Source organism: Bradyrhizobium ingae (assembly GCF_055791185.1).
Genome location: NZ_JBVUBB010000051.1, coordinates 1 through 45,153, shown reverse-complemented (window position 1 = coordinate 45,153; position 45,153 = coordinate 1). Strand labels below are relative to the sequence as shown.

The 45,153-nt window shown below is 58.4% G+C and carries 33 protein-coding genes and 5 pseudogenes; 19 read left to right on the top strand and 19 right to left on the bottom strand.

The annotated features are described in order from the left end of the window. Window positions 1-90 precede the first annotated feature (90 nt). The 4 genes and pseudogenes from ACV1FX_RS38385 to ACV1FX_RS38370 all read right to left on the bottom strand — a co-directional run. Window positions 91-633 (bottom strand): annotated as a pseudogene (locus ACV1FX_RS38385) (transposase domain-containing protein); the annotation flags it as partial. A 64-nt stretch (window positions 634-697) separates the two neighbouring features. After that, window positions 698-1,045, bottom strand: coding sequence for an IS66 family insertion sequence element accessory protein TnpB (gene tnpB / locus ACV1FX_RS38380; RefSeq protein WP_473122703.1), 348 nt, complete (start codon window positions 1,043-1,045; stop codon window positions 698-700). Further along, entirely contained in the window at window positions 1,042-1,446 is a 405-nt protein-coding gene (gene tnpA / locus ACV1FX_RS38375; RefSeq protein WP_473122702.1) for an IS66-like element accessory protein TnpA, read from the bottom strand. Before tnpA (ACV1FX_RS38375) ends, tnpB (ACV1FX_RS38380) begins: the two co-directional genes overlap by 4 nt. 256 nt (window positions 1,447-1,702) lie before the next feature. Further along, window positions 1,703-3,148 (bottom strand): porin, encoded by a 1,446-nt coding sequence (locus tag ACV1FX_RS38370; protein WP_473122701.1) that lies wholly within the window; start codon window positions 3,146-3,148, stop codon window positions 1,703-1,705. Between the two features lie 641 nt (window positions 3,149-3,789). Here ACV1FX_RS38370 and ACV1FX_RS38365 point away from each other — a divergent pair. Further along, a complete protein-coding gene (locus ACV1FX_RS38365) occupies window positions 3,790-3,927 on the top strand; it encodes a hypothetical protein (RefSeq protein ID WP_473122700.1) in 138 nt (45 codons plus the stop codon). A gap of 153 nt (window positions 3,928-4,080) precedes the next feature. Here the strand turns inward: ACV1FX_RS38365 and ACV1FX_RS38360 are convergent, their stop codons facing one another. Then, a complete protein-coding gene (locus ACV1FX_RS38360) occupies window positions 4,081-4,392 on the bottom strand; it encodes a pantoate--beta-alanine ligase (RefSeq protein WP_473122699.1) in 312 nt (103 codons plus the stop codon). Next, window positions 4,349-4,588, bottom strand: coding sequence for a hypothetical protein (locus ACV1FX_RS38355; RefSeq protein ID WP_473122707.1), 240 nt, complete (start codon window positions 4,586-4,588; stop codon window positions 4,349-4,351). The genes ACV1FX_RS38360 and ACV1FX_RS38355 overlap by 44 nt, the downstream gene beginning before the upstream one ends. Before the next feature lie 294 nt (window positions 4,589-4,882). On the opposite strand from ACV1FX_RS38355, the gene tnpA (ACV1FX_RS38350) reads away from it, so the two are divergent. The 3 genes and pseudogenes from tnpA (ACV1FX_RS38350) (at window position 4,883) to tnpC (ending at window position 7,252) form a co-directional block, all read left to right on the top strand. After that, window positions 4,883-5,278 (top strand): IS66-like element accessory protein TnpA, encoded by a 396-nt coding sequence (tnpA, locus tag ACV1FX_RS38350; RefSeq protein WP_095730859.1) that lies wholly within the window; start codon window positions 4,883-4,885, stop codon window positions 5,276-5,278. Then, entirely contained in the window at window positions 5,275-5,622 is a 348-nt protein-coding gene (tnpB, locus tag ACV1FX_RS38345; RefSeq protein ID WP_050382259.1) for an IS66 family insertion sequence element accessory protein TnpB, read from the top strand. The genes tnpA (ACV1FX_RS38350) and tnpB (ACV1FX_RS38345) overlap by 4 nt, the downstream gene beginning before the upstream one ends. A 94-nt stretch (window positions 5,623-5,716) precedes the next feature. After that, window positions 5,717-7,252, top strand: a pseudogene (tnpC, locus tag ACV1FX_RS38340) (IS66 family transposase). Window positions 7,253-7,623: 371 nt separating this feature from the next. Here the strand turns inward: tnpC and ACV1FX_RS38335 are convergent. The 3 genes from ACV1FX_RS38335 to bioB all read right to left on the bottom strand — a co-directional run bounded on the left by ACV1FX_RS38335 (window position 7,624) and on the right by bioB (window position 11,530). After that, the gene (locus tag ACV1FX_RS38335) at window positions 7,624-8,502 is read right to left on the bottom strand and encodes an SDR family NAD(P)-dependent oxidoreductase (RefSeq protein ID WP_473122698.1); all 879 of its coding nucleotides are present in this window, start codon (window positions 8,500-8,502) and stop codon (window positions 7,624-7,626) included. A gap of 487 nt (window positions 8,503-8,989) precedes the next feature. Continuing rightward, a complete protein-coding gene (locus ACV1FX_RS38330; RefSeq protein ID WP_473122697.1) occupies window positions 8,990-10,252 on the bottom strand; it encodes an adenosylmethionine--8-amino-7-oxononanoate transaminase in 1,263 nt (420 codons plus the stop codon). Window positions 10,253-10,534: 282 nt separating this feature from the next. Beyond that, a complete protein-coding gene (gene bioB / locus ACV1FX_RS38325) occupies window positions 10,535-11,530 on the bottom strand; it encodes a biotin synthase BioB (RefSeq protein ID WP_473122696.1) in 996 nt (331 codons plus the stop codon). Between the two features lie 1,157 nt (window positions 11,531-12,687). Here bioB and ACV1FX_RS38320 point away from each other — a divergent pair. Together ACV1FX_RS38320 and ACV1FX_RS38315 are read left to right on the top strand one after the other, a co-directional pair. Continuing rightward, on the top strand, window positions 12,688-13,470 hold the full coding sequence (locus ACV1FX_RS38320) for an SDR family oxidoreductase (protein WP_473122695.1): 783 nt from the start codon (window positions 12,688-12,690) through the stop codon (window positions 13,468-13,470). 1,774 nt (window positions 13,471-15,244) lie between these two features. Beyond that, window positions 15,245-16,927 (top strand): MFS transporter, encoded by a 1,683-nt coding sequence (locus ACV1FX_RS38315; protein WP_473122694.1) that lies wholly within the window; start codon window positions 15,245-15,247, stop codon window positions 16,925-16,927. A 676-nt stretch (window positions 16,928-17,603) separates the two neighbouring features. Here the strand turns inward: ACV1FX_RS38315 and ACV1FX_RS38310 are convergent. From ACV1FX_RS38310 to ACV1FX_RS38295, 4 genes are all read right to left on the bottom strand, one after another. Then, window positions 17,604-18,386: a carnitinyl-CoA dehydratase gene (locus ACV1FX_RS38310; protein ID WP_473122693.1), complete on the bottom strand. Its 783-nt coding sequence runs from the start codon at window positions 18,384-18,386 to the stop codon at window positions 17,604-17,606. A gap of 483 nt (window positions 18,387-18,869) precedes the next feature. Continuing rightward, window positions 18,870-20,321, bottom strand: a complete 1,452-nt coding sequence (locus ACV1FX_RS38305; protein WP_473122706.1) for a 3-hydroxyacyl-CoA dehydrogenase NAD-binding domain-containing protein — start codon at window positions 20,319-20,321, stop codon at window positions 18,870-18,872. A gap of 25 nt (window positions 20,322-20,346) precedes the next feature. Then, complete coding sequence (locus ACV1FX_RS38300) at window positions 20,347-21,237, bottom strand: beta-keto acid cleavage family enzyme (protein ID WP_473122692.1); 891 nt, start codon at window positions 21,235-21,237, stop codon at window positions 20,347-20,349. Window positions 21,238-21,907: 670 nt separating this feature from the next. Further along, window positions 21,908-22,063, bottom strand: coding sequence for a hypothetical protein (locus tag ACV1FX_RS38295; protein WP_473122705.1), 156 nt, complete (start codon window positions 22,061-22,063; stop codon window positions 21,908-21,910). A gap of 1 nt (window position 22,064) precedes the next feature. On the opposite strand from ACV1FX_RS38295, the pseudogene ACV1FX_RS38290 reads away from it, so the two are divergent. From ACV1FX_RS38290 to ACV1FX_RS38265, 6 genes and pseudogenes are all read left to right on the top strand, one after another. Beyond that, a pseudogene (locus ACV1FX_RS38290) lies at window positions 22,065-22,202 on the top strand (ATP-binding protein); the annotation flags it as partial. A gap of 957 nt (window positions 22,203-23,159) precedes the next feature. Then, window positions 23,160-24,212, top strand: a complete 1,053-nt coding sequence (locus tag ACV1FX_RS38285; protein WP_473122691.1) for an extracellular solute-binding protein — start codon at window positions 23,160-23,162, stop codon at window positions 24,210-24,212. Window positions 24,213-24,378: 166 nt separating this feature from the next. Beyond that, a complete protein-coding gene (locus ACV1FX_RS38280) occupies window positions 24,379-25,173 on the top strand; it encodes an ABC transporter permease (RefSeq protein WP_473122690.1) in 795 nt (264 codons plus the stop codon). Continuing rightward, entirely contained in the window at window positions 25,163-25,963 is an 801-nt protein-coding gene (locus ACV1FX_RS38275) for an ABC transporter permease (RefSeq protein WP_473122689.1), read from the top strand. The genes ACV1FX_RS38280 and ACV1FX_RS38275 overlap by 11 nt, the downstream gene beginning before the upstream one ends. A gap of 13 nt (window positions 25,964-25,976) precedes the next feature. Continuing rightward, window positions 25,977-27,077 carry an ABC transporter ATP-binding protein gene (locus ACV1FX_RS38270; protein ID WP_473122688.1) on the top strand — a complete coding sequence of 367 codons (1,101 nt, stop codon included), beginning with the start codon at window positions 25,977-25,979 and terminating at the stop codon, window positions 27,075-27,077. 346 nt (window positions 27,078-27,423) lie between these two features. Next, window positions 27,424-28,848 carry an amidohydrolase gene (locus tag ACV1FX_RS38265; protein WP_473122687.1) on the top strand — a complete coding sequence of 475 codons (1,425 nt, stop codon included), beginning with the start codon at window positions 27,424-27,426 and terminating at the stop codon, window positions 28,846-28,848. Between the two features lie 193 nt (window positions 28,849-29,041). Here ACV1FX_RS38265 and ACV1FX_RS38260 read toward each other — a convergent pair whose 3' ends face one another. Next, complete coding sequence (locus tag ACV1FX_RS38260; protein ID WP_473122686.1) at window positions 29,042-30,391, bottom strand: IS701 family transposase; 1,350 nt, start codon at window positions 30,389-30,391, stop codon at window positions 29,042-29,044. A gap of 74 nt (window positions 30,392-30,465) precedes the next feature. Beyond that, window positions 30,466-31,226, bottom strand: a protein-coding gene (locus tag ACV1FX_RS38255; protein ID WP_473122685.1) for an IS5 family transposase whose coding sequence is annotated in 2 segments (ribosomal slippage) — window positions 30,466-30,908 and window positions 30,908-31,226 — 762 coding nt in all. Because the reading frame shifts where the segments join, the coding sequence is not laid out codon by codon here. Between the two features lie 255 nt (window positions 31,227-31,481). Here ACV1FX_RS38255 and ACV1FX_RS38250 point away from each other — a divergent pair. The 5 genes and pseudogenes from ACV1FX_RS38250 to ACV1FX_RS38230 all read left to right on the top strand — a co-directional run. Next, window positions 31,482-32,660 carry a M24 family metallopeptidase gene (locus ACV1FX_RS38250; RefSeq protein ID WP_473122684.1) on the top strand — a complete coding sequence of 393 codons (1,179 nt, stop codon included), beginning with the start codon at window positions 31,482-31,484 and terminating at the stop codon, window positions 32,658-32,660. Between the two features lie 129 nt (window positions 32,661-32,789). Beyond that, a pseudogene (locus ACV1FX_RS38245) lies at window positions 32,790-33,604 on the top strand (acetyl-CoA C-acyltransferase); the annotation flags it as partial. A 135-nt stretch (window positions 33,605-33,739) separates the two neighbouring features. Continuing rightward, window positions 33,740-34,930: a pimeloyl-CoA dehydrogenase large subunit gene (gene pimC / locus ACV1FX_RS38240; RefSeq protein ID WP_473122683.1), complete on the top strand. Its 1,191-nt coding sequence runs from the start codon at window positions 33,740-33,742 to the stop codon at window positions 34,928-34,930. 83 nt (window positions 34,931-35,013) lie between these two features. Further along, window positions 35,014-36,156 carry a pimeloyl-CoA dehydrogenase small subunit gene (pimD, locus tag ACV1FX_RS38235; RefSeq protein WP_473122682.1) on the top strand — a complete coding sequence of 381 codons (1,143 nt, stop codon included), beginning with the start codon at window positions 35,014-35,016 and terminating at the stop codon, window positions 36,154-36,156. A 126-nt stretch (window positions 36,157-36,282) separates the two neighbouring features. Further along, a pseudogene (locus ACV1FX_RS38230) lies at window positions 36,283-36,375 on the top strand (short-chain dehydrogenase); the annotation flags it as partial. Window positions 36,376-36,703: 328 nt separating this feature from the next. Here the strand turns inward: ACV1FX_RS38230 and ACV1FX_RS38225 are convergent. The 3 genes from ACV1FX_RS38225 to ACV1FX_RS38215 all read right to left on the bottom strand — a co-directional run bounded on the left by ACV1FX_RS38225 (window position 36,704) and on the right by ACV1FX_RS38215 (window position 40,668). Further along, window positions 36,704-37,099, bottom strand: a complete 396-nt coding sequence (locus tag ACV1FX_RS38225; RefSeq protein WP_473122704.1) for an aspartate/glutamate racemase family protein — start codon at window positions 37,097-37,099, stop codon at window positions 36,704-36,706. Between the two features lie 986 nt (window positions 37,100-38,085). Then, on the bottom strand, window positions 38,086-39,273 hold the full coding sequence (locus ACV1FX_RS38220) for an acetyl-CoA C-acyltransferase (RefSeq protein WP_473122681.1): 1,188 nt from the start codon (window positions 39,271-39,273) through the stop codon (window positions 38,086-38,088). Window positions 39,274-39,984: 711 nt separating this feature from the next. Then, the gene (locus ACV1FX_RS38215; RefSeq protein WP_473122680.1) at window positions 39,985-40,668 is read right to left on the bottom strand and encodes an aspartate/glutamate racemase family protein; all 684 of its coding nucleotides are present in this window, start codon (window positions 40,666-40,668) and stop codon (window positions 39,985-39,987) included. A 1,506-nt stretch (window positions 40,669-42,174) separates the two neighbouring features. Here ACV1FX_RS38215 and ACV1FX_RS38210 point away from each other — a divergent pair. Next, entirely contained in the window at window positions 42,175-42,651 is a 477-nt protein-coding gene (locus tag ACV1FX_RS38210; protein ID WP_473122679.1) for an Lrp/AsnC family transcriptional regulator, read from the top strand. 501 nt (window positions 42,652-43,152) lie between these two features. Here the strand turns inward: ACV1FX_RS38210 and ald are convergent. Further along, the gene (ald, locus tag ACV1FX_RS38205) at window positions 43,153-44,265 is read right to left on the bottom strand and encodes an alanine dehydrogenase (protein WP_473122678.1); all 1,113 of its coding nucleotides are present in this window, start codon (window positions 44,263-44,265) and stop codon (window positions 43,153-43,155) included. Window positions 44,266-44,595: 330 nt separating this feature from the next. Here ald and ACV1FX_RS38200 point away from each other — a divergent pair, with 330 nt between their 5' ends. After that, window positions 44,596-44,976: an autoinducer binding domain-containing protein gene (locus ACV1FX_RS38200; RefSeq protein WP_473122677.1), complete on the top strand. Its 381-nt coding sequence runs from the start codon at window positions 44,596-44,598 to the stop codon at window positions 44,974-44,976. Window positions 44,977-45,153: the final 177 nt, after the last annotated feature.

The window sequence follows — 45,153 nt, the reverse complement described above, 5'->3', positions numbered from 1 at the left end:
CCTAAAAGGGGGCGAAAATAAACGTCCTGCTACGCGCTTTGCGGCAGATCAGCCGCCCAGCGAGGCGGAATCAGGTGGGGGAGTTTGAGGTGACCACACCCGGGGGAATTTGACCGACCGTCGGGGCTCGCAATCACGGCAGCTGAACTTCTCCCGGACGTGCTGGATCACCTTCCAGGATTTCGGGATCACCTCCAGCGTCTCGGTAATGTCCTCCCCGAGCTTGGACAACCGTGCTCCGCCGCAACAAGCGCACGCCACAGGTCCCGGCACGAGCATCCGCTCGCGAGGCAGATGCTCCGGGAACGGCTGGCGCGATGGCCGCTTGCGCGTGGACGAGGCCACCTTCGTGATCCTGGCCGCGGCCATTTCGGCTGCAAGTTCGTCCTCAGTCGCTGAACTCTCCAGCTCCTCCAGCGTCAGTTCAAGCTGGTTCAACAGCCGCGCGGTGCGCTCCGAGCGAGGCCCATAACGATCACGGTTCAGCTTTTCGATCTGCAGCTTCAGGTGAGCAATCAGCGCATGGTCGTCGGACTGCTGGGCACGAACGCTGGCAAGTTCGGCGCGTGCTGCCAGCAACGCCGCCTGCAGCGCCTCAATGTCTTCCGGTAGCTTCTCGGGACCGTCACCCATGCCCGATGGAATCACAAAAGCCGCGATTTGGCGCGGGCTTTTTGCAATCTCACGGGATTATTGCCTATCCGGCGCTCTGCGGCCGCCAGCTGTGTTGAGGGTTACGCCAGTCGATCGCCTCCAGCAAATAGCCCATCTGAGCTGAGGTCAGCGACACCAAGCCATCCACCGTCGCCGGCCAGATAAATCGGCCACGGTCCAGCCGCTTGGCATAGAGCGATAGCCCGACCCCGTCGTGCCAAAGCGCCTTAATCAGTGTGCCGGCACGACCCCGGAACACAAAGACGTCCCCGGCAAAAGGATCTCGCCCCAAGCCCTCCTGCACCAGCAATGCCAGACCCTGCATTCCCTTGCGCATATCCGTGTGACCGGTAGCGATCCAGATTCTCGCCCCTGCTGCGATCGGGATCATCGCCGCTCCAGCAGATCCAGCACGCGAGACAACGCGGTCATATCAACGCCGGCGTCCACGATCACGCGACAGGCCTTGCCGACGACAATTTCCATGCGTCCGCTCGTTGGCCCCGCTGAAGCTACTGGGGGCGCCACCGGCTGGTTCGGCGTCACCATCGCAGGCACAAAGGCTGGCTGAGGTTGTTCAATATCGCTCGCCCGCGTCCCAAATGATCGTCGCCAAGTCAACAGGAGCGAGCGCGAGATGCCGTATCGTCGTGCTGTCGATGAGACCGCGCGCGGTGTCTGCAAACTCTCCAGAACGATCTTGAGTTTCTCATCATCGGTCCAGCGACGACGACGGCCAGTCTCGACAACCTCGAACCGTTCAATCTGAGCACTGAACTTATTGCTGTCCATAAGGGCTGTTACACAGCACTATTCTTAACCCGGCAAGGCGGCCCTCACCGGACCTCACCGGAGGGAGACGACAAATGAGATTATGGCGACGAATAAAAGTCGCACTCGCGTACGGCCCGCGACCATGCGTCGGTTACTTGATTTCGGCTGGTGTCGGCGGGCGAAAAAAACAGGGAGCGCCGGAGCGCTCCCTAATAAAGCTGAGTGCAGAGGAAACAGGCTGCTGCACGTACGGCTTGCCAAACAGCAAGCTAGCCTACCAAGTAAAGCGCATGCCTGTCAGGAAAGACGTGGTCTGCGGGGTGGTGGGGTAACCAGCGGTTGCCGTAGTAAAGCCGACGGCGAGACCGCCTCTAAGCTCTGACCATACCACACCGGCGTAGACATCGAAGTACTTGTTGAACGCATAGTCTACTGTTGTCGACGCCGTCTGCCAGTGGCCCGCGCAATGCGAGGAGCTAGTGTCGGAGCAAGGCATTAAGGTAGGCGAAGAACCTTTATAGAAACCTTGTTGGCCATAGTACCAAGCCGCCGTCATAGTCCAAGGGCCCGTCTCATATTTCGCTCCGATCCATCCAATGTCCCGGATCTTATCCCCATAAGTATAGGCCGTGTTGCTGATTAGTCCAATCACGTAACCGCCGTTGACCGTGTCACCAACCGAAACCGGATTGGACGGATTCGAGAAATCCTCATGCTGATACCCCGTGTAAAATGTCAGCTTGCCGCCAGGACCGGCCCCCTTGAAAGCGTCTGCGAGGTTGAAAGTATACTTGCCCATGAGCGAAAATGCTTCAGTGTTCTGCGCAGTGCCCCCCAGAGTATTGCAACTCGGAGTTCCAGGTACGCCGCATCCACCAACGCCATACGCGAAGGTCGACACCGCATCTCGAAGCACCGTATAAACTGCGTCTACGTAAAAGCCATTCCAGTTCGCGCCAATATTAGCTGCATAGGAATTTCCATGAAGGCCTGAGTCCTGTTCGCCTTGGGCGTACATGACTGCGCCATGGACCGGTCCATATCCATTGGCGTATTTCACCGAGTTATTCCATTTGTTGGCGTCGGCTACACCCGCAGCGCCACCCCATCCGGTAGACCAACCGATTTGCGAGAAAGTGGAAAGTCCCGTCGGATCGTAGCCGGCGAGGGTGGTAAGATCGAGTGGCGATTGGCGACCGAGTGTGAGTGTACCATAAGTTGCGTTGCGCACACCGGCAAATAGTTGCCCGTTGATAGCCTGCCCGCAACGGGCGGAGTTCGCCCATATACTTTGTTGAGTGCCTGGCCGGCCATTGTTCTGGATGATCGACGCGCAAGCATCGTCGAGCCTGCCGGTCAGAGGATTGAAGCCAGTGTCAAGCTGGCCGATCACCTTCCAGTCACCGAAAATGGGCTCTTCGAGCTTCAATCCAATAAAATTGAAACCTAAGCCGCCGACGTTTAGAGACGAAATTGGCCTAGTTCCAGCCGGAGCAGCAAGGACGTTGGTGTTTAAGCCAAACCAAGAGTTACCGAGCGGAGTGCCGATAGAATTGTAGCCGTAACCGATATCCATCTGCCCGAAGAGAGTGATACCCTTCCACGTCAGTGTGTCCGGTGGCGGTGGCGGCGGAGCCTTTAGGTTATCTGGCAGATCAGCCGCCTGCGTTCCGACCGTGAGGCCAACCAGTGCTACCAAAGATAGAATAGATGCTTTCATTAAGTCCCCCAAGTTTCGATTATGAGTGCCAGCGACTGTGTGTCCCGGCGAGAACAGAGCGTCGTTCGCTGCTCTCGGCCTTCGGATGAATGGCGGAGCGGACAACTCAGGATCGACAAGGAGAACCTTGGCGCGCGTCATCCCCTCTCTTTTTATTTTTTGGTTATCGCGGCTTTAAGCTATCCGAGCATCGCGCGGCATTTCGCTAATTTCAGCCCGGTTTTCGCGAAGTGCGGCGCATATCGTTTTTTAAAGCTCTTTTTCTGCGCGCACCCGTCGGCTGGGAAGGCTTGCTCGATTTCAGCGGCAAGGCTCTAGGATCGTATCGGGCGCGCTGTGAATGCGGGTCGCCACGATCACATGCGTCAAGCGCCCGTGCGAGCTACAGCATTGACGCTGGGCTGCAATCGGCACGTTCGCGTCCTTTTTGATCGCGGCGATCACCTCCGCGTCTTTCGTGCGCGCCAGAGTCTGGATCGCACCCGCCATGCCGAGTGCAAATGGAGCGCAAGCGCGACGACCGCGTCGACGTGCCAATCGTTGGGTGTACGGGCCCCCATTGATCGCAGCACTCTGGGCGCCGAAACCGGCGATGCGAGCGCTACTGCGCCCGCTGTGACGGGCGGCGGAGATGCCAACCTGTGTCGATGACCATGTCAGAACTCGAGCACTATCTGCGAGAGCAGCGTCAGGCGGAGAGCACGAATCAATCTTTCCGCGAAACTGCCTCCCTGATTCTGCAGGACAAGCTGGACCGCCGCCAGTCGCGCCTCAACTAACACCGCTATCAATAGTTCAGGTTTGAAGAGAAGGCGGCGCGCAGCCGAGTTTTAGTGGTCCTTCATTCCAATATTGCCACGGCAACGGCAGGCCTGCTTGCAGCTGCATACGCCGAAGTTCGTTGACGTCGGAATGTGCTGCTCGTCAGCAAGCTAGGCGCCGGAGGTCGCACGTTGCCAAGGATCGCCTAGGATGCGGTCGCGTCCGCCAAGATCATCCTCTCCGGGTTGGCCATGTAGAGCCTGCAAACTCTCGCAATACATCGAGCGGCTGGCGGATAGGCTCGGATGTTGCCGGCTCTCAAAATTCATGCGGAAATACCTCCCGCGAATCATATGCAAAAAGATATCGACCCTGGCATTGCGGCACAGCTTTTCGTCGCTCAGAAAATTCTGCGGATATGCGCTGAGATCTTCGTCGTCAAACTGATTGGGATTGAGAAAGATGTTTGTGGCCGTGCGCAATAGTACGCTGTGCTTGCCTGGAACTGGTGCGCCATTGCGATGGGTCGGACTTGATCAAGAACGAGATGATCGTCGGCATCATAGCCAATGAAGAATTCGTCACTGATGTCCTGCGAAGGATGCCGCAGCGTGCCTTGACGAGCCATTCGAGTTCGGCAACGCCGCTGACGAGCGCAGCGCCGTCGTAGGTAAACACTTTCGTGATCGCCAGCAGCCATATCGCGTTTAGAACCACAATGACGGGCTACAGCGGCGACTGAGAATAACTGACGTCGGCTATCCCGCCTTCGAACTCGGCAAGAGCTCGCCAACCTCTGAGACAATGAACTGTTGTGCTCCGTGAAGCGGCAATATGGAGGGCTGGAGGGCGCTGGTGCTGAAGGACAGGAAGTGGCGGCAACGCTGTCCGACGGTACGGGCGCCGTCTTGTCTGACACGCTGTAGTTCGCCAAGCGTGTGACCTTAAGTCTAGCTTTAAGGTCATCAGGCGATGCGGGTCGAGGTTTTGGGCGGGCTGGAGCGTCGGCGGCGTTGGTCGCAGGATGACAAGGCACGGATTGTCGAGGAGACGTTGGCGCCGGGCGCAAAGGTGACAGCGGTTGCACGTCGCAACGGAGTAGCGGCCAGCCTGGTGTTCACCTGGCGTCGTCAAGCGCGGACATCCGAGCAGGTCGTACCGTCTTTTGCGCCGGTGCAGATCGCCGCCACAGAGGCGGAGGAAACTCCGAAGCTCTTACCTGCGGGTGATAGCCGAGGGCGGTCTGTAGTGGCCGCGCGTATTGGATTGATCGAGATCGACCTCGGTAACCGGCGACGCATCCGAGTGGACGCGCACGTCGATCCAGAAGCGCTGGCGCGGGTCCTCGAGGTACTTGAGCGCCGATGATTGCCATACCGGGTAATGTGCGGGTGTGGCTTGCGACCGGCCACACCGATATGCGCCGCGGCTTCCCGAGCCTCGCGCGTCTGGTCCAGGAGAGTTTGAAGCGTGATCCGCATGCCGGTGATCTCTATGTTTTTAGAGGCCGCCGCGGCGACCTGATCAAGATCATCTGGCATGATGGCCAAGGCGCGTGTCTGTTCACGAAGCGGCTGGAGCGAGGCCGCTTTTTGTGGCCATCAATGGCGGATGGCGTTGTGACGATCAGCGTTGCGCAGCTATCCTATCTCCTCTCCGGAATTGATTGGCGGATGCCGCAGGCAACCTGGCGTCCACAGGCTTCCGGTTAAATCGAGCGGGATTTTTTGCGACGAATATGGTTGTTTCGTCCTCGTGACGACGCCCGCCGATCCGCTTCCCACCGACCTTGCCGCAGCACACGCGATGATCATTGCGCAGCGCGAGCAGCTGACGCTGGCGAAGAGCGAAGTGACCGTCGGCCGGCTGGAGATCGAGCGGCTGAAGCTGATGCTGGCCAAGGCACGGCGAGAACAGTTCGGGCAATCTTCTGAGCGCGGCAAGCTGCTGGTCGAGCAGCTCGAACTTGCCATCGAGGATCTTGAAGAGACCCAGGCTGAGCAGGAAACCAAGGCCGAGCTCGCAGCGCCGGAAGCCGCCAAACAGCAGCGCGTGCAAAATCCACGGCCGCCGCGACGTCCGTTGCCGGACAATCTGCCGATCGAACGCATCGTCGAACCCGCTCCTTGCGTATGTGGCAAGTGCGGCAGCGAGCGACTGCACAAGCTCGGCGAAGTGGTATCGAAGACCCTGGAATGTGAGCCGCGGCGCTGGAAGATTATCGAGCATGTCCGCGAAAAGTTCTCCTGCCGGGATTGTGAGGCAATCACCGAGGCGCCGGCGCCCTCCCATCCGATCCCGCGAGGCTTTGCCGGGCCGAGCCTGCTGGCGATGGTGCTGGTCAACAAGTTCTTGCTGCACCAGCCGTTGAACCGGCAGAGCAAGACCTATGCCCGCGAAGGGATCGAGATCGACGTCTCGACCCTGGCGGATCGGATCGGCGCCTGCGTGGTGGCACTCGATCCCATCATTGAGGCGATCCGGATCCACGTCATGAGCGCGGAACGCATCCACGCCGACGATACGACGGTGCCGGTGCTGGCCAAGCTCAAGACGGTTACCGGCCGGATCTGGACCTATGTTCGCGATGACCGGCCGTTTGGCGGCACGGATCCGCCGGCGGCCCTGTTCTACTACTCACGCAATCGGGCTGGAGAACACCCGCAAAGCCATCTTGCCGGCTATGTCGGCCTCATGCAGGCCGATGCCTTCGATGGGTATAACCAGCTCTACAAGGCCCCAAGGAAGCCAGCTCCGATCCTTGAAGCGGCCTGTTGGAGCCACGGCCGCAGAAAGTTCTTCGACCCGGCGAAATCTGGAGAGGCGCCGATTGCCAGCGAGGCCGTGCGACGCATCGATATCCTGTTCGAGATCGAGCGCACCATCAACGGCAAAACGCCGGAACAGCGGCTTGCGGTACGTCGTGATAAGTCGAGGCCGATCGTCGCCGATCTCGAAATCTGGATGCGTCAGCAGCGAACCTTGCTCTCATCAGGCAACGATACTGCAAAGGCGATCAACTACCTGCTCAACCGTTGGGCGGCGTTCACCCGCTTCCTGGACGATGGTCGCGTCTGCCTCTCGAACAACGCTGCCGAATGAGCGTTACGCGGTGTGGCTGTCGGAAGACGAAATTGGACCTTCGCCGGTTCAGATGCCGGCGGCCATCGCGCCGCTGCCGTCTATACCCTGATCGAAACCTGCAAGGTGAACGACGTTGATCCGCAAGCTTGGCTCGCGGATGTGTTGGCCAGGCTTCCAGATCACCCCGTCAACAAAGTCGCCGACCTGCTCCCGTGGAATTGGAAGGCGACCCAACAGTCCAGAGCGGCTGCCGCCTGAGCGCCACGGCTGACCGGCGCGCCTGCCCGGGGTGCTGACCGGATGCGTACGTCCGACGGCAACACGGCTAGGTCTAAGCGACAATCGCACCCAAGACGCGTCGTCGCTTCGCTGCCAAAAGGATTTTCAAGCAAAGGTTTATCGGCAACGAGCGAGTGATCGAGGCGCGGAATATTGCTTTTCCGGCCTAAACGGTACCCGCGGCTTGATAAAAAGGATCGTCGCTGCGATGGCGATCGCACCTTTAGCGAGAAGATGATAGCCACGGTCGCAACTGGCTGCGTACGACTTCTGCTCTGCCGCGCTAACTGGCGAATGATCAAATTCGGCGCCAGCGAATCTTTGTACCGACTCAACCGGCGCCGATTTATCTACAACCAATCCTTAGAGGGGACACGCTTCAGATCTGCCGGAAAGAACACCGAAGATGCACGAGCCGCCACGTCCTGCGCCGTGTACTGTCCTTTGGGATGGAAGCCATCCGTCATCAGCATCTTAATTTCTGCGATCTCTTCCCCCGATACGGAGAGGACCTTGCCCGAATGGTCAGCCGCCAGCTCGGAGGCCATGAAGAGCACTCCAGGAGCCACGTTCTCAGGACGCAGAATCGGATCGGACTCGCCGTCCTGAATGCCCGGAACGTCTGCCCACATACGAGTGACGGCGTTTGGCGCCAAGCCCATTACACGAATGCCGTATTTGCGACCTTCAATGGAGAGAACTCGTACCAAACCATAGATTCCGGCCTTGGCGGCTCCGTAGTTAGCCTGGCCGAAATTCCCGAAAAGGCCCGACGTCGAAGAAGTCATAATGATCACGCCGGGCCGACGGTTATCTTTGAGCCAGTTCCAGACTGGTAGCGCGCAGCAGTAGGTCCCCTTCAGATGAACCTTGACGACGAGATCCCAATCCTCCTCCGAGATCTTCGCAAATGTCCTATCGCGCAAGATGCCGGCATTGCAGATCAAGATATCGACTTGGCCGAACGTATCGATCGCAGTTCTTAGGATGTTTTCACCTCCGGCTAAGGTGGAAACGTCATCGCCATTGGCCACCGCGCGCCCGCCGGCCGCTATGATCTTGGCCACCACCCTTTCAGCAGCACCGCTAGCGCCCGCCCCATCGACTGAGCTGCCGAGGTCATTGACGACGACGGCCGCGCCCTCTTTTGCGAAAAGCGTTGCGTAAGCTTCACCGAGCCCGCCACCCGCTCCAGTGATGATCGCCACCTTACCGTCCAACAGTCCCATTCTCTACTCTCCCAATCTCTGCGTTGTGAGCGCGTGCGGCGCCACCAAGGCATCCCCAATTTACATTTTGCTCGCCTGCCACGTTCCACATAAACGCCAAGGAGGTCGCTTGTGTGCAAGGTACGCCGCCGTGCCAGAGCTTCGTTAAGCTAGAAATTGCCCAATAGACCGCCCTGCTGCCTTTAGGACCGAAGCTGCGCCATTTCAATTCCACGGGTTCGCGCTGAGCATCCCGAGGCTCGATCCCAGTATCGCCTCTGTCGTCCGGGCACCTTGTTGTCACGCCTGCTCATTTCGCCCACCCCGTCGCGCTCGACAGGCACGCGTTAGCAATAAAGGCTCTACCTCGACCGCCAGGAGGAAAACCGGCACACCCTTGCTAGGATTCGCACATTTCAGACTAATTTCCACTTCTAGCGCAGAAATTCATCGAACGATGCGATTCGGGAAGTGACGCCGCAGCCAGTCAGCTGATAAGGAAGATCGGCTAGACAGCGTCGGCAGCGTCACTAATTGCGCTGTAGATTTCAGCCAAGTCTGTCGCCGTGACGCAATAAGGCGGCATCACGTAAATTGTATTGCCGAGCGGCCGCAGCAGCAGTGCTTGGTCCTTGAAGATCGCTCCAAGCTTTGGACCGATGCTCGCCAGATAGCCCGGATCGGTCGTCTTCAGATCGAGCGCTGTGATGGTCCCAGTCCGACGAACGTTTGTAAAACGCGAGTCCGTGCGGAATGGCTCCAGTGCCTGCTCTTGCAACGTGGCGAGCGAGGCTACACGCTGGAGAGTGCTTTGGTCCCGCCAGAGATCCAGGTTAGCCTTTGCAGCAGCGCAAGCGATGGGATTGGCGGTGTACGAGCTCGAATGAAAGAAAGTACGTGCACGGTCTTTCGAATAATGCGCGTCGAAAATGTCCGCGCGGCAGAGCGTCACCGCAAGTGGGAGCGCTCCACCGGTGAGGCCTTTGGAATAGCAAGCAATATCGGGCGTTACACTGGCTTGCTCACAAGCAAATAGTGTTCCGACTCGGCCCCAGCCCGTCATGACCTCGTCGGCAATGAACAGAACGTCGTAGGCTTCACAGATCTGCTTCATTTCTCTTAACACCCAGGGTGGGTACATCAGCATGCCACCCGCCCCCAATATCAGTGGCTCGACTATGAAGGCGGCCGGCCCTTCCTTTCGGCAGGTAGAGGCGAGTGCATCTAGAGTCGTTTGCTCATGACCCTTTGACGGGAACGGGATTGTCGTGACGTTGAACAACAGGGGCCCGTACGCCACGTTGAATACGCCGCGGGCACCGACCGACATCGCTCCAATCGTGTCGCCGTGATAGGAATGTTGCATTACGACAATGCGCGTTCGATGCTTGCCGATATTGTGCCAATAGCCGAGTGCCATTTTCAGGGCGACTTCCACGCTCGTTGAGCCGCTGTCGGAGAAGAAGACATGCTCAAGCCCAGCGGGCGTGAGTTTCAAGAGCTGCGTCGCAACCTCCTCAGCCGGATCATGAGTGTAGCCGGCGAAGATGATTTGGTTGAGCCTGCCTGCCTGGTCTTGAATCGCGCTCACAATTTGTGGATGGCAATGACCATGCGTCACGACCCACCACGATGAAATTGCATCGATGATACGAGCTCCATCCGCAGCGTAGAGGTAAGCACCATCGCCACGCACAATCTTTGTCATCTCGTCCTGCAGCGCGTGTTGCGTGAACGGATGCCAGATCGGCGACTTCGTCTTCGGCGTCATGGCTTGAAATCATTCATGATAAAAGCGGCCTTGAAAGCGACCTACCAGCGCGTTTGCCGTGATCGGGATCTGATAAGGGACGCCTCACGCTTGCGGTGCGCCGGCGCCGCGAGCGTTGGTTACGAAATTCGGCGACCAATTATGACGACGGCCGTACCTTCCGCCGCTCATCACGCGACCAATAGGTGAGCGCCTCGATGCTCTAGCCGAGGCGCCTATCACAGAATTGCTTTGTTTCAGCTAAGGTGAAGACTATCTGCGCCCGCTTGTTGATGTGTTTCGTCAGACAAGCCCGGAGGTGATGCCGAGCCGGTTTAGCAAACTCGCGTCGAGCTGGCGCTGAGGATTGTTGGTCGTTAACAGCACATCGCCAATGAAGATCGAATTCGCGCCGGCCAGAAAGCACAACGCTTGGAGCTCATCGGTCATATATTGCCGTCCAGCGGACAAGCGCAGCACGCTCTTGGGCATCATGATTCGAGCTGTCGCGACCAAGCGCACCAGTGCGATGGGATCCGGACGCTCCGCTGTCTCATTGACAGGGACGCCTTTGACCTCGTTCCATAGATTGATCGGAACGCTATCCGGATGGCTGGGGAGATTGGCCAACAGTATGAGCATGGCGAGACGATCCTCGACATGCTCTCCCAGACCGAGAATGCCGCCGCAGCAGACCTTTATGCCGGCCTTCCGAACATGCTCAAGAGTGTCGATGCGATTCTGAAGAGTACGCGTGCTGATGATCTTCCCGTAGAACTCTGGCGAAGTATCAACGTTATGATTGTAGAAGTCGAGCCCGGCCTCGGCGAGTCGAGTGGCCTGCCTAGGTGTTAGCATGCCGAGCGTGACACAGGTTTCCATGCCAAGAGCTTTGACCTCGCTGATCATTTCGCAGACCCGATCAAGGTCGCGGTCCTTGGGACTACGCCAGGCCGCGGCCATGCAAAAACGGCTCGCGCCAGCGTTTTTGGCGCATTGCGCAGTAGCGATGACATCGGCGCGATCCATCAGGCGAGTGGCTTTCAATCCGGTGTCGTAATGCGCGCTCTGCGAGCAATAACCGCAGTCCTCTGGACAGCCGCCGGTCTTGATGCTCAGCAAGCTTGCAGTCTCGATGTGGTTCGGATCGAAGTTCGCGCGATGAACACTCTGCGACTGAAACATCAGATCGGCAAATGGCAGGCTATAGAGCGCCTCAGCCTCGGCGCGTTCCCAGTCACTACGGACCACCGCCCTGCTGCCTCCGCCATTCCCTTCAACTTTCACAGTAGGGATCATTCAACTTATTCCTGTTACAATAGATCGATCAGATCGAACAGCTATTGTGTTGTGTGATTAGCGGGAGCGAGGTGACCTGCCCGGGAGAAGCATAGGATCGTGGCGACACCTAAAGACAGCAGAAATCCCCCCGGATTGCAGAAATTCTGCAAAATGAACGGCGCCGGCCGCGGATCTTTTGTGGAACGGCGTCAACAGCGCCACGACCGTCGGGTTCCTGGTTATCGTCTCTATCGCGCCGCCCAGTTCAGGGACGGCGTCCGCAGCGCGCTCAGCGTGCGGGTTCGGCGCATGGGCAAGACCGCGAGCCCGCCTTGTTGCGGGCAACGTTCTGCCGACCGGTTCTAGTCCATCGCCGACTGCTGCTTCGTTCCGAGTGAATGAACCCTTCATATCCAAGAAGCGAGGCGCGCCCCGGGGCTTGCGACCGATTTTCCGTCCTGGCGCGAACCGGAAGATCACTATCACCCCAACGTTCTTTTGGTCCCCGGCTCGTCCGTCCTTGGAAGTCGGCCGACGTTGCTGAACGTCTCTCCCCGTAATGCCGCCAGCAGGTTGACGACGTTCCCGCCTTTAGCCTCGCCCTCGAGAAGAGCGGTCTGCCGACTCAAGAAGTGGACGTGTGTGTGTCGGAGCTCACCCGCCTCGCTCGCGCCAGCGAAGTACTTCGTCGGGTTCGAAAGTGAGGTGGGCAGCTCCGTTAGAGACAGGCTAGCGCGCATTCTTGTCGACTTACTCAAAAAAGCGCTCGGTCCTTCGCCGCTCTGCTCTCCAACAACTACGACAATTTGAGAGCGCCGCCTAGTGTGGCGCAGGCTGCCTCAGTCCATCGACAATCTTGAAGGTCCGGACGTCTCAGTCCGGCACATTGGAGCCGACCATCCGATAGCGGGAACCATCGGCGAGGCCTGTTCATTCCGAACCCATCGAACCGTTAAATCTCGGCGATCTCAGAGCCAGCGCCGCATCTTCCGATCCGACGCAGATTCTCTGCGAAACAGCCTCCTTTTTGCGACGTTTCGACATACACCGTGGTTTATCTTTCTCGGTGAAACGCAGATTCCAACTGCTCTGGAGTGCCTTACTTCGAACGCCGGCCGTCGTGCGACCACTGATCGTGAGGTCCGCTTGCTCAGCTACTACAGGGAGAGAATCGAATGACGAACTCTGATTATGGCGCCAACGAACAGCAACGTCACGCGCGCGGATGGTCGCTACATGGCCGCGTTGCGCTCGTGACCGGTGCCTCGGGAGGACTTGGGCAGGCTATTGTGGCTGAACTAACCGAACGCGGAGCAGACGTGCACGGGGTTGACGTCGTTGGCGAGGGCGTCTTCCACGCAGATCTTGCTACTGCGAGCGGGAATCGCGACATGATCGCCAATGTACTCATGACCTCAGGACGTCTCGACATTCTTGTATTGAATGCAGGATGTCAATTTATCGCGCCGCTCGATCAGTTTCCAGATGCCGAGTGGGACCGTCTCAATGCCGTGATGATGGACGGACCATTTCACGCGATGAAGGCGGCATGGCCGGCCCTGACGAAGTCCGCTGGTGGTCGTGTTGTGGTCACGGCCTCAGTCGCGAGCTACGGAGGCGGACGCCAGAAGGTTGCGTATTGTGCCGCAAAGCACGGTGTTCTTGGTTTAGTCCGTACTGCCGCTCTCGAGGGCGGTGCGCACGGCCTTACCGTCAATGCTGTCGCGCCTGGCTGGATGGATACAGGGCTGATGCGTGGTCAGCTGGAAGCTCAGGCGGCGAGTCGAGGCGTAAGCATCGAAGAGGTCATCGCCCTTTTTCGCGCGTCACAGCCCGGCAATCGCTTCGTCGATGTTCGGGAAGTCGCCGCAACCATTGGCTTCCTTGTAAGCCCTTGTGCTTCCGGAATTAATGGTGAGTGTATCACCATTGATCTTGGAGCAAGTGCCAGTGGCTAACAGTTAATTCTGTTGTTCGGTTTGGTGGCCAACACAAGTAGTCGAGCATCTTAGCTGTCGTCAGATAGCCGGTGGGAGCGTAGTAGAAAACTGCGCTCGTTCATTTCATCGCTCTTGCACCAATAACAACGGCTTAAGAATAGCCATTCGGACAGCGTCTTTGATGCGAGTTCGATCGACATGTCCGGTCTGCCGCCGATATGCAGGCTCGGTGCCGCTCTACGATTGTTCGCCAAACGACCGATTTCGGCGAGACGGATGCGGGCGTCGCTCCTTGGCACACTATGGTCGCTTGCAGATGCCTTTCCCAGTTACTCTCGCGGCCGCATTTTCCCTTTGTCGACGAACTGACCTTCTGCCGTTCGAGCAAGATGTCTGTATATTGTTTCTTCCAAAACGTGGGTGGTCATGCGGTCGAACAAAACTCGCTGACGCCTGGATTAAATAAAGAGTAGACGCTCATCGAGCCCGATGGGCGGCGCTGTGGGCCAGAACGTTGGCGAGGTAGCCTTGCGGAGCGGCGCGGTTCATTTGCCATGAAGATCAGGCTGCACCAGGCCGCGGCGCACCACCTGTCCCGATTGGCTCAGCAGAACAGCCAGATTTTTCGTCCAAAGGCATTGCTTGCAAGCCTCGTTGGAGAGACACCCGCGATGGATTTCCACGCGTTGTATCCTGTGGTTCCACTCACGAGAAAGAGCTCGATCAACTACGGCATCATCTGGGACAACCACCGTCAGTCTTTTCTGCGTCCCGTGCCTACTCACCTCTCCCTGTGGAGCGAACGCCCCTGGGCAGCGTCTCGCCCTTTCAGGAGCAATTCCCAAGTAAGGTGGGGCCAAGCTAGCGTCGCGCGGGCATCATTGCGGCCATTTCCTGCGCCTCAGACCTGTGGATGTGAACTCGACGACCTGAAGCTTCACTTTTGGCGATCAAACGCAGAATTTCTACTACGCGAAGCACATTTTTAGTCAAGTTCAAGTCGGCGGCCTTGTAATGTCTTCCAGTGGCTCATTGAGCAACTCGGCTCTCAACAACCTGCCAAGAAGCAGGCCGCTTTCAGAAACGTCGGTGAATGTAAGTAACATATCTAAAGGCCGCGGCTGAGGCTGGCGTTCCGGGCATGGCATCCGCGCTCACTTGTACACATTGCTGCATTCCAGTCGCTTGTAAGCGGCTTCGCGCGGCGGGCGGACGACGTTGCAGAAAAGCGTGGCAGCGACGCCTTGAACGCCTAGTTCATCGCCGATGATTTAGCGACGGCTTCCATAAACATGATCACGAGTAGTGACAATTCCCCGTCTTATTCTATTCCAGACCGATCGGGCCGACATCGTCGAGCGCCTTAGGGTATCGAAGAGATGAAGGCCTCAAATCTTTTCAAAGTCCGACGATTTTCTTCCCGATTCGGCGAATACACCGAGCATGTCGCGCCATTCGGCATCTCACTTGCTGTTCTCGCGCACGATCTGAAGTGCAACAGGCAGCCGCTTACGTCGTGCTTGGACGTTGCTACGGTCGATTGGGCAAGCGGCGTAGTCATCAGGCGCCCCTTCGAGCTCGCCTCCTCACTAGTCGGCACGGATGGTCTCACTCGCTGTCGATTGCATTTGCAGCGTAATCGCGCTGACCGCGCGCGACGCAGCAATTCTACCCGAAGGCTCCTACCAAGACGCACCTCGCTGATATCTGCCGGCCCAATCGGCTTAACGATCAAAGCTCGGTCGTCAGGCAAAGACGGCAGCCTTCCCAACCAGCATAACGCGATCCCCACATGACGGACAAATCCAAGTTCAACGCGCCCAGCGCCGATGGCATCATCGCGCCGCTCCGTCAGGCCACATTCCGGCGTATCTGGTTGGCAAGCCTGCTCTCCAATTCGGGAGCCCTGATTAGGAGCGTAGGCGCGGCTTGGGCGATGACGCAGATGACATCCGCGGCGGACATGGTCGCACTGGTGCAGACTGCGCTGATGCTGCCAGTCATGCTGATCTCGATGCCGGCCGGCGCGATCGCCGACATGTATGACCGTCGCGTCGTATGCCTGGTTTCGCTCGGCATCTCGCTTGTGGGCGCGACTGCGCTGACAACACTAACCTGGTTCGGCCAGGTTACACCAAACGTGCTGTTGGCGCTGTGCTTTGTCATCGGCAGCGGAGCCGCGTTAATGGACCCCGCCTGGCAATCTTCTGTGAGCGAGCAGGTACCGTCTGAAGCGCTACCAGCGGCAGTCGCACTGAACAGCATTAGCTGGAATATAGCGCGCAGCGCGGGCCCCGCGATCGGTGGAATCATCGTTGCATTCGCCGGTACAGTGGCTGCGTTTGCACTCAACGCCCTGCTGTATTTGCCGCTGATGGTTGCCCTGTTTTTATGGAAGCGCGTTACAGAACCGTCGCGCCTGCCGCCCGAAAACCTCCACCGTGCCATCGTTTCAGGCGTACGTTACATATTCCATTCGCCATCGATTATGATCGTGTTGAGCCGCTCGCTGGCTTTTGGCGTGATCGGCGGCGCCATTATAGCGCTGATGCCGTTGGTTGCGCGCGATCTGCTGCACGGGGGCGCAGAGACGTATGGTATGATGCTCAGCGCCTTTGGTTTCGGCGCAGTCATCGGGGCGCTTAACATCGCTCAGGTACGAAAGCGGTTGAGCGGTGAGGCTGCGATCCGCGCCTGCGCCCTTTCCATGGGCGGTGCGGCTGTTGCCCTGGCGCTAAGCCACGTGCTGATTCTTTCGGTTGCAGCACTTGCATTGGCCGGCGCGGTCTGGATGATGTCCTGGGTGCTATTCGGCCTTGGCGTGCAACTGTCCGCGCCAAGATGGGTTGCGGGACGATCGCTTGCGGCCTATCAGGCGGCAAGTTCGGGTGGTGCTGCGGTGGGTAGCTGGGGCTGGGGTCACCTCACCGACTTCGCTGGTGTCGACACGGCGCTCTTGGTTGCTGCTGTTTTGATGCTCGTCTCCCCTATTCTAGGATTTTGGCTGCCCATGCCGCCCGTCAGTGAACCCGGCGACGAACCTGAAATGTTCGAGGATCCCAAGGTTCAGCTCTCCCTGACTGGACGCAGCGGTCCGCTTGTGGTGGAAGCCGAGTACCGAGTCGCGCAGGACAACGCGCGAGCTTTCTACAACTTGATGCAGGACGTCCAACTCTTTCGCCAACGTAATGGAGCTTATGGCTGGTCGATTGCCCGCGACATTGCCGATCCCGACCTGTGGACTGAGCGCTATCACTGCCCGACATGGCTCGACTATTTGCGCCAGCGCAACCGCGCGACACAGTCGGAACGCGCGCTAGATCGGCAGGCCGGCGCTTTCCACGTAGGTCCCGCGCCCGTGCGTGTCAGACGTATGCTAGAGCGTCCATTCGGGTCAGTGCGTTGGACCGAAGATGTGCCTAACCGCACCGCAGACGAAGCCCTCCGCGGTAGTTCTAAATATCTTGCGGAGTAGTGGTTTTCGATTCCTTGAACATTGGTCGGCTTAAACAAGTCCGTATTGTAAATGATCGGCAGCGAGCGGGACAAGGCGAGTAGCCTAGCCAACTTCAGTGCAGGCGCAGTTATTCTGCTGAAGCGATTGCCATCTGTTTTAGAAGCGGCACCTCGGAAAAATCGGAAAAATTTCTACGGTTTCCGTTTGGGGAGCGATATCGTCTGATCGGGCCCGGTCGTAGTCGGTCCGGAACATCGAATGGTGATCTGAAATCTGGAGCTCTTCCCAGAACGCTTAATGAGTTTCATGGGGAGAATTGGATATACGAGCTGCCGAGCGGAGAGCTACCTTAAAGATAGCTTGCTAAGACTAGCGTGGCGCGTCATCAGCGCTTGTTCATCATCACATGGGAGTTGGCGGCACGAGAAAATGCTGCCTCCGCGATAGATCTGTTGCTCTTTACAAGCAAGATGCACGTTCGCGAGCCTTGCGAACTGCGCCCAGCGCGCTTTGACATTCATATGGCGTAGCTCGCCCGCGAAGGGAAATCAGTTTGACGGCCTTAGTGTCCAGAGCAACTGGTTCGGTGGATGCGAGCCGCAGAGTGGCATGTCTGAGCAACTAATCGCGCGCTAGGGAAACTTACCGGATAATGCAGGCCAGCTCTTGGAACGCTATCATGGCCGTAATACCACTATCTTCCCTTCCAAATTGGACTACGTTTTTCTACGAAAGCCCGAGGCCCCTCGAGTCTGTCCTCTGAGCGGCTGTAGGTCTCGACTGTGGCAAGCTGGCGGCGCGCCACGCGATTCATGGCGTCCTGAAAGGAGAGCGTTTCGGCCACGCGCGCCGTCTCCTTGATGGCGGCTAAGACCAATGGCGGTCCATTGGCGAGCAGCTGCGCAATCTCCCAGACCCGATCCTCAAGTTTGTCTTTGGGTAGTACCTCATTGACCAGCCCCCACCGATGCGCTTCGGCGACGTCCATACGGCGGCCCGTGAGGAGCAGTTCCATGGCGACGTGATAAGGGATGCGTTTCGGCAGCTTTATGGTTGCCGCGTCGGCCAGCACTCCGGCGCGGATTTCCGGTAGCGCGAAAGAGGAATGATCGGATGCATAAATCAGATCGCATGATAGTGCTAGCTCGAAGCCGCCCCCGACTGCCATGCCGTTGACGCAAGCAATCACTGGCTTATTTAGGTCGCGCAGTTCCTGCAGCCCGCCAAATCCGCCTACGCCATAGTCGACGTTGACAGACTCTGCGGTAGTCGCTGCCTTGAGGTCTAGGCCGGTGCAGAAGAACTTGTCGCCGGCCGTTTTGATGATGGCGACGTGTAGGTTCGAATCGTCGCGGAATGCCTTGAATGTTTTCCCCATTAGTTGCGAGGTCTCTAAATCGATCGCGTTCGCTTTCGGCCGATCTAACGTGACTTCCAGGATCGAGCCTTCCCGGCGGACGGTTATGATCTCGGTCATGCTTCTCTCCTAGTACAAGCATCGTAGCACCGATTAAGGCACCCCTGCCTTCGGCGCTGACACTCAAGGGAAACCATCCAGTCTGCCAATCGCAACATTCGAAAAACAGCGTACCTGATGGAGGTGATGTCGGCCGCCACATCGACCTTTGGCCAGCTACGGTAGCCTCGCAGCGAGGGAGCTTTGCGGTGCGTAGCGATGCCTCGCATATTGCAGGCAACGTTAGGAAGCAGTCCGAACGCGGTGAGGCGATCCGATCGATAACGTCACGGCATCGCCGCAAGATATCCGGCTTGCCTGATGCGCTTGATGCTGCCGTGACGTCAAAATTGCTGCGACAGGCCGATCAGCGGTGCCACTTGGGATTGAATCTACAGAAGACTCTGGGACAACCAGCACAAGATCACCCCCCCATCGGCGCGGTCGGTTGATGAGGAAATCCACATACAATCGGATCCGCTGAGCACCGTTCACGCTTCTCTGCTAGCGTAGCCGAATGCTTGCGCCCGCGCGCTCTGGACGGGGTAGCTGCGCGTGCACCTGCGCCAACTTGAGCAGGCGCTTGCGCACATTACCCTGCGCGGGTCCGCTGCGTCCCGCACCAGCCTTGACGTGAATCAACATCTGCTCGCCCGTGGCCACCGGCGCCTCGTCACCCTCGCGTGCAAGGACATGGAAAAGGTGAAGGCGTTTGTCGTCGGCGCCCAGGATCTGCGTAAGCACCTGGACATGGTCGCCGGCGTACAATTCGCGGATGTGAGACAGGTGCGTCTCAATCGTAAAGTAACTACCGCATTCTGAGCGGTACTGGTCGTCGATGCCGATGTAACGGAGCACGTTTTCGGTGCCGTAGCCGCAGAGCTCAAGATAGCGCTTTTCTGTGACATGGCCATTGTAGTCAAGCCAATCAGACGGCATCTCGATAATTGGCATTCGCAGTGGTCCCGGACCGCCAGTAGGCGGGGGGATGCGGTGACGCAGATTTTGTTCCCAGCGCGCAAGCGTTTCGCCGGCGCCATAGGTCTGTGAGCGCAATCCCTGCAGCACGGCCACGAGGCAGTCGTCGCGCTTCTGCTCCAGCTCGGGCCCCGTCGGGTTCTCGCCTCGTGAGTCGGTTTGCTTGACGAGTTTGTCAACAAACGCATCAGTTAGTTCGGGCACGTCGGTGAGCTTCGACCACGGCCACTTCAGTCCGGGCCCCCATTTCTCTAGGAACTGACGCATGCCAGTCCCACCACCGCCAACGCGGAAAGGTCCTATGACCGCCCGGCGCAGCCCGAACGAATATCTGATCGCATCATCGACCTCTTGCACGGTGGCGATGTCGTCGTGCACCAGCCAAAGCGCCTCGCGCCACATGGCCTCCTGCAATCGGTTGGCGATGAAGCCGTCCATCTCTTTGCGCACCACGATAGGATGCATTCCCACCGCCCGATAGATCTCCGCCGCCCGCGCCAGCGACTCGGTTGCCACGCCTTGACCGGCGCATAGCTCAACCAGGGGCAGAAGGTATACTGGGTTGAATGGATGCGCAACGAGCAGGCGATCGCGATGCTGCATCCGCGCCTGCAGCAAGGATGGCCGCAAGCCCGATGTCGAGGAGCAGATCAGGGTCTCAGGCGCCGTCTCCCGATCGGCAGCCGCAAGCAACTCCTGCTTGAGCTCCAGACGCTCCGGCGCGGACTCCTGTACAAGCTCCACGCCATGCACCGCTTCCGCAACCGTTTGCACCACGGTGAGCTCGCCTTCAGGCGGCAGCGGTAACGGCGTCAGCCGCCGATAGGCCCGGCGCGCGTTCGCCAGCATCTTCTGCACGTACTCGACCGCGCCGGGTGACGGGTCATAAAGTCGAACGTTCACCCCGTTGAGGAGAAACCGAGCAGCCCAGCCGCCGCCGATCACTCCGCCCCCCAGCAATCCAACTGCTCTCGGCATCCGTTGAGACATGAACTTTGAAACCTCACCCATGAGTTCGAAGCGCGAGCTTCTCGCGCACCTCATCCGGGCTCATCAACCGAACCCCGATCCGCTCAAGAATTTGCACCGCCCGCTCAACGAGCTCGGCGTTGGTCGCCAGTCGTCCACGGGAAAGGTACAGATTGTCTTCCAACCCCACCCGCACATTCGCCCCCACCAGCGGCGCCAAAGCCACGTACGGAAGCTGCATCCGCCCGATCGAAAAGGCCGAGTAGATAGCGCGCGGCGGCAGTCGGTGCACCAGCGCCATTAGCGTGGTCGGATCGTCCGGCGCACCATAGCGAATCCCCATGCACAGCTGAATCAGCGGCGAACCCTCGATGAGCCCCGCCTCAATCAGATCGTGGACCATCACCAGATGACCGGCGTCAAACACCTCGAGCTCAGGACGAACGCCGAGATCCTTCACGCGCGCAGCCATCGCACGTAGAGTCCCAGGGGTATTGGCCATGAGGTACTCGTTGCGGGTGGCGAAGTTCATCGATCCACAATCCAAGGTGCAGATCTCTGGCCTCAGCTCCTCCACGTGCACGAGGCGCTCGGTCGCACCTACCATATCGGTGCTCGGGTCCAGCGGCAGGGGGGAATCCGCCCCGCCCAGCACAATGTCGCCACCCATTCCCGCAGTTAGGTTGATAACTGGCTTCACGTCGGACGCCCGAATGCGGCGCACCACTTCACGAAACAGTGCTGGATCACGCGAGCCCCGCCCGGTCTCGGGATTACGCACATGAATGTGCACAACAGCGGCTCCCGCACGCGTTGCCTCAATGGCCGAGTTTGCAATCTGCTCGGGAGTAACCGGTACATGTGGACTACCGACCGAAACTCCGCCGCCCGTGACCGCACATGTGATGAATACCTCAGAGATCATCCCCGATCCTCTCAATTCACTGTCGGCCCGACCGTTGCCAAGGCAAGCCCGATCCACGACAAGTTTCACCTTGCTTGATTACTACCGGCCCCCGGAATTTGAATTTGGTCATTATCCTCGTCGTGAAGCAGTAATTCTGCGCCTTGCGGTCAAAACTCGGATTTTTGCTTCATCAACCTCGCGGTGCCGCACCAAGCTCTTCTGAGACCGCCAAGCAAAAATCAGCGCGCTTGCGTTAGATCACGGCCTGGATGAAGGCGTTAGAGTTGATCAAAACGATTACCAGCGGACCCGGAACCAACCCTTTCAAGCGCGATTCTGACCGGATATCCATAGGGCGTGTTGGTGCGTTCGCAAAGAACCGATGGGTGAGCCTGCGCTTGGCTGCACCTGATGGATCGATACGTTGATGCAGTACAGGACGAAAATCGACTACCGCCTCCCCTCGTCGCAGTAAAAGCGACCTCTAGAAGGAAGATAATCACGACCGATACGTCTACGAACGGATTCAACAGCAACGACGATTTCTGCGGTCGGACGCCAGCAACTAGAAATGCCTCATCGATCAAAACTCGCGACTACGACTGCACTCTTAGTATGGTGGAGCGGCGGCCATAGCGGTCCTCAAGGATCTCGAGGAGGTCGTGGCGGGCCGCAGCGGCGTCTGTGCCTATGCGCGCTCGATGTTCCAGCTGGCATGGCGCCGATGACTAGACGCCATATGCCCCGGCACGGTCGTGTACTTGTGGTTGCCGCTCAAGCGCTGATGCGCGGCGATCCGTTCGCCCTCGTGAACAATCTCGACGCTGCGGGCGGTGAAGCGCACCTCGACAATCGTCACCAGCCAGCTCGCCTGGCACGCGCTGATTGGCGACCCCACCTACGCCGACGCCCTCCTCTCCCGCCGGGGAGATAACGCGCACCGGATCGATCTCAAGGGCGAGAGCATGCGGCGAACCCGTAAGCCCGGCCGAAAAGCCAGAGCACGTGGCGCTGTGGACATGCCGCTGCGCTTGGACAACGCAAGGGCGTTGCCCACACGCCCAGCAGAAGAAGAATACCCTCAAACCGCGATCTAGGTTGAGCACGCGGATTCGCCGATGCCCAGGTCAGAACACCTCTCGCCCCGGGCGAGATCAAATCCATACACCGGGCGAGGTCATCGGAATCCGCAAACTAAAGCCCTCGTTACGGTTTTGCGACAGCTGCGCTTCCGCCTTCTGGTGCTGGTCGAACCGGACTAGGAAGCCCCCACCACTGTGGGAATGGCGCGGGTCAACCACATTGTCTTCGACGATGCGCGGGAGCAATCAGGCAATTAGACCAGCGCTTCGCACATTTTATGCGTTCGGTGCCGAAAATAAGTGAGGATACAGCAACTTTGTCCGAACAACGCATCATAGATGCGCAAGCGGCGAGTGTAGACTTCAACAAAACAAAAAGGATCGAGGAGGAGCATGGCCGAGCATTCTCTTGATTACCCCTATTGCGAACGTCGGCAGCAGAAAGCGCTCGCCGCAATGGAGCGGGCGAACTCGCCACGCTCCGCGGCTCGCAGCCATCTGCGACATCTAGCGGGATATCTCGGGTGTGGTGGACACTTGTCGCTTTTCCCATCGATTCCTCGCGCAGGCAAGTTCCGACATTCGTCGTCCAAGAACTCGAAATGGAGGCAGTCTGCGCTGGGAGTTGATGGAATCGCTTACTGACCCCAGCAGTACGATTTTCACCGAAGAGTGCGCCAATGCATTTAACGACAGGGCCGCTTTTTCCATAGGCGAGAGGAGCAACATTACGCTCAAGCGCGATCCTGAGCGCTCGGTGACGCGCAACACCAACCACGTCCCCCACTACTCTCCTCAAGAGGTTGTCTGAACAAGCAGTCGCTTCCAGTTTGCGGGAACGAAAGAGAGGGTATTGAAATGCACAGGCGCACATTTCTAACGTACACAACGACAGTAGCGGCCAATGCTCTAGCTGCGCCCTATGTTCGCGCAGAGTCGAAAACATTTACCGGTATCACACTGCGTGTAAACGGATACGGCGGCGCGTGGGATGACGCGCTGGTCAGGAGCGTGGCGGTGCCGCTCGAACAGAAGTACGGACTGAAAGTCCAGTTCAACGCTGGGACCGTAGCGGCGGATCGTGTCAAACTGCTCGTGAACAGGGACAATCCTCCATATGACCTTTTCATGGGTGATAGCCCTTATATGGTCGAGCTCATCAACAACGGCCTCATCGAAGAAATCAAGGCGTCAGACGTCCCCAACGTCAAACGAATCCTTCCCGGCTTTCGCGAATTCGGCGAATACGGTGCACCATACAGCGTGGCAACTGTTGTGCCTTTGTACAACTCAAACTTCATCACGCAACCGCTTACGTCTTATTCGGATATAGCCCGGCCCGACCTCAAGGATCGCGCCGTCGTTCCCGCACCCGCCCTCGACACTACTACTCTGTTTCTACTTGGTATCGCCGAGGAAAACGGCGGTTCGATTTCGAACATGGAGCCGGCTTACAGCGTACTGGCGACCGCAAAGCCAAACATCGTCGCACTCGCGCAGACCAGTGTTGCCGAAGTCCAAATGTTTCAAAGCAATGAGGCCTGTGCGGGCATATTCTGGGACGGCCGTGCTTATGAATTGCGGACCAAGGGCGTGCCAGTTGTCACTGTCGTTCCGCCTAAGGGCGTCTACGCGGTCACTAGCTACTTGAATATCGTCAAAGGCATGAAGTATCCCGAGGCAGCGCACGCCGTTATGGAGCAGTTACTCTCCGACCAAGGAATGCTTGGCCTACCAGAAGCGATTCGCTATGGCGCCACGACCGACGTCGTTATTCCGGAGGAAATCCGCAAGGACCTTCTGTTCAATTCGCCAGAGCGCAACGCCTTGAAAAAGCAAATTGACTGGCGAAAGTGGATAGGAGACCGCAGCGCTCGGATCGAGCGGGTCAACAAAATACTTCGAGGCTAGACAGGTTGATCAAGGGCTCGATAGCCCCAGCTCGAGGTCATGGCATATTCGATATGGCACGAAATATGAAGGCTCTTTTGTGAACCCGTCTCGGCTCGACCGCCCTATCGTAGGTTTGGCACTGCTATTGGGCCCGATGGTCTTGCTTCTTACCGGATTTCTGGTGATGCCCGTGTTCGGTTTGCTGCGGTCGAGCTTCCTTTCAGGGGATCATCTTCTTGAAGGCGGTGGCTTCACGCTTAAGCATTATTTGCATTTCTTTTCGGACTCGTACTACGCGTCAGTACTGGTCGAGACGTTTGCCGACGGGTTTATCGTCAGCCTGATCTGTTTGATAATCGGCTTTCCGACCGGCTATTCACTTGCCCGCCTGCCGCCTCGTGCGCGGCGGTGGCGGACCATTATTGTGATCCTGCCCCTAACACTTAGCCTTGTGGTCGTTGTATTTGGCTGGCTTATCATACTTGGTCGCAACGGTCTCCTTAATTCCGTTCTTGTAGGTCTCGGCGCCCTATCATCGCCGAAAGGCTTCCTCTTCAGTCGGCCGGCCGTGCTGATTGTGCTGGTGCAGCAGTTTCTTCCATTCATGATCTTGTCTGTCATGAGCGTTGTCACCCAAATAAATCCAGTGCTTGAACAAGCGGCAGCGAATCTGCGCGCGAACCGCTTCGTAACGTTCCGTAAGGTTATCATTCCGCTTACGATTCCCGGAATTCTTGTCGGGTTCAACCTTGTGTTTGTGCTGTCCATTTCAGCATTCGTCACGCCGCGTCTCATCGGAGGGACGCGCGTCGCGATGATCGGGAGCCTGATCTACGAGCGAATCATGACCGAGTTGAACTGGCCCTTTGGCGCAGCAATGGCCTTCATATTATTCGTGAGTGGGCTGTGCTTCACAGCATCGCTCAACGCCCTGGCTGCATCTCGCCTCATCATGAAAGGGCGCACTCATGCGATCTGATCTCATCGACGATCTGATGTTTATCTCGGGCGTCCTTGTTCGCTTGCTCGTCTATTCAATGTTAGCAGTGCCAGCGCTTCTGGTCATTGTGTCATCATTCACCAGCAGCAACACAATGAATTTCCCTCCCCCGGGGTTTTCCCTACGGTGGTATCGAGCGGCGTTCGCGAACGACTTGTTCATGACCGCGCTCTGGACGAGCACGTACCTTGCCGTGCTGGTTGCGGCGATCGCACTCTTGATTGGCTTTGCGGCGGCTTTCGCGATCAACCGATATTCCTTTCCAGGAAAGACATTTCTGCAAGGTCTTGCCTTTTCGCCGCTGATTGTTCCGGCCGTTGTCCTCGGCATCGGGTTGTTGCAGCTCTTCGCGTCGCTGGATCTTACCCAGACAATCTATCCGTTGCTCCTGGGCCATCTCGTTCTCGCGATTCCGTACGTCGTGCGTACGATCCTCGCAAGCCTGGCCCTGTACGATCAGCAACTCGAACAGGCAGCAATGAACCTTCGTGCTACCCCGCTGCGAGTCATTCGCCGCGTTACGCTGCCCCTCATCATGCCCGGCTTGCTGTCCGCCGCTATCTTTGCGTTCGTGACATCGTTTGGAAATGTGACGGTGTCCTCGTTTCTCACCTACGGCGGTCACGCGACCCTTCCGGTACAAATCTTTGCGTATGTGGACACCAGCTATGATCCACTCGTGGCTGCCGTATCGAGCCTGATGATCGCAGTGACATTGTTCGTGATTCTGACAATCGAGCGTCTGATCGGCGCTGACAGATTAGCCTAACCGAGGAGAGACGATGCTGGCGCTGTCGAAGCAATGTGAAGGTTCTGCGCGAGAATACGACGATATCGTCGTCGAGCTACGTTCGGTTTCGAAATACTACGGTGAAATGGCAGCTGTCGCAAGCACCTCACTTGCCGTGCGCCGTGGCGAGCTGCTTTGCCTGCTTGGGCCATCGGGCTGCGGCAAGACAACGACGTTGCGCATGGTTGCCGGATTTGTAGAGCCGACATCCGGAACGATTAGCATCAATGGCGTGGATATGACTCACCAACCACCTTATCGACGGGATACTGGAATGGTGTTTCAAAGCTACGCTTTGTTTCCACATATGACGGCGGCGGAAAACATCGCGTTCGGCTTGGAGAACCTGAAGTGGCCGCGACACGAGCGCGAGAAACGCGTCGACGAAATGCTCAAGCTTGTCGAGTTAGCTCATTTGGCTCATCGCCTTCCAGGACAACTTTCGGGCGGGCAGCAACAACGTATAGCGCTCGCGCGCGCTCTCGCCATGCGACCTGCGGTACTCCTTCTCGATGAGCCGTTCTCGAATTTGGATGCGCAGTTGCGCGTGCGCATGCGCGAAGAATTACGGGAGGTCGTGCGTAAGGTCGATGTAACGACTCTTTTTGTAACACATGATCAGGAAGAGGCGCTTACTATGTCCGACCGGATCGTCGTCATGAACGCTGGTCAGGTCGAGCAGGTCGGCACACCATGCGAGATCTACGAGGCACCATCGACACCTTTTGTCGCCAAGTTCATTGGTTGGTGCTCCCTGCTGAATGGAGCCGTAGGAACAGACGGTACGTTTATGTCGTCTGCTGGACTGCATCTCGGGGGAGGTTGGAGTGTCGGAGCAGGCACGGCGGTAGTTCGCCCCGAGCACGTCAAACTATCGTCACCTAGCACGGCTGGCGCCACTCATCAGGCCCGCGTACTACAAGCACAATATTACGGAGGAGCAACTCGACTCGTGGTTGACGTAAATGGTGAGCAGTTGACGATGCAGGAGCGTTTTGCATTCGGACGCCACCCAAAGCCCGGAGATCTGCTCAGTGTCACTATCGATACGAGCGACATTCGAATCATTCCGACAAAATTGGACGTGTCCTGAAACAGGCAGTCGGCCGAGAGGTAGGCGCGTCCGAGGGATCGTCAGCTCGCCATCAGTAAAGAGGCACTGAACGGCAGCCGGATGAGCGCAGCTGAACCAAACGGGTTCGTGGTGTGTGACAGGTACGCCCTTGTGTTTGACGCTCTCGTAACTGTCATTCCAGCATCCACGGAATGGGGACGTGTCGGCTGCGGTTCGCAGCGGTGCTGACTTTCTGGACGAACGGAACGCCGTAATCCTGCGCGCGGAACGCTGAAACGGCTCATAATTTATGGACTACAAGCTTGTTCTGCTTGGGCCGTGAGCGACGTGCCAACGCAAGGTAGACGGGGTTAGAGGCAGCACGATGAGACCCAATTCTGACGCCATCTGGCAGATCGCCGATGACAAAGCTCCAGCTTTCCATGCGCTGAGCGATGAAATCTGGTGCAAGCCCGAGTTGAACTATCAGGAGTTCTCTGCTGCGGCCGCGCACGAGAGAATATTGAACTCGCACGGATTCCGCGTCCAGAGAAACATTGCCGGACTACCGACGGCTCTGATGGCTGAGGCGGGTGAGGGAGGGCCGGTTATCGCCATTCTCGGCGAGTTCGATGCACTTCCTGGCCTAAGCCAAGAAGCTGGTGCTGCGATTCAAAAGCCCCTCGTCCCGGGGGGGAACGGACATGGTTGTGGCCACAATATGCTTGGTTCAGCAGCACTTCTGGCGGCGGCAACGGTGAAAGACTGGTTGACGTCTACGGGCCAAGAAGGTCGTGTACGCTACTATGGATGTCCTGCAGAGGAAAATGGATCTGGAAAGGGGTTCATGGTGCGCGCCGGCGTCTTTTCAGATGTTGATGTCGCGATCTGCTGGCACCCTGCCGACTTCACAGGAGTGTTCAAAGCACTGTCACTCGCCTGCGTCGAAATCGAATTTACTTTCCACGGGCGCGCCTCACACGCAGCCGCCGCCCCACAACTGGGACGAAGCGCACTCGATGGGGTGGAGTTGATGAATGTCGGCGTCAACTATATGCGTGAGCACGTTCCGTCCTCCGCACGCGTTCATTACGCCGTCACTGATGCTGGAGGCAACGCGCCGAACGTCGTGCAAGCTCGCGCGTCCGTGCGGCAGCTTATCCGGGCTCTGAATCTCAATGACATGTGGAATCTAGTGGATCGCGTAAAAAAAATCGCGCAGGGCGCGGCGCTTATGACGGAAACTCGCGTTGAGACGACACAGCTCTCCGGGGAGGCCAATCTTGTTCCCAACCGTCCGCTCGAGAAGGCTATGCAGGCCACTCTTCTTCGACTTGGAGGCCCAGGCTTCGATGCAGCTGATCGCGCTTATGCCGCACGAATACAGCAAACATTTTCTGCTGACGACCTTCGGACCGCGCACGCCCGTTATGGTATGACGCCGCTCGGCGGCGAAGTATTGAGCGAAAGAGTCTTTCCTCTGGATTATTCCGGCGAACTCCTGGTCGGCTCAACAGATGTCGGTACCGTTAGCTGGGTTGTGCCCACGGTGCAGTGTCGCGTCGCGTGTTATGCGGTGGGAACGCCGGCGCATTCTTGGCAACTCGTGGCCCAGGGCAAGATGCCCGCCGCACACAAAGGATTGACATATGCTGCGAAGGCCATTGCTGGCGTCGCTGTCGATCTTCTCCAGGACAAACGGCTTCTGATGGCCGCCAAGGAGGAGTTCAAAGCGTTTCGCACCACAAATCCGTTTAAAAATCCCATTGCGGACGACGTTGCTCCGCCTCTTGACATGGCAGCCCGTTGACGGGCCGGTGCCGGGAGGGCGCGGCATTAGCGCTCGCCCGCATTTTTGAGCTTCTGAAGAATCTCGATTGAATTTGCGGCTTTGCGCCCGTTGATCTCGTGCTCCGACCGCTCGTGCTTCTCATCTCCATCGACGAGCGCTGGTCTGTACAGACTAGCACTACTTTGGCAGAATCTATTTGCGCCGTTGTTTTTCAAGGATTTGTTTTCGGCAAAATGGGCACCGCTGAGACGGCGGCCGAAGGATAAGATCGACGATGGCGTGACGTACGGCGGGCATGGTCGGTTGGGGCGGAGGTCCGTTGATTCTTTTTTTTCCGCCCCGCGTGTGCGAGGCGACGATGCTGCAGGAAGGCGTAGGCAATCATTGTCATCAGGGCGTGGCGATGAAGACCCTGCCATGATCGCCCCTCGAAGTGATCAAGTCCAAGCTCCTCCTTCAATTGCTGATGCGCCTGCTCACAAATCCATCTTGCCTTGATGGTGGCGGCTAGTGTGCGCAGATCCGTCGCCGCGGGGAGATTGGCGAGATAGTATTTCTTCTCCCCTGAAGCACGTTGCTCGCCAATGAGCCAAGCTTCGTCGCCCGGGAGATGCTGCTGACCCTTATCCCAAATCCGCTGCGGAGGGCCGTCGGCGGTGCGGACACGGAGAGCAGCAAATCGAGCTTTCAGCCGCCCTTTCGTCCCGCTGCGCCAACTCACGGCTTTCCATTTGGCGCTGGCCAGCATTTGTTCTGCCGCAATCGATAAGATATCGGGCACGTGGTGCTTTCGTGGTTTCCCGCGGACTTTGGTAATCGGCCAAATGAGCTTCACATCGACCGGATACACCTTCAGGTGCCGAGGGATGCCGACAGCCCAGGCCAGCCCGCGCTCTGTTAGCCCTTGTCGAAACGGTGCGCTAAGTCCGTATCCCGCATCCGCCAGCACACATCCGAAGCGCACGTTGGCTGCCATCGCGCGGTCAATCTCGGCCAAAGCAATTTCCGGCTTGGACCGTGGCGTTCGGTGTTCGACTGGCACGCGAGCGCGCTTCAAACGAGACACGTCGCTTGTCCAACTGTCAGGCAGAAAGAGACGTAACGCGATCATCACTGGCACTTCGCCGCGCGCAAGCGTCAAAGACACCAGCGTTTGGCAATTTGCCGTTTTGCCGAGAGTCGAGGCGTATTGAGCCGCAACACCAACCGAGCGTTCGCCTTTCTTCGGCAGTGAGGTGTCATCAATAACGAGCACCGCATCCCTACCGCCGACAAGTCGGTCCGCCTGGTTGAGCAGCTCCGTCTCCAGCGGCGTCGCGTCCCAGACACCGTCCGCAATGAAATGGTGCAGCTGGTCGTAGTTGCCCGTGGCAAGGCGCTCCGCCATCGGCTGAACGCTCTTGCGATCGCCAGGACCGATCAGTCCTGCAACATACAGAGGACACATCCGCTGCCGCGTCTTATGACCCAGCCGGTCCAAGAACGGCATCAGCCAGCGTTCAAGTTCGTCTTCCCATCCCGCCATGGTCAGCCCTCCAAGAGCCGACCACCCATGAATCATTGAAAAATTGATTCGGGAATCCTATAAAGCATGGCAAAACCGACAATCTGCCAAAGTAGTGCTAGGCTCAGGACTCATTGATTGAGATAGAAGGCGACGGAGGCTGCGATGCAGATCGCCGAGAAGAAGGTGTGAGCGCATCGGTCGTAGCGGGTGGCGATGCGTCGCCAATCCTTCAGTTTGGCGAATAGATTTTCGATCTTGTGACGGGAGCGATAGAGGCCTTTGTCGTAGACGAGCGGCTGCTTGCGGCTTCTGGTCGGCGGGATGCAGGCTTCCATGCCTTTGGCCTTCAGGGCCGCACGGAACCAGTTGGAGTCGTAGCCGCGGTCTGCGATCAACGCCGAGGCGGGCGGCAGGGCTCCGAGCATCAGGCGAGCGCCCTTGTGGTCGCTCATCTGGCCTTCCGAGAGCAGCATGACGAGCGGCTTGCCAACGTCGTTGCAGACGACGTGGAGCTTGGAATTCAACCCGCCTTTCGTGCGGCCGATGCAGCGGGAAAGAACCCCTTTTTTAGGAGGCTCGCGGCCGTTCGGTGCGCCTTCAGATGCGTGGAATCGATCATGATGCGCTCTGGCTTCGGTCCTTCCGCCGCCAGGGTGGCAAAGATCCGATTGAACACGCCGAGCCGGCTCCAGCGGATGAGGCGATTGTAGAGCGTCTTGTGCGGACCGTAGCCCTTCGGCGCGTCCTTCCACTGCAGACCGTTGCGAATGACATAGATGATGCCACTGACAACGCGGCGGTCGTCGACCCTCGGCACGCCATGCGCCAACGGAAAACACGGCGATATGCGCGCCATCTGGCGCGCGCTGAGCAGAAACAAATCACCCATCAAAGTCTCCGAATCAGGAGACCTTGAATCACGCATCAATCAAAATTAATAGGTCCTGAGCCTAGCTTAGCATCGATTGCTCAAAAGCCACCCAATTTCCCTCGGCTTTGCAACATTTCGGCGATTTTGGCGCTCTGTTGGGAGAAATCCGGCGTCACTAGGCAGGTAACATTTTGCACGATCTCGGAGCATTTAACTGAGGTCGCCTCGACCTAAGACTCTCACATATTTCCACAAGTCTCAGGGAGCGAAGAGATGACAATCGGCAAAGGTTTGCAGATATTCCCGCGAGAAGAGTACCTACGTCGGCTCGCCGCCGTAAAATCGGAAATGAGACGACGCGACATCGACACACTTTTTGTAAGCAATCCTTCGAATATCGCGTACCTTTCGGGTCACACCGCTTATTCGTGGTACGTCCCGCAAGGGCTCGTCATTTCGATTGACTGGGAGGAGCCGACGTTCATCACGCGCCGCATGGATGCACCGGCCGCCATGCATGAGACGTTCCTTCAGCATAGCAACGTAATTGGCTACCCGGAAAACCTCATCGCGAACCCTGAGAGGGACGGCTACGACTTTATCATCGATTTTTTTCACGAACGTGGCCTTGCGAACCGCGGCATAGGGCTCGAGCTGAGCTCCCTGACACTCAAAAGCGGGCCGGCCCACGAGAAGTTCAAGGCGCGTCTGCCGAATGCGAAGATCGTGGATTGCTCGAGGGCTGTAGACTGGGTTCGGATCGTTAAGTCGGATCTCGAAATTTCAGTTATGCGGGAAGCTGCTGCTATCACGACTGCGGCAATGTTGCGTGCCGCAGAAGTGATACGCCCCGGGGTGCGAGAAGCTGATGCGGCAGCCGAGATCATCGGGACGTTGGTGCGCGGAGCGAACGGGAAACCTGGAACGGCGGTTTCGCATTTCTGCATGTGCTCTTCGCCACGCACCGGCACGGCCCACATTCGATGGAGCGAGGATGTCTTTCGGGATGGCTCACAGATCAATCTTGAAATTGGCGGCGTCCGATATGGATACACGTCTGCGCTGATGCGAACTTTCATAATCGGTTCGCCGTCCGATCGTCTGCGTCGGCTACATGACGCAGAGGCCGCAGGTCTTGGGGCCGCGCTCGGCGCTGTCCGCCCCGGCGCGACGTGTAGCGATGTCGCCAACGCATTCTACCGCACGATCGAAAAACGGGGTTTCAAGAAAGAATCGCGCTGTGGCTACTCGATTGGTATCGATTGGTCGGAACCAACCGCGAGCCTTAGGGATGGAGACACGACGGTACTAAAGCCGAACATGACCTTCCATCTCATGCTGGGTAACTGGATTGACGAGGATTTCGGTTATGTCCTGAGCGAGACATTCCGCGTAACCGAATCCGGCGCCGAAGCCTTGGCGACGGTTCCTCGAAAGCTGTTCGAGCTCTAGTCTGGTTGTTTTCTGTGTGGAACAGGCAATTGCGAACTAGCACCTTTGGTCAGCGAAGATGAAGTGGGATCGAGAGAAATCAGGAGAGACAGGAGGCCGATTGACGTATTTCAGCGCGGAAAGGCCGATAGCGACGAGATGAACCTGTTCCAGGCCCAGGATCCGGCGCTGCTCACGATCAAGGGCGAGGTCTACATGCCCATGATCGACACCGCGGAGGTCGTGGCCAAGCGCTACGGCATGTCGCGCGAGAAACAGGGCGAATATTCGCTGGAGAGCCAGCGCCGCACCGCGTCAGCCCAGCAGGGCGGCAAGTTCAGGGACGAGATCGCGCCGATCACGACCAGGATGGCCTGGACCGACAAGGCGACCGGTGAAGTCTCGTTCAAGGACGTCACGCTGTCGCAGGACGAAGGTCCGCGCCCCGAGACGACGGCGGAAGGCCTCGCCAGTCTCATGCCGATGCGCGACGAAGGTACCAGCATCACCGCCGGCAATGCCAGCCAGCTCTCCGACGGTGGCAGCCCACCGTGATCATGAGCGACAAGGAAGCCGCCAAGCGCGGCCTCAAGCCGCTCGGCATCTTCCGCGGCTTCGTCTCCGCCGGCTGCGAGCCGGACGAGATGGGCATCGGCCCGGTCTTCGCAGTGCCGCGCCTCCTCAAGCGTCATGGGTTCAAGGTCGACGACATCGGTCTCTGGGAATTGAACGAGGCCCTTGCCGTGCAGGTGCTCTACTGCCGCGACAAGCTCGGCATCGATCCCGACAAGATCAACGTCGATGGCGGCGCAATCGTGGTCGGTCACCCCTACGGCATGTCCGGCGCGCGGCTCACCGGCCACGCTCTGATCGAAGGCCGCCGCCGCAAGGCCAAGTACGCCGTCGTCACCATGTGCGTCGGCGGCGCCACGGGCGCGGCGGGACTTTTTGAGGTGCTGCAGTAACGGGCTTCGTCGTTCCGGGGCATTCGCGGTCACGCGAATGAACCCGGAACCTCGCGCCCAAACTTCTGGATTCCGGGTTCGCGCTGCGCGCGCTCCGGAATGACGAATAGGGAATAACGCTCACAGGAGGATCCGATGGATCTCGCATTCACGAAAGAAGAGCAGGCGTTTCGCGAGGAGGTGCGGCAGTTCTTCCGCGACAACGTGCCGCCGGACACCCGGCGCAAGCTGGTCGAGGGCCGCCATCTGTCGAAGGACGAGATGGTGACCTGGTGGCGCATCCTCAACAAGAAGGGCTGGGGCGTCAGCCACTGGCCGAAGCAGTATGGCGGCACGGGCTGGACATCCGTGCAGCACTACATCTTCAACGAGGAGCTGCAGTCCTATCCGGCACCGCAGCCGCTCGCCTTCGGCGTCAGCATGGTCGGCCCGGTCATCTACAGCTTCGGCAACGAAGAGCAGAAGAAGCAGTACCTGCCCCGCATTTCCAATGTCGACGATTGGTGGTGCCAGGGCTTCTCGGAGCCCGGCTCGGGTTCAGACCTCGCCTCGCTCCGCACCAAGGCCGAGCGCAAGGGCGACAAGTGGATCATCAACGGCCAGAAGACCTGGACGACGCTGGCGCAACACGCCGACATGATCTTCTGTCTCTGCCGCACCGATCCCTCCGCCAAGAAGCAGATGGGCATCTCCTTCATGGTCTTCAGCATGAAGTCGAAGGGCGTCACCGTGCGCCCGATCCAGACCATCGACGGCGGCCACGAGGTCAACGAGGTCTTCTTCGACAATGTCGAGGTGCCCATCGAGAACCTGATCGGCGAGGAGAACAGGGGCTGGGACTACGCAAAGTTCCTGCTCGGCAATGAGCGCACCGGCATTGCAAGCGTCGGCGTCTCCAAGGAACGCCTCCGCCGTATCAAGGAGCTGGCGGGCAAGGTCGAGTCGGGCGGCCGCCCGATCATCCAGGACGCCGCCTTCCGCGAGAAGCTCGCTGCCTGCGAGATCGAGCTCAAGGCGCTGGAGCTCACCCAGCTCCGCGTCATCGCCGACGAAGGCAAGCACGGCAAGGGCAAGCCCAATCCGGCGTCCTCGGTGCTGAAGATCAAGGGCTCGGAGATCCAGCAGATCACGACCGAGCTTCTCATGGAGGTCATCGGCCCGTTCGCCGCGCCCTACGACATCCATGGCCACGACGGCTCCAACGAGGCCATGGACTGGACCGCGCAGATCGCGCCGAGTTACTTCAACAAGCGCAAAGTCTCGATCTACGGCGGCTCCAACGAGATCCAGCGCAACATCATCGCCAAGGCGGTGCTGGGACTGTGACATCCTCTCCCTCTCCCCGCTCTTCGCGGGGAGAGCGAGGGAACGCCCCGCCACGCAGAGACCAGTGACTTGAGGAAGCAGAAATGGACTTTGATCTGACCGAGGAGCAGCGGCTCCTGAAAGAAAGCATCGACGGCCTCTTGAGCGATTCCCACGATTTCGAGAGCCGCAAGAAGTACATGGCCGAGAAGGGCGGCTGGAGCAAAGCCGTCTGGGGCAAGCTCGCCGAGCAGGGCCTGTTGGGCCTGCCGTTCGCGGAAGCCGATGGCGGCTTCGGCGGCGGCAGCGTCGAGACCATGATTGTGATGGAGGCCCTGGGCCGCGCGCTCGTGCTCGAGCCTTATCTCGCCACCGTCGTGATCGGCGGCGGCTTCCTGCGCCATGGCGGCTCGGATGCGCAGAAGGCCGCGCACCTGCCGGGTATCATCGACGGCAGCAAGACGCTTGCCTTTGCCCAGCTCGAGAAGAACTCGCGCTATGACCTCTTCGACGTCGCCACGACGGCGAAGAAGAAGGGCGACGGCTGGGTTATCGACGGCGAGAAGTTCGTCGTGCTCAACGGCGAGAATGCCGAGACGCTGGTCGTCACCGCCCGCACCAAGGGCGACCGCCGCGACATGTCCGGCATCGGCGTCTTCCTGGTGCCCGCGAACGCCAAGGGTGTCACCAGGAAGTCCTATCCGACTCAGGACGGCCTGCATGCCGCCGACATCAGCTTCACCGGCGTCGAGGTCGGCGCGGATGCTGCGATCGGCAATCCCGAGAACGGCCTCGCCCTGATCGAGCGCGTGGTGGACGAAGCCCGTGTCGCGCTCTGCGCCGAGGCGGTCGGCCTGATGGACGAGTCGCTCTCGACCACGGTCGAGTACATCAAGACACGCAAGCAGTTCGGCGTCGCGATCGGCTCGTTCCAGTCGCTCCAGCACCGCGCCTCCGACATGTTCGTCGCCGCCGAGCAGGCGCGATCGATGTCGATGCTCGCGACCATGGCGAGTGATTTCGAGGACGCGAAGGAGCGCTCCAACGCGATTGCAGCGGCCAAGGTGCAGATCGGCAAGTCGTTGAAGTTCGTCGGCCAGCAGTCGATCCAGCTCCACGGCGGCATCGGCATGACCATGGAGGCCAAGATCGGTCACTACTTCAAGCGGCTGACCATGATCGAGAACTCCTTCGGCGACACCGACTATCACCAGCGCCGTGTGGCGGACGCGGGCGGGTTGCTCTAGTGGCAACAAACGTCATTGCCGGGCTTGACCCCGCAATCCACCTTCTTCGAACGATGGATGCGCGGGTCAAGCCCGCGCATGACGGAATTTTTCCAAGCGATCAGGCGCGATCGAGGATAAATCGCAATGAAATTCACCCCGTTCGATCTCACCGGAAAGGTCGCCGTCGTCATCGGCTCAAGCCGCGGCATCGGGCGCGCGGCGACGGAGCCGCTCGCGTTGATTGATCATGTATTGTCGGCGAGCCACTGAAGCTGACTGAACGGCACGTGCCGACAATGGTTTTTCCAACGGGAGCGCTCGAGCCCACGCGGTATCGAGGGCAAGCTGCACCTTATCGCCGACTGCGCCGCTGCGGCCTGGAGCGACGATGCTCGCGCTTGGTGGTCCAAGAGAGCACACAGCGTTCGAGCGCCACGATTGCCTTAGATATTGCTATTGCGCGACCGCTCCGCGGTTCGCGCTGCGACGCCGTAAGCGATTGACCACGGCCGCCGAACGAGACAAAACGATATCTTGAGCTGGGCCGTCGTGAGAGGACCACAGTTCAGGAGATGGATGCCATGGTCATCCGGCAGAGGTCCGTGATGTCATACACGGGCAACTTCGTAGCACGACGGATTGCCGGTGCGACGCTTGGGAATGCAGCGCATTCAAACAGGATGGCCGCGATCTCCGGATGGGCGGAGCGCAGTCGGGCAATGCAGGCGGCAATGTCTGTTTCGATCGCAGGGAGGTCAGCAGGGGGCGCGGGACGTTTCAACTCGTCGTGCCAGAATTTGCCACCCTCGATGCCGCCAATCACTATTCTCGCCCGCTCGGTTGGGTTATCGATGCCGAGGAGCTCCTCGCCGCAATACGATGAGTCAAAGGTTAGCACAGCGATCTTGCCGGGCGCTGGAAATTGGCGAAGCAATGCGGGTATCAGGAGCAGGCTGGACATCGCCACGGGAACATCCACTGACGCAGCGACCGCTGGCTGATGACGGATAGAGAAGCCACAGGTCGAGCTTATCGCTGCGGCGCCCCGCGCGACTAGCCGCCGGGCAGCTGCAACGAAGGCTGGTCCAAGCGACGCATCGCCGCGGACCACATTCTCAACCCAAGCTTCCGTTACGGTTTCAAAAATAACGGGGAAGTCAAAGGTCTCTGGATGAAAGATCGAGCCACGGGCGGGACTTGGCGGCGTGGCACCAGGCGGTACGCCGCGTTCAAGACGGAGAATTCCAAGAGAGGGTAGAGTTTGCCAAGCCATGCCTGAGTTTATAACGTACAGTGAAGCCGCCATGCTTCAAGTTTTGCGATTGCTTGCTACAATCCGGCGCGAAAATGGGAATCTGTGACCATTCAGCGAGCTCGGCGCGGTCACCAACTGATCGACGTTTCAACCATCACCTGTCCAGGCTCCGAAGCTGCGGGCGGCGTTCATCTCACGAGCAACCGCATCATGCTTGGGTCCTTAGTACCTTGGGGGATGCCGGCCTCCGTGGAACCGAACACATCCAGTTTCTACAGACCATCGCGCCGGGCGACGCCACAGATATGAATAGCGGGAGTGAGGGTCATCGGCACTCCCCAGCGAGCGATGCATAGTTGGCTCAAGCAACGAGAGAATCTGGACGCATAACGTCGGCATCGGCGAGGTCGCGGAACTCCTCGTGGGCATACTCAAACGCTTGGGCTCGAAGCGCGGACGATTCCCTTGTCTTGCCACCCAATGATGATGGGCTTTGAGAGTGAGCACCTGGGGCACCCACCGTCTTGCTCTACGGCCACCATGATGTTCCGCCTGCGGAGCCCTTGGAAGGGGATTGTGCGCTCATGTCCAGTTTGTAATTCCGGGCTCGCACGGAACGAACCCGGAATCTAAAGTTTGTTCCACGAGGTTCTGGGGTCATGGCGTTCCCACGAATACCCCGGACTAACGCATTACTGCAGCACCTCGAACAAACCCGCCGCGCCCATGCCGCCGCCGACGCACATGGTGACGACCGCGTATTTTGCCTTGCGGCGGCGGCCCTCGATCAGAGCGTGGCCGGTGAGGCGTGCGCCCGACATGCCGTAGGGGTGGCCGACCGCGATCGCGCCGCCGTTGACGTTGATCTTCTCCGGATCGATGCCGAGCTTGTCGCGGCAGTACAGCACCTGCACTGCGAAGGCCTCGTTCAGCTCCCAAAGGCCGATGTCGTCGATCGTGAGGCCATGGCGCTTGAGCAGGCGCGGCACGGCGAACACCGGGCCGATGCCCATCTCGTCCGGCTCGCAGCCGGCGGAGACGAAGCCGCGGAAGATACCGAGCGGCTTCAGTCCACGCTTAGCAGCTTCCTTGTCGCTCATGATCACGCAGGCACTGGCACCGTCGGAGAGCTGGCTGGCATTGCCGGCGGTGATCGTAAAACCTTCGCCGCGCACCGGCTTGAGGCCGGCGAGGCCCTCGGCCGTAGTCTCAGGGCGGGGGCCCTCGTCCTGCGACAGCGTGACGTCCTTGAGCGAGACTTCGCCGGTGGCCTTGTCGGTCACCGCCATCTTGGTGGTGATCGGCGCGAGTTCCTCCTTGAACTTGCCGCCTTGCTGGGCGGCTGTGGTGCGCCGCTGGCTCTCCAGCGAATATTCGTCCTGCTTCTCGCGCGACATGCCGTAGCGCTTGGCGACGACCTCGGCGGTGTCGATCATGGGCATGTAGACCTCGCCTTTGATCTTGAGCAGCGCCGGGTCCTGAGCGTGAAACGTGTTCCTCTTGTCGTTCTGCACGAGCGAGATCGACTCACCACCGCCGCCGACGGCGATCTCGACGCCATCGAAGATCACCGAACGCGCCGCGAGCGCGATGGCCTGAAGGCCCGAAGCGCACTGGCGATCGATCGTCGCTCCCGAGACGCTGACTGGGAACCGCGCGCGCAGCAGCGCGGTACGCGCGATGTTGTCGCCCGTTGCGCCCTGCTGCATAGCCACGCCCATAACGACATCCTCGACCTCGCTCGGATCGACCTTGGCGCGGGCAACGGCCTCGGCGATCGCATGCCCAAGCAGGGTTGCGCCCCCCGTTGCGTTGAGGGCGCCGCGATAGGCCTTGCCAATCGGAGTGCGGGCGGTGGAAACAATAACGGCGTCGATCACTTAGCGAACTCCTGTTGCGACGTGCTTGATGTGAAACTTACGTCAGCTGGTGCGTTTCGTGGCGCCGGCGCCGACACAGTCTGGATGTTGCGTTCCACATCGGAGGAGCGGTCGGAAATTCCGGCGGTGCATGCTTCCTCTAGATTTCATCGCCCGAAGCTATCATCATTGCGAAGCATTGCTGAATCATGCGCACCTACGCGGTGCCAGGAGCACCAAAATGGCGAACTCCAGACTGCCCCAGTTTACATAGCGACCATCGCACCAGATCTAACGCGTATTCGTGCAACGAGGGCGCTTTAGCGCCTCAATTCTGCACCCAAGCCCACTTTTCGATGGATTTAGTCAGACAGCTGTCTCGGCGATGTCCAAATCCGAACAGGGCACCTCTAGAATTGTCTCCCTCCGCCAGCGGCCAAAGCCGCGCTCCTCTCGAACAAAAGGGCAGCTTTGCCAGCCAAGTTCGCGCCCTGCTTTGGTTCAGCTAAACGAAATACGTGCTCCAGCTATTTGCGAAATTGTGATAATTCCCGCGAGGTCCCCTCGGGCAGCTCAACTTTGTTGACGCGGGTACCGGCCTCCGCGAGGAAGCATAGGGCGCAGCGAGAGCACGCCTCTACGGAACGACCATTTTCTCGATCATACGCGCATAGAACTTCACCGCCGCGCCCCGCCCGAACGGCAGCTCTCTGTGATCGAACTTCGCAGCGACTACATCGAGGGACTCATTTCGATCAGCATCTTTGCCAAGCCGGCGCAATCGGCTACACGCAAACCCGTTTCTTGCCGCACCGTTTCTGATGCGATTAGAAAGCCAGTGCACTCAAATACCAACGCCGCAATATCGGGCTCGGCTTTCAAGAGACCCCTCACCGCATTCATTACATCCTTAATGAGTTCGCTCGGCGCGATGTCAGGAACAGGGTCGAGCATCCGCCGCCACGAGTCGCTGCCTTCAATTCCTGCCACAGAGACGTTCGTGTCGGTGGACGACCAGCCCGCGGCCCCGAAGTGATCTTCTGTTAGTTTGTTGGCATCGTAGGTGAGAATGCCAATCTTGCGGCCCGGTGGCACGGTTTGAGCAACAAATGGTACAAACAGGAGGCTTGACAGGGCAACCGGGATCGAAACGGCGGCAGATACCTCGGCCTGCAACAACCCGGCGAAGCCGCAATTCGCGATGATCGCCGCGACCCCTTCACTTTCCAGTTGGCGCGCACATTTGATGTACTCCTGCTTCACCGATTTGTCGCCCTCAGTGACCTTCCGCGCCGTCGCACCGAGAACCTTTACGCGCTTGACCGGAAATTGAAACGTTCCTGGGCCCGCGAGAAATCCGGCATGTCTAACCGGTTCGTTCTCAAGTTCGAGAATGCCCAATGTTTTTTCAGCCATGATAGTTCACTCTCAGCTCTATAGCACTATCGCGCTTTCGACATTGTGAGGAGTTCTTTCCGCGACAGAGGACACCTTCAAGCATTTGGCCATAGAATTAGCCTCCAAAGCAGGAGCATCGACAGTGATATTTTTCGTCGCTTTCTGCTCCTCTGTCGGCCGCCACCTTAGTCGCTGAATGGCGACGCTGATCACCAATGGCCGCCGAGTGACTGATGGATTCCTGCAGTTGATCTTCTCCGACGCAGGAATTCAGCCCGATTCTTTGGCATTTGCCCGGTCCGGATCGTTCGCGAGCTGACGTTGACCGCCGCTGCGCGAGGGGCCTGATCACATCGCAAGCTTTGATCATCGCCGCGCGGAACGTTTCTCTGTTACTCCTTTTGCCCATGACTGAAAAGCCGCATTTATTCCGAGCGGATAACCGCTGTGCCCGGCCCAAGGCTCTAGCTACCCCTTAGGCACAGTCCGCCGCTTGAACTGAACACGCCGTCAGCATCCACAGTTCATTGATCCAATGCACACCAGCCGATGAATTTCGCCACGAATGACGTCGATAACGGCTCGCAGATCTCACCCAGTGGTACCAACCCGCTCCATTCGATCCGCATTCATCAACACAACGCAGTCGGACCTTGAGAGCGTCTCTTCCCGATCACGTGCGACGAACAGGGGCGGAACGTCGACGCGTATCACTCCGCAAAGCTCTTCGCTCATACGTACCCGACGTTCAGCGTCGAGATCGGAGAAACGGCTCATAGCACGGCAGTCCACACGGCAAGAGCGCGAGCAAACGCGATACGTTACTGCTGGCCGCCTGAAAGCATAGTTCATTCTTCCAGGTCTTGATATCAGCACAGCGAGAATCTTGCGGGCGGGAACGTTTTCTGTCCTACCGGGCAACGCGATAGTGGCGTCCGCTCTTGCATTCGCTCGTTCGATCCACCGTTCCGATACCGGCGTTTCGATCGCATGTCGTTCACTGGCAAGAGCTCACTTCCAAGGGACGAAAGCCATGCGGCACCAAAGGGCCACTTCAGCTCCGACATGATGCGGTCATAGACGAGACTTCCAACCATAACGACGCGACGTCCGACGAAGAAACGGGACGGATGAACGCCGGACACCGTCAGTACGAAGACGACACATGATCCTGCCTGTTGTAGGTGTCATCACTCAAATTGATCCGGTGTATCGAAGGAGCAAATGCTCAGCAAACGTCGGCTCTCTCCAGCGAAGGCCGCTCTGGGCGACGTGATGGAGAGTAAGGACATAGGTGTATGGCACGCCGCAGAGAAACCGCGACGACGCAAACCCTGCGATGACTTTTCGCGATAACAACTAGAGCCGGTTGTGAGAGTCTCGTATGGTCCCTTGTTGAAATTGCCAATGCAATCAGGTTACCCTCCGCGCGGAGTATTTTGCGTCGCATTTCCGATAGGGCGGGATGAATTTCTGCAGCATGCCCGGATTTTGCGACGATATTCATCATCGCTGGAGCCGCTTATGCAATACGACCGAATAGATGCCCGGATCCTCGAGATCGTGCAGAAGAATAATCGCCTGACGTCCGAGACAATCGGCGAACTAGCTGGTCTCTCTGCAACCGCGTGTCAGCGACGACTGAAGAGGCTTCGGTCGGAGGGCATCATCGAAGCCGATGTCTCGATCGTCTCACCGAAGGCCGTAGGAAGGCCAATTCAAATGCTCGTGCTAGTCACCTTGGAACGGGAGCGCTCGGATATAATCGATAAGTTCAAGAAAGCGATCAAATCATCGGCCGACGTGGTCAATGGATTTTATGTCACCGGTGACGCTGATTTTGTCCTATACGTCACGGCGCGCACCATGGAAGATTATGAGCATTTCACTCGGCGCTTCTTCTATGAGAACTCAGACATCAAAGGTTTCAAGACAATGGTCATAATGGACCGAGTGAAGGCGGGCTTTGGGATTCCAATCGATGCCCCATCCGGAGACTGATACACCTCATCTTGCCGTGAAACTCTCAATTCCACCGAGTTTCGCATCATGTGTCGAAAGGTAGCGCCGCCACCTCCAAGCCATCAACCGAAACGATAGCAAGACATCCTTGAACTCGACTCTTGGGACGTCAGGTTCAGCTCACATAGTCGGCCTTCTGCTTTCGTGGACTATGCAACAGGATGGCGGTCAGGCCGAAGCTATAGCAGATGATCGTCTCTGCCTCCGTTACTGAGCAGCGTGCCCCAGCCCCTTCATGGCGCGTCGGCTGCGGCGTTCGAATTCGTCGCAAAGCCGAATGGATCGATGCTGCACTTGCAAAAGCAAGTGCTGCCCAGCTTATAGACCAATCGCGCTCTCCTGGGTCACCCTCAACCAAGCTCCACACTTGAAATCGTACTGGGTCACGATGCGCTAAAGTTCAACAAAAAAGGCGGGCCACCCCAAAAGGAGTGGCCCGCCAAGTCAGGGAGGAAACGCCCCCTAGGGAGGCCTCTGGGATCAGGCCGCAGCCTGTTCGATCGGTGAGAATGGCATGCCGAGGCTATCGGCGACGGCCTTATAGGTAAGCCGGCCACGATAGACATTCAGGCCAGAGCGTAGATGCGGATCTTGGAGCACGGCCGCAAATCCCTTATCGGCGATAGCCAAGCCAAATGGCAGCGTAGCGTTATTCAATGCTTGGCTTGAAGTAAGCGGGACAGCACCGGGCATATTGGCGACACAGTAATGAATGACGCCATCGATCTCGTACGTGGGCTCTGCGTGTGTAGTCGGTCGTGATGTCTCGAAGCATCCACCCTGGTCGATAGCGACGTCCACGATTACTGAGCCCTTGCGCATTGAGCTCAACATGCTGCGGCTAACAAGTTTTGGCGCACTCGCGCCAGGAACGAGCACCGCGCCAATGACAACATCTGCCGCGAATACCTCCTCCTCAACGGTTTCAATTGTTGAGAACCTGGTACGAACACGTCCACCAAAGAGTTCATCCAGTTCGCGCAGCCGCGGCAATGATCGGTCGAGGATCGTAACTTCGGCACCCAAGCCCGCAGCCATGCGCGCTGCATGCGTGCCGACTACGCCCCCTCCGATCACGACGATACGCGCTGGCTGGACCCCCGGCACGCCACCGATTAACAGCCCACGCCCGCCCGCGTACCGCTTGAGGGCCGCACCAGCTGCTTCGATCGCAAGTCTGCCGGCTACCTCGCTCATAGGCGCAAGAAGCGGAAGGCCCCCATGCGCATCAGTGACAGTTTCGTAGGCGACTGCTGTGCAGCCCGACTTGATGAGCCCCTTGGCCTGCTCCGGATCTGGAGCCAGATGAAGGTAGGTAAAGAGGATGTGGTCGTCTCGCAACTGAACCCATTCGGGGGGTTGGGGCTCCTTGACCTTCACAATCAGCTCGCTCGATGCAAATACCTCTCGAGCAGAATCGAGTATCGTCGCGCCAGCCTTGAGATAACTGTCATCCGTCGCGCCAATACCAGCGCCCGCATTAGTTTGAACAAACACGCGATGGCCAGCGCTCACATACTCACGGACGGCGCCTGGTGTGAGGCCGACGCGATATTCGTGCGTCTTGATTTCCTTAGGAACACCAACCTTCATCAGAATCTCCTCGCTTAAGTCCATCTATGTAATCCTAAACGTGTTGCAAACACGCCCGACAACCGACCAAAACGCGCAGAAATTCGGCGATTTCGGTTGCAACAATGCAGGATTCTGCACGGTGGGGCTTAGCCGAACTCTCAGCAGTAATTATCGCGGGGAGGTGAGATTCGGCCAACTGCGCTAGCACACGCACGCTCCTATGCCGTCAGGCAGCAAGACGGATCGAAGCTAACGAGCAGTATCTATCAGTTATCCTCTTCCTGCTTACGCCATATTCGGGCGAATTCTCTTGGAGAATCCTACTCTAGGTAGAGCGACCACAGCACAATGAACATGGATCGCGCCTTTCAACGATTTGTCGATCAACTGATCGAAAGCACAACTAGCGAGGCCGCTCAGCAGTGCATGGCAGAGCTTGCAGATGTACTGAACTTGTCCTGCTTCGCCTATCTCGCCCTGCCTCGCGACCCGGAAGGCGTCCCGCAGCTACTTTCGACATGCCCGCCGTCCTGGACTGCACACTACCTTGCTTGCCATTATGAATCCTTCGATCCTGTAGTTCGGCAGGCAGTCCGCCATCCTCGCCCCTTTAGGTGGGGCTTGGCCTTGGGCCACGAATTCGCTCGGAGCGCGATCGCGAACTGTTTGAACAAGCCGCCACTTTCACGATACCGGTCCACGATAGTAGAGGTCCGATCGCGATTGTGACCTTTGCGATCATGGCCTCTCCACCTTACTGCGGCAGAAGCGCGTTCTTAGGTATCCCTCCATTGAGGGCCGCCTTGCCTGATGAGCGGGATCGCTGCAGGTCCTAGGGGTAATCCTAGGAGAAGCGCTATGACGATTTCGAGGGCGGAGGTAATCACATCGGTCGAGCGGCGGCGC

Excerpts from the sequence above, each read along its gene's own strand:
- tnpB (WP_473122703.1), bottom strand. The coding sequence starts at position 1,045 with ATGATCCCGATCGCAGCAGGGGCGAGAATCTGGATCGCTACCGGTCAC.
- tnpA (WP_473122702.1), bottom strand. The coding sequence starts at position 1,446 with ATGGACAGCAATAAGTTCAGTGCTCAGATTGAACGGTTCGAGGTTGTC.
- ACV1FX_RS38370 (WP_473122701.1), bottom strand. The coding sequence starts at position 3,148 with ATGAAAGCATCTATTCTATCTTTGGTAGCACTGGTTGGCCTCACGGTC.
- tnpA (WP_095730859.1), top strand. The coding sequence starts at position 4,883 with ATGCGGGTCGAGGTTTTGGGCGGGCTGGAGCGTCGGCGGCGTTGGTCG.
- tnpB (WP_050382259.1), top strand. The coding sequence starts at position 5,275 with ATGATTGCCATACCGGGTAATGTGCGGGTGTGGCTTGCGACCGGCCAC.
- ACV1FX_RS38335 (WP_473122698.1), bottom strand. The coding sequence starts at position 8,502 with ATGGGACTGTTGGACGGTAAGGTGGCGATCATCACTGGAGCGGGTGGC.
- ACV1FX_RS38330 (WP_473122697.1), bottom strand. The coding sequence starts at position 10,252 with ATGACGCCGAAGACGAAGTCGCCGATCTGGCATCCGTTCACGCAACAC.
- bioB (WP_473122696.1), bottom strand. The coding sequence starts at position 11,530 with ATGATCCCTACTGTGAAAGTTGAAGGGAATGGCGGAGGCAGCAGGGCG.
- ACV1FX_RS38320 (WP_473122695.1), top strand. The coding sequence starts at position 12,688 with ATGACGAACTCTGATTATGGCGCCAACGAACAGCAACGTCACGCGCGC.
- ACV1FX_RS38315 (WP_473122694.1), top strand. The coding sequence starts at position 15,245 with ATGACGGACAAATCCAAGTTCAACGCGCCCAGCGCCGATGGCATCATC.
- ACV1FX_RS38310 (WP_473122693.1), bottom strand. The coding sequence starts at position 18,386 with ATGACCGAGATCATAACCGTCCGCCGGGAAGGCTCGATCCTGGAAGTC.
- ACV1FX_RS38305 (WP_473122706.1), bottom strand. The coding sequence starts at position 20,321 with ATGCCGAGAGCAGTTGGATTGCTGGGGGGCGGAGTGATCGGCGGCGGC.
- ACV1FX_RS38300 (WP_473122692.1), bottom strand. The coding sequence starts at position 21,237 with ATGATCTCTGAGGTATTCATCACATGTGCGGTCACGGGCGGCGGAGTT.
- ACV1FX_RS38285 (WP_473122691.1), top strand. The coding sequence starts at position 23,160 with ATGCACAGGCGCACATTTCTAACGTACACAACGACAGTAGCGGCCAAT.
- ACV1FX_RS38280 (WP_473122690.1), top strand. The coding sequence starts at position 24,379 with ATGCCCGTGTTCGGTTTGCTGCGGTCGAGCTTCCTTTCAGGGGATCAT.
- ACV1FX_RS38275 (WP_473122689.1), top strand. The coding sequence starts at position 25,163 with ATGCGATCTGATCTCATCGACGATCTGATGTTTATCTCGGGCGTCCTT.
- ACV1FX_RS38270 (WP_473122688.1), top strand. The coding sequence starts at position 25,977 with ATGCTGGCGCTGTCGAAGCAATGTGAAGGTTCTGCGCGAGAATACGAC.
- ACV1FX_RS38265 (WP_473122687.1), top strand. The coding sequence starts at position 27,424 with ATGAGACCCAATTCTGACGCCATCTGGCAGATCGCCGATGACAAAGCT.
- ACV1FX_RS38260 (WP_473122686.1), bottom strand. The coding sequence starts at position 30,391 with ATGATTCATGGGTGGTCGGCTCTTGGAGGGCTGACCATGGCGGGATGG.
- ACV1FX_RS38250 (WP_473122684.1), top strand. The coding sequence starts at position 31,482 with ATGACAATCGGCAAAGGTTTGCAGATATTCCCGCGAGAAGAGTACCTA.
- pimC (WP_473122683.1), top strand. The coding sequence starts at position 33,740 with ATGGATCTCGCATTCACGAAAGAAGAGCAGGCGTTTCGCGAGGAGGTG.
- pimD (WP_473122682.1), top strand. The coding sequence starts at position 35,014 with ATGGACTTTGATCTGACCGAGGAGCAGCGGCTCCTGAAAGAAAGCATC.
- ACV1FX_RS38225 (WP_473122704.1), bottom strand. The coding sequence starts at position 37,099 with ATGTCCAGCCTGCTCCTGATACCCGCATTGCTTCGCCAATTTCCAGCG.
- ACV1FX_RS38215 (WP_473122680.1), bottom strand. The coding sequence starts at position 40,668 with ATGGCTGAAAAAACATTGGGCATTCTCGAACTTGAGAACGAACCGGTT.
- ACV1FX_RS38210 (WP_473122679.1), top strand. The coding sequence starts at position 42,175 with ATGCAATACGACCGAATAGATGCCCGGATCCTCGAGATCGTGCAGAAG.
- ald (WP_473122678.1), bottom strand. The coding sequence starts at position 44,265 with ATGAAGGTTGGTGTTCCTAAGGAAATCAAGACGCACGAATATCGCGTC.
- ACV1FX_RS38200 (WP_473122677.1), top strand. The coding sequence starts at position 44,596 with ATGAACATGGATCGCGCCTTTCAACGATTTGTCGATCAACTGATCGAA.